The organism is Desulfotomaculum sp. (genome assembly GCA_003513005.1).
Taxonomy (GTDB): Bacteria; Bacillota; Desulfotomaculia; order Desulfotomaculales; family Nap2-2B; genus 46-80.
In genome coordinates this window covers 1-49,610 of sequence record DOTD01000025.1, presented here as the reverse complement: position 1 = coordinate 49,610, position 49,610 = coordinate 1, and the positions used below count along the sequence as shown (strand labels likewise).

Here is a 49,610-nt window from a genome sequence, read left to right as displayed (position 1 = left end):
TATAAGATAGACGTTGGCAGAGACATGATAGGATTGGCTGGAGTAGAGCAGGCTTTTCTTGAGGTAATGAAACTTGGCTTAAAGGGCGATCAAGCTGCTGAGAAACTATTGGAAATAGTCGGGAGAACAAACTTTATCCCTGAAAGTGCGGAAAGGGAATACAAGTGGGCTCTATATTTGGCATATAGAAACTATATAGCTGATCCATCTGCAGGGAAAAAGGCCATGGAATATGAACAGAAACCAGCATGTTGAGACACCTGATAATAACCTCTTCTGTTTTGGTAAAACAGAATTCATTTGTTAGTAGTATACTCGCACATAGAAATTATATTCCGGAATGCGTTGAACTGGAGTATAAAAGAGCCTTGCTTGCGAATATAAAAAATATATTGCGAAATCCAAATCATAATAAGGCATATAATGCCGTAGGGGGTTTTAAAAATGAGTAAAGAAAAAAAGAAAGGTTTGTTTGACTTTTTAAAGAAACCAAAATCGGGATGTTGTGACATGGAAATAATCGAGATAGGCAAAGAGAAAAAAGTTAAAAAGAGGTGCTGCGATTTCGAGATTATTCCTAATGATGTAAAGGAAGAAAGCAAAAAATAAATCTTTTATTTAATTAATAAAACTGTAACTATTCAGTAAACTAGCTCTTTATAAGGTCATGATAACCCCGGTTTTATTTTTAAGTTCCCGGTATTCCTCGTTAAATCCTCTTTTGGCGCCGCTGCCAAAGGTAATATTGTAGGTGAACAACAAGCTGTCATAGGTGATTTTACCTTCAAAGGGAAGCAGGGCCGTTTTTGCATATCGAGGCAAAGCAAACGAGGGAAATATATCCGCGATGGGGCTGGCGAGTCCGACTACGCCGTAGAGGCCGCCTTGGCCGATGAAAACAGTGTATTTTTTTAAGTGTTTGTAGATCAGAAAATCGCCAAAAATCCTTCTTCGCCAACTCGCTACCAGGGCCAGTTCCCGCTCGGTGAAACAAAACGGGTTTTCGGAGAGGACGCGATTGATGACCTCATTGCTTTCCCGAAAGTTTATCCCGTACCAGCATAATAGCGGCGGGATTGACCTCCGCGGCGCCCGACGCTTGAGGAAGTCCGGGAACCACCTGGTATTTGTCATTCGTGTAATCGATCAGTTTAAAGAATAGGTCATAAAACAGGGTCACCTGATCCTTAAGTCAGTTCCGTCACTTAAGCATCTCCTTATCTGGGTAAATTGGTGCCCAAGAATTACTATAACAAAAAATTGACCCAGGGCAGGATCAAAAAGCGGGAATTGTTAACCACCAGGTGCAGGTTTTGCATTCGGCGCTTTGCGCTCCAGCCGATAAAGTCATCTCTTTTGCGCCACACACCAGGCGGCAGCGGAAAAGCCAATGGCGGCCAGGTATCCGGCGGAAGAGATAACCATGTACCGGATTTGGGCGCCCGGCAAAGGAGCGTAGCCGAGGTAGTGATAGCGGTCGATGAGTTCGTTCCGGAAGCAGGAATCTTTTTTGGCGACAACGCGCTTTAGCTCCAGGGGCGCCCACGCCGCAAGCGGCCCGGCGATCTTCTCCTTGGGTTCCCCCTGCTCCGTCCGGCGGGAATATTTGCGCCCGTTGGCATTTCCGTTTCTGGGCTTGGGCAAGGTGATCAGGCCCAGGCGGTACAGCTGGAAGCGAGCAGCACCCGGCAGCTCATGTCTTTAAGGCCGCCGTCCGGCTTAAACCAGGACCAGGCCCGACAGACCTCGCTGGAGATTCGCTCCCGGGTGGCCGTGGGATCAGAGGCGATAATCTGTCGGATCAGCTCAATGTCGCCAAGGTTCAGTGACCGGCCGCAAATGGTGAGCGGGAAGTCAGCCAGGACGGTCCCTCCCTTTGGCCATGCCGTACTCTTTGATGATCCCGTCCGGGATGTTCCAGGGCAGGAAATTCTCCAAATCCGGCGGGGGACCGCCAGATTTGGCGCAGGCGTCGAGGTAATACCGGAGATAGGCCAGGGCGTTTAGGTTATGTTTTTCCGCCGTCTGCAGAATAGACATGGAGGAGGCCAGCAGTTTGCCGCTCCACATCATAAGTGGGCGCCGTAGTGGTTCTTGCGTCCTAATGCGCCCGGTCTTAAGGCTCGCTCCGCAATATTGTTGTCCATCGGCACTAAGGGATTGTCCACAAAGACGGTCAGGCCGTCCCAGTGTTTTAGAGCGCTTAAAAGCACTTTCTCCTTTTGCCAGTGCAGGCCGGGATTGGTAAGCTCTAGGCGGATCGATTGCAGCATCGCGAAAAGGGCGCTTTCCAGGGCGTCTTGGGCAGCCTTGAAAAGTTCGGGCTGATCCAGTACAGCCAGCCGTTCATTGTTAAGGCGATAGATCTCGGCGATCCTGGCCGCCCAGGGCTTTAAGGCGGTTAGGGATTTGCCGGCCTCGACGAAATCCCGGCGGAAGTGAGCCCAACAGAGCGTCCTGGTCAGTCCCTCGATCAAGGCCACCAGTTTGCCGTAGGCGGAAAAGCGGTCGCAGTTCATGATGCCCCTGGCGTTTTCTCCGAAGTGCTTCCGGGGGACATTGCTGGAGCGGGGCGGATCGAGCACGAACACCACGGTTAAAGGAGAGACGAAGACCCAAAGCCACCAGTGCCAGCACTGCTTGTCGGGCGCCTGGACAAAGTGCATCCAGCCGGTCTCGTCGACGTGCCAGGCGCCCTCGTTGCGGTTCACTTCCGCCAGCAGGAGATAGAGGGGAGCAAGAAGCGTCTCCAGCTTCTTTAGCATACCGGTCAGGGCGCCCTCGCCAACAAGGAGTCCTTGCATCAGCATGATCGTGGCCAGCCGGTGCAACGGGATCTGGAAAAAGAATTTCATGACCAGGATCCGTGCCAGAAAGGAGTTAGAGAACTTTCCCTTGGGGATGACCTGGGGCGGTTTAGGCGCGGTGACAGACCTATAGGCGGAGCAGGCGCAGGTGCTGATGGCCTTGCTTAACGCACATGTTTTTTAAGTACCGGTCTTACCTCGTAATCGATCTCGCAGGAGATTTCCTCGATGCCGGTAAGACGCCGGGGTTTCCCGCAGAGCGGGCAGTACATCTCCTCATCCGGGATCTCGTGAACCACTGTGACTTCGGGAAGGTGGGGGATTTTGCGTCCGTGACCCTGATGACCAAACCTGGCGCCCCGCTTCCGGGCCTGATCCGGCGCATGCCCACCGTCGCTATTGTACACACCTGCTTGTTCTTGAGCTTGAGGCGCCGATTGCTTTTCGGAGGAGCGGCCAAAGATGGCGCCATTGCGTTTATTGAGCAGGGCTCTCAGACGCTCATTTTCAGCAGTGAGACGATCTATCATGCTATTCTTCTGCCTGACAATCTGGCAGTCAGGATAAGAACAAAAGGCAGTGCAGGGCAGATTTTCTTGTGGGTTGGCTAACGTTAAAATGCTCATGCCCTAATTTTACAATAAAAAAAGACCCGTGTTCAGACCCCCAACTAAATTTTTTATCAAGATGAGCTATAGCCAAAGAGGAAGAAGCGGGCGGGTATGAGCGGGTTTAGTGAATATTTACGAGCCTTCATTCTAAGAACGAGTGAATTAGAGGTTAAGAGAGGAACTTTTTTAGGCATATAAAGTTTAAGTCTCTTGCCGGCTCTTTTGAGTGCAGAAAACACTTATTACCGTGGCCAGAGCCGAAACAAGCAGCGCCGCAAAGAAAGCGTCCTTTATGCCATACAGAAATGCCAGATCAAAGGCGCTCTCCTGATAGAAAGCCTGCCGTGCATTTAAAACAGCTCCGCCGAGGGCAATCCCGAAGACCATACCAATATTGCGGGTAGTTGAAAGAACGCCGCCTGCTATACCAAGCCGGTTCTTGGGCACGGAACCCATCACGGCGCTTGTGTTTGGCGACTGGAACAAGCCTGTTCCAAGCCCGAAGACAGCCAGCCGCAGGGATATGTCGAAAGGCGTGGAGTTCTGGCTGAGTGTAAACATGGATCCGGCGGATAAAGTACATAACAGGGAGCCGAAAAAGAAGAGCCAGCGTTGTCCGAGCCTATCTGAAAGGGCGCCTGAAATAGGCGCGATAAACAGGACTGTTAAAGGAAAGGCCGCCATGGTCAGCCCTGCACGGGAAGCGGAATAACCCAATACTCTTTGCAAAAAAAAAGGACAAAGGAAGACAATAATATACTGGGTCATAAAATTAAGCAGGGCTGCTCCGTTCCCTGCGGAAAAAACCCTGCTTTTAAATAAGCTCAAATCAAGCATCGGCTCGGGTATGCTTGACTCAAGCCGGATAAACAGCAAAAAAAGTACAACAGCCGCCGCGCCTATAATAAGAATTAATGCCGACCAATGATAAGACTCTCCCTCACTGGCAAAAAACAATATGGCTGAAAGAGCGCCAAAAGCCAGAACAGATCCCTTCCAGTCAAAGTACGCCTTTACTTTTTCTCCGTTTTTGGGAATTAATTTATAGCTCCAAAGAAAGGCTATTATCCCTATAGGAACATTAACAAAAAATATTGTCCGCCAGCCAACTGAATCAACTAATAAACCGCCCAATACCGGCCCGGCGGCCAGTCCGAGAGCGACTACCATTGCGCTAATTCCCAACGCGCGGCCGCGCTCTTTTTGGGGGAAAACGGCGGTGATTATTGACGGCGCCAAAGACATGCTCAAACCGGCGCCTACAGCCTGAAAAGCACGCAAAACAATTAAAGCAATCAGGTTGGGCGCCAGACCGCATAAGGCTGAGGCAGCTATAAAAATAAACAAACCGGCCAGATAGATTCGTTTAAATCCGAAAATATCCCCCAGTCTGCCAAAAGGAAGGAGAAAACTACCCATTATAAGCAAGTATGACATCGAAACCCATCCGACAGAGGAAGGAAGAGCATGAAAAACTTCCCCTATCACGGGAAGCGCAATATAAACTATACTGGCATCCAGCGGCCCCATCACAGTCCCCGCCAGGACAGCAGCCAGTATGAGCCACCTGTTTTCTTGCCCTGCCGGATCAGCCATTACTACTATTAAATACCTTCCTGTAAATACCTTCCTGATTTTTTCTGTGAAAAGCCCTTGAACGGTTCAGATTAATTCAAGACCGATGTCCAGGGCGCGTGCGGAATGCGTAAGGTAACCGACAGAAATCAGGTCGACACCTGTCTGTGCAACAGATACAACAGTTTGTTCAGTAATGCCTCCGGAAGCTTCCAGCAATACTTTTCCGGCTGCAAGTTCAACCGCCTGACTCATTTCGGAAACAGACATATTATCAAGCATAATTATATCCACTCCTGCTGAAAGGGCTTCAGCAACCCCGGCGAGATCTTCAACTTCAACTTCTATTTTCATAGCAAAGGGAGCTGACGCTTTGACAAGTTCTACAGCGCGACTGATACTGCCGGCGGCTTTCAAGTGGTTATCTTTAATTAAAACTGCATCATATAAACCAAAACGGTGGTTAAAACCACCCCCTGTGCGAACAGCATATTTTTCTAAAATCCTCAGCCCGGGAGTAGTTTTTCTTGTATCAATTATTCTAGCCTTGTATTGAGCAATAAGGCTTACCAGCCTTGATGTCTGTGTGGCAATTCCTGAAAGCCGCTGCATTAGATTCAGGGCAACCCGCTCGCCTTTCAAGATACACCGTCCGTTTCCTCGAACACTTGCCAGTAACTGCCCCTGCTCCACCCGCTGCCCGTCAGAAAAGTGGTGGGAAAAATCAATATCCGGATCAAGCATATTAAAAACTGCGCCGGCTACAGGCAATCCGGCAATAACTCCCGGCTCACCCGCATGAATTAGCGCGCAGACCTCTTCATCAATCCCAACTATACTGTCTGTAGTAATATCTCCGTTACCGATGTCCTCTTCCAACGCTCTTTCAATTATTTTCCTTAAGGCTATCGAATCAAAAGACATCCCGCAATACTCCTTCTCAAGTGACAATATTCCCTTTCCTAACCCCGTTTAAGAATGACGTGTTTGCACCATCTCTTCAAGGAATAAGGAAAGTCCTGCCTGAAATGCCCTCCTCTGCTTTCCGTGCGCATAAGGGCCGCCTCAGTTATTAACTGAGCAACCTGAAGCATATTGCAGACCTCCATTTCATCCCATTTTACCGACGGGTTTTTCCCCAGGTCTTCCATGTTTTCAAAAAAATCGAGAGCTTTGAGAAGCCCTTCGCCGGTACGGACAGGCCCGACGAACATCTCCATGGCTGATTGAATAGAGCGCCTTAAACTCTCAAAATTGTTTTTTTGATAGACTTCTACATCATTATAAAAAAATCTTTGGGCAATGGGTACATGTTTATGCGAATCGGGAATACTCAGCTTGCGTTCAATAATTCTTTGCCCATAAACAATTCCGTCCAGAAGCGAATTGCTCGCCAGGCGGTTGGCGCCATGTACTCCCTGGCAGGCTACCTCGCCGCAGGCATATAAACCGCTAATGCTCGTTTCTCCGTATAAATTGGTTTTTACACCGCCCATCATGTAATGCGCAGCGGGTGTAACCGGTATGGGATCCTTCTTAATATCCAGTCCGTAAGAACTGCAGGTGCCGCTTATGTTTGGAAAACGGCGGTCTATCTTTTCATCCCCCAACCGTGATAAATCAAGGTAAACCTCACTTGATTCGGTTTCCTTCATTTCCTGCAGGATAGCCCGTACGACAATATCCCGCGGGGCCAGTTCCGCCATTTGGTGGTAACGCGTCATAAAACGGTCTCCATGGCGGTTTAGAAGATATGCGCCTTCGCCCCTCGCTGCCTCAGAAATTAAAAAACGGGGCGCTTCAGGCAAGTTCAACACGGTGGGATGAAATTGGATGAATTCCATATCCATCACTTCCACCCCAGCCCTGTAAGCAATAGCGATACCGTCGCCTGTAGCAACCTCCGGGTTGGTATTGTGTTTATATAACTGTCCGACACCGCCACTGGCCAGAATAACCGTTTTGCTCCAGAATACTTTTAACTGCTCTGATTGGCGATCATAGGCCAGAACACCGTAACAAATATTTTCCTTAATCAGCAAATCGACTACAAAATGGCTTTCCCGGACATCAATTAAAGGATTGTCCAGGGCCTGCCTGGTAAGAACTCTTTGTATTTCTGCCCCGGTAGCGTCGCCGGCCGCATGCAAGATCCGTCTGCGGCTATGTGCGCCTTCCTTACCTAAAAGCAGCCTGCCGTTGTCCTGATCAAAACGCGCTCCTAAATTGATCAGTTCCACAACTCTCTGGGGTCCTTCATTGACTAAAATGTTCACCGCTTCATAATCACATAAACCTGCGCCGGCTACCAGAGTGTCCTCCAGATGAAGATCCGGAGAATCTGCAATGTCAAGGGCTGCCGCAATTCCTCCCTGCGCCTTGTCGGTGTTGCTGTCCAGAACTGTGTGTTTGGTAAGAACGACGGCCTTTCCCCCGTACCTGCTAGCTATATATGCGCTGTAAAGCCCGGCGATGCCGCTGCCGATGATTACGTACTCCCATTCCTCCTGTGGCAGTTGCCGGGTGTCAAAGTTAACCAGATAATTCCTGTCCACAAAAAAGAAGTACCTCCTAAACGATTGCCAGCATTCTCTCCAGGGATTTAAGGGCTAATTTTCTTACTTCAGGTTCAACTTCGATTTTTGGTTCAAGGCTAACCAGTGAATTTCGAACTTTTTCCAGCGTGGTAGCCTTCATATTCGGGCAAACCATCTTTTTTAAGGCCGGAAAGCACTCTTTATCCGGACACTGTTTGGCGCACTGATGCAAAAGGCCCGTTTCCGTACCTATAATAAACTGCCTGGCGCCGCTTTCGCGAATAAAACGAAGCATTCCGGAAGTGCTGGCAACCTTGTCCGCCAGGCTGATTACCTCAGGCCTGCACTCAGGGTGCACAACGATTAGAGCTTCAGGGTGTTCAGCTTTTGCGTCCAAAACGTCTTCGCGTGTCAGCCTGTCATGAGTATTGCAGAAACCATCCCAGATTTTCAATTCACGTCCCGTCTGGGAAGAAATATATTGCCCCAGGTTTTTATCAGGAACAAAGAGTATCTCCTGATCGGGAGGAATTGAATTAACAACCTGAACAGCATTGGCGCTGGTGCAGGCAATATCACTCTGAGCCTTAACTTCTGCTGATGTATTGACATAGCAAACTACTGCTGCCTTCGGAAATTTTTCTTTCCACCGCTCCAGATCTATTGAAGTAATCATATCCGCCATCGGACATCCCGCTTCCTCTTCGGGAAGAAGGACCACCTTATCCGGGGACAGGATAGAAGCGCTTTCAGCCATAAAATGCACGCCGCAAAAGACAATTACTTCCGCATCGGTTTTTGCCGCCTGGCGGGAAAGCTCAAGTGAATCTCCGACAAAATCGGCTATCTCCTGAATTTCAGGACGTTGATAAAAGTGGCTTAAGATTACAGCCCGCTGTTTTTTTCTAAGTTCTTCAATCTCTTTAAGAAGTTCTATTTTTTCCTGGGCCAAATATTGTCACCTTGGTTCTGCTGCAAAGCAAAATTACCGGGGATATATATTATACCCCTTTTAAACTTTTAAGATCGCCGGTCTATTAGTTTACTTCGCCCAGCACAATCTCTTCAATCTCATTGGATTCATCCGCGAGAACTATAACCGGCTGGTGATCCATAGCCTCTTCCCGGGTCATCATAGCATAAGAAATCACTATTATGTTATCTCCCGGCTGGGCCAAACGGGCGGCGGCGCCGTTTAAACAGATTATTCCCGATCCCCGTTCTCCTCGAATCACATAAGTCTCAAAACGTGCCCCGTTATTATTATTTACTACCTGAACTTTTTCATGGGGCAAAATTTTGGCAGCTTCCAGCAGGTTCTGATCGATAGTAATGCTGCCCTTGTAGTTCAAATTGGCCTGTGTAACTGTAGCCCGATGGATCTTAGATTTTAACATCGTTAAAAACATAGCTTACACCCCCTGGACACAAAACTGTATTATCAATCAACCTGGTTTTGCCAAAACGCACTGCCATCGCCAGTAAAACGGGGCCTGAAAGATTGGCAACCGGTTTTAAGTCCGGAAGAGAGAGGATTTCGACATAATCGATCTCGGCCAGCGGTTCATCAGTTATATTTTTTCGAACCGCATTTAAAATTTTCGATATGTCAAGCTCTCCGCCTGCAACTATCCGTCCTGCTGTTTCCAAACTTTCCTTTAAGCATAATGATGCTTTTCTTTCTGCGGAATTAAGAAAAACGTTTCTTGAACTCATGGCAAGTCCGTCATCTTCACGGACTGTTGGAACAACTACAACCTCCAAGGGCATTTGCAGATCCCTCACCATTCTCTTAATCACAAGAGACTGCTGGGCATCTTTTTGCCCAAAAAAAGCTTTATCCGGGGAGACAATATTAAAAAGTTTGGCGACTACCGTGGTAACACCCTTAAAATGACCCGGGCGGGAAAGGCCGCACAGGCTTTCTGTTATCCCCTCTACTTCAACTGCCGTAGAAAAACCGGCAGGATACATTTCTTCCGCTGTTGGAGAAAACACTGCATCAACATGAGCTTTTTCAGCAAGGTCCAAATCGCGCTCCAAATCCCGCGGGTACCGGGCAAAATCCTCCCGGGGACCAAATTGCATTGGATTAACAAAAATACTAACAATCACAAAATCACAAAACTTTTTAGCCTCTCGCATCAGCACAAGATGTCCTTCGTGAAAATAACCCATCGTAGGGACAAAACCTATCGTCAGTCCCCGGCTGCGGGCGCTTTTTACTGTTTGTCTGATCTCTTCAACTGTCTGATGAATTAACATACTCTTTTCCTTTTCTTATAATCTTGTAAGTACGTCTTCCGGCATATTGAAGCAGTGTTCGGACGCCGGGAAAGAACCGCCCCGGACTTCCTCGCAATAAGACTGCAAAGCTTTGATTATATCCTGGTTTAAATTTGCATATTGCTTGACAAATTTTAGTTTTTTACCGCCATATATACCCAACATATCATTTGTAACGAGAATTTGTCCGCTGCAGTGGGGACCTGCTCCAATACCTATTGTGGGGACCTCGAGCTGCCCGGTAATTATCCTGGCCAGTTGCAAAGGCACCATCTCCAAGACGATGGCAAAAACGCCCGCTTCTTCAAGCGCTCTTGCGTCATTAAGAAGTTTTCTGGCTGCAGCTTCTTCCTTCCCCTGTAACTTGTAACCCCCGATTTGGTTGACAGACTGGGGAGTCAAACCTATATGGCCCATTACCGGAATACCCGCGGCTACCATTCTATGTACAACATCGGTTACTTCCCGCCCGCCTTCAAGCTTAACCGCCTGAGCTCCGCCTTCCTGCAAAATTCGTCCGGCGTTTTTTAAACTTTCTTCAATTGACAGGTGGTAGGACATAAAAGGCATGTCCCCGACAACCATCGCTCTTGAAACGCCGCGTGTAACCGCTTTGATGTGGTGAATCATGTCGTCCATTGTAACCGGTATGGTTGTACTATAGCCCAGTACAACATTACCCAAAGTATCACCTACAAGAATCGCGTCAATACCAGCTTCTTCAATTAGCGATGCCATCTGGTAATCATAGGCCGTCAACATGGTAATCATGCGGCCGTCTTTTTTAGCTTCCCGGAAGAAACTTGTCGTTACATGTCCATCAGCCATTAGACTCTGCCTCCTTATAAAACCGTTTAAGAAAAAATTTTATTAAGCTGCACAGCCTGATCCCTATTTATGCTTCCCTTTTCAAGGGCAATTGAAACCGTGTATAAACCCAGCGCATTATATAGATCGCTTTCTTCTTTGCCAAATTGTTTGAGCACTGGAATGTGATCTAAAATAGTAGTCCCGTCCCCTCTGGCAATTGGACCGGTAAGGGCTTGAACCGGACCAATCCTTCTAACATTGTTTATTGTGCCCTGTACAAGCGGTAATAAAGCTTCAAAAGCCTCTTCGCGCGAAAGGCCGAAATTGCGATACAGGCCGGTCGCGTAGTACATCAAAGAAACAAGGTAGTTGGAAGCTATACATGCCGCAGCATGATATAAAGGTTTATCTTCAGCACGGATGGTGAAACATTTCCCATCCAGGTCGTCGACTATCTGCCTTGCCACGATCATTGCCGATTCGTCACCTTCCAGGGCAAAGTACGAACCTGGAAGGTTTTCGATTGCCCCCCGGAGATCGGCAAATGACTGCAGGGGGTGAATTGAAACGATTCTTGAACCTGTTTCCGGAACGCCGCGCAATTCAGAAGCGGTATGCGCCCCGCTGGCATGTGCGACAATTTGTCCGGGATAAAAACCCTTTCTTGACGCAATATTTTCTGCGACCCTGGCAATCTCCCGGTCCGGTGTGGTAATAAAAACAATTTCGCCAAGCAAAGTAACTTCCTCCGGCTTGTCCGTGGCAAGGCAGCCGACTTCATCAGCAACCCTGCGGGCAGAGGATATACTCTTACTTGCTACTCCGGCAACGGGATAGCCTTTTTTATGCAGCAGAATGGACAACGCGCTGCCTACCTTACCTGCGCCTACTATAACAAGCGAGGGTTTTTTTATATTCTGATCATTTAAGACTTCATTTTTTTTCACGCTAAGCGCTTCACTTTTTTGCGGCTTTAAATTAAAAAAACCCTCCGGACAGACAGTCGCAAGGGTTCTCACCGTCCCGTCTCGGTCCATCCAGGCTCCAAGCGGATTTGGTTGTCTTTTTTAGGCTGCTCTAAACAGGTACAGTTTCCAGCAGGAATACCATCCTTAGTTTACCCTAAATTTATTGTAATTGATCATCTATGCAAAAACAAGTATATCTTGTCGGCCTTATGATATTTTTTGCACATCCTGAAAAGCAAGCTCCGCTGCAAGAATTGAAACATTCTTCAGGCCAGGCAAACACAATTCCGGATCCAGTTCGGCCAGCGGTATGATCATAAAAGCTCTTTCGAACATGCGCGGGTGTGGAATAACAAGATCGGGCTCATTTATACTAGTATCACCATAAAGCAGTATATCGAGATCGATTAACCTTGGACCCCAACGTATATCGCGTTCTCTGCCCATTTTTTTTTCAATAATCAAAAGTACGTTCAATAATTCCCTTGGCGTCAATTCAACCATTAGTTCGAGAACGTTATTAATAAACCAGTCCTGTTGAACAGGGCCCACAGGCAAAGTCCTGTAAAAGGAGGAAACTGCTTTAATATCCAGTCCTTCCACTTTACTCAGCAACTCAACTGCTCTTTCGAGGTTTGCCCTTTTATCACCCAAATTTGAACCAAGGCTTATAAAGGCACGAACACGTCCTGCGAGGGAACCATCGTTCTTTGACAAAATTATGCTTTCCTTTAGTATTTATTTTCCCCCAGTTTTAAATCAGGAACCGCATTTAAACTGTAAGGAGCAAAATCCGAGCGCAGGTACTTATAATAGGCGCAGCAGCCGACCATCGCAGCGTTATCTGTACACAATACCGGATCCGGATAATATACTGCCAATCCCTTCTCGCCGGCCTTCTGTTTTATAAAAAGACGAAGCCTTCTGTTTGAAGCAACCCCGCCTGCCATAAGAATGGTTTTTGCCCCGTACATCTGTGCGCTTTGAATAGTCTTCTCAACAAGCGCATCAACTACAGCTTTTTGGAATGAAGCTGTTAAATCAGCAAGGTTAATCTCTTCTCCGCGTTGATTCGCTTTCAGATAAAAGTTTGCTACCGCCGTTTTAAGCCCACTAAAGCTAAAATCAAACGTTCCCTCTTCCAGGCGGGCTCTCGGAAATTTAACCGCATCCTCGTTTCCATCGAAAGAAAGGCGATCTATTATCGGCCCGCCGGGATAACCCAGACCAAGCTTACGGGCCACCTTGTCAAAAACTTCACCAGCTGCGTCATCCCGGGTTCTTCCGATTAACTTATAACAGCCATGACTTTTAATTAAGATAAGATCGGTGTGACCACCGCTTACAACTAAACCGATTACCGGAAAAGAAAAATCATCCCTGCCAAGACAATTTGCATACAGATGGCCTTCTATATGATTAACGGCTAACAAAGGCAGATTAAGGGCAAAAGCTAATGCTTTAGCCGCCGCAATCCCAACCAGTAAAGCGCCGGCAAGGCCGGGACCATAAGTAACGCCTACAGCGTCAATAGAATTAAAGTCAATGCCAGCTTCGTCAAGCGCTTTCTGTACAACTTCATTAATTAATTCCAGATGTTTGCGGGAAGCTACTTCCGGAACAACACCTCCAAATATTTTATGCACTTTTTCCTGTGAAAAAACAACATTCGACAATATCTTTGTTCCGTCTACAACTAAAGAGGCGCAAGTATCGTCACAGGATGTCTCAATACTGAGAATTTGGACACTCAATAATTATCAAACCTCGAATTGTTCACCAATTTCATTAATTGATGAAAAGTATAATAATCAAATTTACATAATATTAAAAAGTTCAATTTGGATCAATGGTAATAACTTACATTGAAGTAATATTTGTCTTTTCCCCTTAAAATATATCCCTGTCAGATCTTTACGAATAAACTTTTTTCTTTTTCATTATAAATTGACTCGTACTTCCCCTTTAAATTAATACCGAAGAATTTAAAAAAACCTTTGCCGAATACCTTGGTTTTTTTAATTTGTATACCGTCCTCTTCTACAGCACGAATACGGACTGTTTTTGAATCATGATCATAAGCTAACTCAACGTATTGGGCTCCTAGTTTCTCCCTCGCAATTTTATTTAAAACAATTGAACTTTTTGAGAAAGATACCATTGGTGCTTTTTCAGCTTTCTCGCCGCGTGGTTTGTAAATTTCAAAAGCCATGATTCATACTCTCCTTTTTTTTCAAGATTATATCCTATGTTTAAAGAGTATGTCAAATCCTAAATTTCTCTTTCGGATAGCATAGTGTTCTTTAACAAACTTACCAGTTACAAAACGGATTCATTTTAGATAAGAAACTCATCCAAACATAGATAGCTTTAGCAGTAGTGATTATAAATCAAGAAGAAGATAATAAATAATCTAATCAAATAAATTTCGTCGTTAAATATATGGAATGCTCTATTCTGATAGAAATATGTCATAGTTTAAGTTGTTTTAGTTTAACACGCTAATAAAAATACCTGGTCTTTTTCGACCAGGTATTTTTATTATTTAATGAAATTTGCGCCTTCTCGCAGCAAGTGATTTCTTCTTTCGCCGTACACTGGGCTTCTCGTAGTGTTCATGCCTCCTGGCCTCAGCCAATACCCCTGCCTTCTGGCATGTCCTTTTAAAACGACGGAGGGCGCTATCCAGCGTTTCGTTTTTGCCAACTCGTACCTCTGCCATACCTTTCCCCTCCCCCCGCCATAACTCGTAAATATCACATATACCTTACCTTTCTTTCCAAAATTTAATACTCATTACATTACTAAATTAACCAGGGCGCCGTTTTAAATATGGACCGGCAAGAAAATGATAATGGATGTGAAAAACCTTTTGTCCGGCATCTTCAAGACAATTAACAACCATCTTGAAGCCCTTGCCTTCTAAAACTGACCTGGCTATTTTCGCTGCCACAGTTTGTATATGACCAATGAGTTTTTCTTCTTCATCCTGTATATCCAGAACAGTCGGAATATGCTTTTTGGGCATAATCAAATAATGTATCCTTGCTACTGGATTTGTATCCTTAAAAGCAATCGCAAAATCATCTTCATAAACAATTTCGGCAGGAATTTCTTTATTGATAATTTTACAGAAAACGCAATCTTCTATTACGAATCCCCCCTTCCTCCACACAGCGCGCATATACTAAGAAGTAATATCCTTCCTTCTTTTCTATTCAACACATCTACGATAAATCCTGCTTGTAATTAAATAATTGTACCTCTTAGATTTTCCCCTTGCAAGCTTTCTATCTTTACGTTAACAATCTCTCCTCTTTTATTAAAAACAGAAGGAAACAATACTCGCAGGTAATTATCGGTAAGTCCCTCGTCATAACCGGATTGTTTACTATATACGCCCTCAACCAGCACTTCTTGTATAGTCCCCAGGTGAAGACAGGCATAGTCCCTTGACATCTTATTGCTGATTGCAAGCAGTATTTTGCTTCTTTCTTCCTTAACTGCGGGATGTATTTGATTATCAAATTCAGCAGCCGGTGTGCCTTTTCGCCGGGAGTATTTGAATACATGAAGTCTTGAGAAAGATATGTCCTTAATTACATCACATGTGCTGTAAAACTGCTGATCAGTCTCGCCGGGAAAACCTGCCATTACATCCGTTGTCAGGGCAATTTCAGGAATTCTGTCCCTGATCTGCTTAATTACCCGCCTGTAATCATTTATATTATAATTACGGCGCATTTTTTCCAGAACTTGATCATCGCCACTCTGAAGCGGGATATGCAGATGGCGGCAGATGCCCTTTTGAGCAGCAATCGTATTAATTAGATCAGGCGTAATATCCATTGGTTCAAGGGAACTTATTCTTAACCTGGCCAGGCCTGGAATTTTTATAATTGTATTGATTAAAGAATTAAGGTTTACTTCGTCTCCAAGATCCCTGCCATATGATCCAAGATGTATACCTGTCAGGACTATTTCTTTAAACCCCGCCTCGACAAGGTTTATTGCCTGATTGAGGGAGTCCTTGAAAGAACGGCTCCTTTGCGGCCCCCTGGCAAAAGGGACAATACAGTACGAACAGTAGTTGCTGCAGCCTTCCTCTATTTTTAGAAAAGCCCTTTTGCGGCTGGTAACAACCTGAGCCGGCAATTCTTCAAAATTAATATTCTGATCAAATTCCCTGACGCAATTTAATACAACTGTACTTCCTTCTTGCGCCTTTTCTGCTAAATCTATAATCTTATCCCTGTCAGCAGTGCCTACAACCAGATTCACACCTTCGATATCCATAATTTCATGGGGAGAAGTTTGGGCATAGCAGCCGGTAACTATTACAAGAGCGTTTGGATTGGTCTTTACCGCACGTCTGATTAACTGACGCGACTTACGGTCGCTTAAATGAGTAACAGTACATGTATTGATTAGATAAATATCTGCCTGTTGGCCGAATTCAACCGCCTGGTAACCCCTGTTTTTAAACATACCAGTCATAACTGACGATTCGTATTGGTTTACTTTGCAGCCCAAGGTCGCAACAGCAAACGTCCTATTAATCACAGGCGCCTCCCAGGTCCCCAAGTTCATATTGAATAACTGCCATTACAGCAGGTCCGGTTGTCTCCGTGCGCATAATCCTTGGTCCAAGAGACACAGATATAACGCCAAATTCCTTTGTCATTTCTACTTCGTCAGCGGTAAAACCGCCTTCAGGCCCAATAAAAAGATAAATGCTTTCCGGATTTGACGCTCTAAGACAATCTTTTAAAGAGCATTTGTCTTCTTTTTCCCAAAACAACAAACCCAAGGCATCTTCCGGCATGCTGTTTAATATCTCTCTCCATCCCATCGGTTCACTTACCTTGGGCACAACAGAGCGACGGCACTGCCTGGACGCTTCCAAAGCCACTCTCTGCCATCGGCTGACCTTGCCAGCCGCATTTTCTTGAACGATTTTTACAATTGAACGTTCACAACTTAACGGAATAACCTCGGAAACACCCAACTCAGTACATTTTTGAATAATGGTTTCCATTTTATCGCCTTTTGGCAATCCCTGAACCAGGGTGATCTTTATCAAAGGCTCCGGAGCAGCGGCAAACTCTTCTACAACAGTACACCCAATCTTATCTTTATTAATCTTATCTATCCTTGCCAGACAAGCCCTTCCCCGTCCGTCATAAACCGAAATAAAACTGCCCTTTTTTAAACGCAGCACATTTGTAATATAGTTTACATCGCTGCCGGTTATATTTACCCTGCCGCAAATCAATTGTTCAGCAGATATGAAAAAACGGGATACTTTCGCTACCCCATAAAAGCATCCTTAAACTTGTCAAAAAATCCTTTATTTTGGTTTTCAGAAACGCTTTCGCCGGAAACCTGTGCAAACTCGTTTAACAGCTCTTTTTGACGCTCATTAAGCCTGGTTGGAATAACTACCTTAACCTTGAGATACTGGTCACCTTTTCCGAAGCCGTTTAAATCAGGAATGCCTTTGCCGCGAAGGCGGAACTCTGTGCCCGGCTGAGTTCCTTCAGGAATTTTAAACTTCATTGTTCCGTACAGGGTCGGAACATCTAACTCATCTCCCAGAGCAGCCTGAATAAAAGAAATAGGCATTTCGCAGTTTATATTATTCCCTTCCCTCTTAAATAAATCATGCGGCAGAACATTAATGTAGACATAGAGATCGCCGGGGGGACCTGAGCGCAAGCCCGCCTCACCTTCCCCGTTTATGCGCAGACGCGTCCCAGTATCTACACCTGCGGGAATTTTAACATGGATATTCCGGGAACGCCTTACCCTCCCCGCTCCTTGACAGGTTGAACAAGGCTTTTCTATAAAACGGCCGGTGCCCCGGCAGCGACTGCAGGTATGTGATTGAACTATCCTGCCAAAGGGCGTATTTTGTGATGTCTGGGTTTGCCCGCTTCCCCCGCAGGTTGGACAACTTTTTGCGCTTGTACCTGGCGCCGCTCCGGAACCCTTGCAGCTGTCGCAGATTTCAATGCGGGGAACTTTTATATCTTTTTCAAGGCCAAAAGCGGAATCCTCAAAAGTAATATCTATATCGGTACGAAGATCTGCTCCTCTTTGCGGACCGGTACGCGTTTTTCCCGATCCGCCGAAAAACATTTCAAAAATATCTCCCAGGCCGCCCATGTCCGCGCCGTACCCGCCAAAACCGCCTCCAAAATCAAACCCGCGGGCATTTTCAGCGTCATGACCGAACCGGTCGTAATTCGATCTCTTTTGAGCGTCGCTGAGGACTTCATATGCTTCCGCTACTTCTTTAAATTTCGCTTCCGAACTCTTATCGCTGGGGTTCGCATCCGGATGGTACTGACGCGCAAGCTTGCGATAAGCTTTTTTTATCTCTTCCGTAGATGCGTTCCGGGATAATCCCAAAACCTCGTAATAATCACGTTTTGACATGGTTTGTGACCACTATTCCTTATTCTTTAAGATTGTTTTCCTCATCTTTAACCTCGTAATCGGCATCAACAACCTTTTCATCCCCGGGCTGATTTCCTTGAGCCCCTTCAGCCTGCTGCGCACTCTGCTGCTGATACATTGCGGCGGAAAGATCATATAAAGGTTTGGTCAATTCCTCAATCCGCTTCTTGATTATCTCCAAATCGCCGCTTGCCAGAGCATCCTTTAAATCCGCCGCCGATTTTTCAACCTGTCCGACCAGGGATTTGTCAGCTTTGTCACCTAGATCTTTAATCGTCTTTTCAGCCTGGTAGATCAGACTGTCGGCCTGGTTGTGCAGTTCTGCCTCCTCTTTCCGTTTTCTGTCTACTTCGGCATATTGTTCGCTGTCCTTGACCATTTTCTCAATCTCATCCTTATTAAGGGATGTTCCGCCTGTGACAGTTATACTCTGCGCCTTTCCGGTACCTATATCCTTTGCCGAAACGTGGACTATGCCGTTAACATCAATATCAAATTTGACTTCTATTTGGGGGATTCCCCGCGGAGCAGGCGGAATCCCTGTTAACTGGAAACGGCCAAGTGTCTTATTGTCCATGGCCATTTGTCTTTCTCCCTGTAAAATATGTATTTCTACAGTCGTTTGTCCGTCAGCCGCAGTTGAAAAATTCTGGCTTTTGGAAGTCGGGATGGTCGTATTCCGCTCAATGAGCCTTGTAAACACTCCTCCCAGGGTCTCAATTCCAAGAGATAACGGCGTTACGTCCAATAGCAGGACATCTTTTACTTCACCCGCCAGCACACCGGCTTGAATAGCTGCTCCTATGGCAACACATTCATCGGGGTTTATTCCTTTATGGGGCTCTTTGCCCAGAAATCTGCGTATATTTTCCTGGACCGCAGGCATCCGGGTCGCTCCGCCCACCAATAAGATTCTATGTATATCACTCGGTTTTAATCCTGCGTCACTGAGCGCCTGCCGAGTCGGTCCCATTGTCTTTTCAATTAAATCCGCCGTCATTTCTTCAAATCTGGCCCTGGTTAAATTTATTTCAAGATGTCTCGGTCCGCTTGCGTCCGCAGTGATAAACGGCAGACTGATACTCGTTGAAGTAAGAGTACTGAGTTCTACTTTTGCTTTTTCAGCGGCTTCTTTTAGCCTTTGCAAAGCCATTTTGTCTTTGCTGAGATCAATACCGTTTTCCTTTTTGAATTCGGCGACCAGCCAATCCATAATCCGCTGGTCAAAATCGTCCCCTCCCAGGCGATTATTCCCGTTGGTCGCTCTAACTTCAAAAACACCTTCACCTAAATCCAGTATGGAAACATCAAAGGTGCCTCCCCCCAGATCGAAGACCAGAACGGTGTGATCCTCCCCCCTGTCAAGACCGTAAGCAAGAGCTGCAGCCGTCGGCTCATTAATTATCCTTAAAACTTCCAGCCCGGCTATCCTTCCGGCATCTTTGGTAGCCTGGCGCTGAGCGTCAGTAAAATAAGCAGGTACGGTAATGACAGCCTTTTCAACCTTATCTCCCAGGTACGCGCCTGCGTCAGTCTTCATCTTCTGGAGAATCATCGCTGATATTTCCTGCGGAGTATAATCCTTTTCATCAATTGTTACCTTGTAATCATAACCCATTTGGCGTTTGATAGAACTTATAGTGCGCTCGTGATTGCTGACAGCCTGACGTTTGGCCACCTGTCCAACCAGACGCTCACCTGTTTTAGAAAATCCGACTACCGAAGGAGTGGTGCGGCCGCCCTCCGCATTGGGAATAACGACCGCCTCGCCGCCTTCCATAACCGCTACGCATGAGTTGGTAGTACCGAGGTCAATACCAATTACCTTTGCCATAATGAATGTTTCACCTTCCTGATCATTTGAAATACAAAACCTAATGTTAAACCTTAATCTTTTGAGTAATCTTGACTATAATATAATAAAACAGTCTATATCATTTTGAGCGGGCTACTTTGACCATCGAAGGCCTTAGCAGTTTATCTTTAAATGAATAACCCTTCCGAAGTTCCTCTAAAATAACATTATCAGGGTGATCGCTGGTTTGCTCCTGCAGCACGGCTTCATGCCTTGAGGGATTGAAAATCTCACCTACTGACGGTATGGGCGATAATCCTTGAGCAGCAAGAGTATCAACGATTTGCCGGTAGATTATTTCCACACCTTCGAAAAGTTTATCGGGTGTTTCCCGTCCGCACGCCAAAGCAAGTTCAAAATTGTCTAAAATAGGCAATAATAATTCTACAAGCTGTTCAGCAGCATATTTGTAAAAATCTTCTTTCTCTCTAGATGTCCGGCGGCGAAAATTTTCAAAGTCAGCCTGCAGTCTTACCAAACGCTGAAAATAATCTTCAGCGCGGGATGTCTGTTCAGCAAGTTTTTTTCTAAGCGCCTCAACTTCACTTTCCTCAAGAACAGTTGTTTCTTCTCCTTTTTGCTCCAGGGTAAGATTATCCTGCCCGGAAGTATTCCCCGAATCATTTATATCCGGCCTCTTTCCTGTTTCTTCCACAAGTTTCACCTCGCTAAATATTTTCGCAGTTGTATGTTATGCTCTTTTATTAAAACCTGCCTGTTTTATGTGAAATCAGGCCTGTCTTCCTTTTTCTTAATAATTGTATCTATCCTGAGAATTGCTTCGGCAACTTCTTCCGCAGCCTTAAAAGCATAAGTTTTAACCAAAACGGGATCGACAACACCGGACTGATACATATCACATACCTGGCCGGTATCACAATCTACAGCCAGGGCATCATTGCCGGTTTCTTCCTGAAGGGAAAGAACATCGCCGACCTTTTCCAGGGGGTTAAAACCCGCGTTGGATACAATCTGAGCCAGAGGACGCTTTAAGGCATCTACTATGCATTCTATTCCGTAAGCCGTCATGCCCCGAAAGCAGCTGCGCATTTTATCAATTTCCCTGGCCAGGAATATTTCCAGAGCGCCTCCCCCGGGAACCACTCCCCCCCTGACTGCTGACTGCACTGCCGCTGCAGCGTCTCTGGCAATACGTTCACGCTCCCCCACAACTTCCCTTGTCGCGGCGCTTACTACAACTGTGGCGCTGGAATTTCCTTCCCCATCACAAATCCGGACCTGTTCGTTCTTTTCATCATTGTAAATGCTGCCTGCGCTGCCAAGGCAGCGGCTCAGCAGATCAATATTTTTGTTTAAGCCCGAACGCTTGATCATCCATGCTCCCGTATGATCGGCTGCCTTTCTCAATTCACTGCCGGCAACCCTTTCAACGGCAATTATCCCGTTATCGGTGAATATTTCTTCAGCAATTTCACTTATTCCCCGGTCAGCCAAGACCAGTCCTACATGTATATCTACTATCTTATAAATATTTTCCCGGAACTGTGTTTTAAAAATCTCATTTTGTTTAACACCCGATTCAGTGGACCGTGCTATTTCATCCACTTCTTCCGGCTCTAACGCGTCATCTATGATTAAGACCTTTGCCTTTTCGATCTTCATCGGCATTTGGCGGTTCATTCTTCCCCTGTTAATAATCACTCCCATGAAGACGGCATTATCGGCTCTTTCATCCGCTCTGACTGCATCGGAAAACCTGAAGTTCTTCTCCAGCAGTTTTCCCTTGCCGATTAACTTGGCAGCGCTTACAACAAGACCGGCAATATCCTGTTGGCCCCTTCCTGCGACCAGCGCAATCTGGTAAATTAAGGGGTCTTCAAGGCTCTCCACGGGACGGGCTTTTTCCGCCATTAATTCGAGTCCTTTTCCCAAGCCCAAACGCATACCTTCAATAATTTTGTTAACGGGAACTCCCCGCGCAACCTGCTCGACCCCGGCGCCGACCATTGCCCCCGCCATAATTGTCGCTGTAGTCGTCCCGTCTCCAACTTCCTCCTGTTGTGCCCGGGCAATATTTATCAACATCCTGGCTGCAGGATGATTAGCCTCCATCTGAGTCAAGATGGTTACGCCGTCGTTGGTGATTATTATATCCCCATATTTATCCACCAGCATAGTGTCCAGGCCTTTTGGACCTAATGTCCCTTCCACTGCCGAAGAGATAGAACGGATAGCATTAGAATTGTTTACCAAAGCCGCCATCCGCTCTTCCACTTCCGCTGCGCCGCTTGCCTGTTGTTTTAGGTTCAAAACCTGACCTCCTTGTCGGCAATGTCTTTAAAAAGGTTTTCCAGGGCAAAGGAAAGTTTTTTAGTCATATACTCTACCACACTGATTACTTTGGAATAATCCATCCTGGTAGGCCCCAGCACACCAAGTGATCCAATCGGCTGGCCTTTTACACCATAGATCGCCATTACCATACTGCAGTCCTGCATTCCCTGGTAGCTTATCTCGCCGCCGATACGGACGGTAACGCCGGAGGAGGAAGGATTGGCGGACATCAGGTTGGAAAGCAGTTCCTCCTGCTCCAACAGGCCTAAAAGCGTTTTTAATTTTTCTACATTTTGAAACTCCGGCTGGTTTAGAATATTAAATAAGCCGCCCAAATATATTTTATCCTCATTTTCTGAAGTCAGGCTGTATCTTAACACATCCAGAACCAAATCAAGCGTCCGTCTGTAATGGGCAAGTTCAATGTATATTTCCTTAATCAGGGTATTTTTAATGCTTTCCATTGTAAAACCGGAAAGTTTTGCATTCAGCACAGCGGAAATTGCCGCCAGATCGTTGTCTGTAATACTGCCGGGAACATCGATCATCCTGTGCTGAACAATTCCATTATCCATGACGGCAACCAGCATTGCCCGTTCTTTATCCATTCCAACAAGCTGTATATTTTTAAAAGAGCTGAAACCTATTTTCGGTTTCTGAACAACAGCCGTATAGCTGGTCAATTGCGACAGTAATTGACCAGTCACATGAACTACCTGACCAACATCATCAATTTTAGAGCGGTATTCCCTTTGGATTAAGCACTCCTCGTCAAAAGAAAGCTCTTCCCTTTGCATAAGGCAGTCCACGTAATAACGGTAGCCCCGCTCGGACGGTATCCGTCCTGCAGAAGTATGCGGCTGTTCAAGAAAACCCATTTCCTCCAAATCAGCCATTTCATTGCGAATTGTTGCGGGACTCACACTCAGTCCGTACTTGCGCGCGATTGTCCTTGAGCCTACAGGCTCCGCTGTGTTTATGTAATCTCTAATTACGGCCTGTAGAATACGCTTCTTGCGGTTATCAAGTTCAAAGCCCATGGGGAATACACTCCTCTTGTTAGCACTCCCGCATATTGAGTGCTAATCATTTTAAAAATACCATTTCACATGGAGAATGTCAAGGGTAACCAACTCCTTGCCGACAATTGTCCTTGTTAAACAAATTCTACAAACACCTGATTGGAAACCGCCAATCCCCTTCTGGTCAGACGGATCTTTTCTCCTTCATGTTCAATAAGTTTAAATCTGATTAGCTTGTCAATTTGCTTTGGGTAAACTTCCTCCAGTCTTTTCCCGAACCTCAAAGCAAATTCGTTTAAATCAATCCCCTTTAAAAGGCGCAAACCTAAGATAACCGTTTCAGCCATTCTTATACTCTGCGGAAGCGCTTCACTCTCGGCTTCGGCCAGCTTTCCTTCATTTATCTTTTGAATATATTTTTCCAGACTTTTTTCATTGCCAAACCTGCGGTTATTAAGATAAGAATAAGCAGCCGGCCCCAGGCCAAGGTAAGGCAGATTATGCCAGTACAGCAGGTTATGGCGGCACTGCCTGCCAGGCAGGGCAAAATTTGATATTTCATAATGTTCGAAACCTGCGGCAGTGAGAACTTCTATTGCCTCTTCATACATTGCCAGCCAAATTTCCTCTTCCAAGACTTCCAGTTTCCCTTTATTAATCCTTTCATTAAGGGGGGTACCAGCAGCCAGATGCAGACCATAGGCGGAAATATGCTCCGGTGAAAGTTCAATCACGCGCTGCAGACTTTCATTCCAATCGTCAGTTGTCTGGCCCGGAATGCCAAATATTAAATCTATGCTGATATTTTTAAAACCAGCTTTCCTTGCCGAGCGGACCGCATCCTGCACATCTTCGAATGAATGTTTTCTGCCTAAAAGCATTAACAACTGTTCCTGGCATGCCTGGGCGCCAATACTTAAACGGTTGACACCGTTTCTGTAAAAGAATTCAAGTTTTTCCATGCTGATTGTTCCGGGATTCGCCTCCAGGGTGATCTCGGCGCCGGGAAGAAGATCAAAATGAAATGAGCACTTTTCAATAACAAACAGGATTTCTTCCCCTTTCAAACAGGTCGGAGTGCCTCCTCCAATATAAAGGCTTTCCACCTGCTTATTACCACCTGATAACTCTTTGCTGCGCATCCCGGCTTCTTTCGCTAAAGCTTTCAGATAAGCGCTGACTTTATCCTGTTCCCAACGGCAGGACACAAAGTCACAATATGAACACTTAGCAAGACAAAAAGGAACATGAATATACATACCTAAAGCCATTGAAGACACTTCCCATTTGATTAACGTCTATAATTCTGGCCTGGATAGTCCTCGTCCAGAAATATTATATCAATAAAAATCACTTGTATATATTCTTTAAAAACATGGGCACGTAGACAGTTGACCTCCCTAAAGCAAATTAATTTTCAGGGTAGTTAGCAAGTAAGAACCGTCCCTACTTGCTTACCTACTTGCTTACTACTTGCTTATGGACGTTTAACTGAATACATACTTCACGCTTCACCAAAGAACATGTTATTGAAGAAATTTTGTATAAGCATACCCTCGCTGGTTATATTCCCTGAAACTTTTATATATATATATTATTGTCAATGAATACCAAATTAGGCGCGGTCTGATGCTTAGAATTTTTTAAGCATATAAGCATATATAAGAAAAGTTTGCATAGGGGCAAATAGGGGGGATGCCTCAGGTACGCTTTTAAATACCGGATTTATAGAATTCTAAAAAGGAGGGAGGCAAGGCTATGGAAAAACTGGATATTTTTCGCGATATCGCGGAACGCACCGGCGGAGATATTTATTTAGGTGTATGCGGCGGTGTGCGCACCGGAAAATCAACTTTTGTCAAAAGGTTTATGGAATTGCTGGTAATTCCTAATATAAAGGACCAATATGACCGGGAAAGGGCAAAAGATGAATTGCCTCAAAGCAGCGCCGGCAGGACCATTATGACCACTGAACCAAAATTCGTACCTGATGAGGCGGTGGAAGTCGCTATAGCGCCGGGAATTCAGGTAAAGATACGCATGGTTGACTGCGTGGGCTATCGTGTTGAAGGAGCGCTCGGCTATGAAGAGAAAGAAGAGCCGCGCATGGTTTCGACTCCCTGGATTGAGGAGCCAATCCCCTTTCAGGAAGCCGCAGAAATTGGTACCCGAAAGGTTATTTCGGAGCATTCGACGATTGGTATTGTGATTACCACCGACGGAACGATTACAGACATCCCGCGGGCAAACTACGTTGATGCGGAAGAAAGAGTAATCACAGAGCTTAAAGATATCAACCGTCCCTTTTTAGTGCTTTTAAACAGCGTGAAGCCGGAAGCCCCGGAGACATTGGAACTCTCAGAAGAACTGAGCAACAAATATGACCTGCCGGTGATTCCTGTTGATTGCTTACAGATATCACAGCAGGATGTTTTATACATCCTTGAAAAAATTCTAATGGAATTTCCAGTCAATGAGGTTAATATTTCCCTGCCTCTGTGGGTTGAAGAGCTTGATTCCCAGCATTGGCTGCGCCGCAGCTTTGAGGACTCGGTGCATCAGGCAATTCAGGATGTAAGACGTCTGCGTGATGTAAATGGAGCTGTAGAGCGCCTGGCCGGTTATGATTTTATCGAGCAGGTTAAGTTAAACAGAATGGATATGGGTACAGGCGTTGCTGCCGTTACCATCACTTCACCCTCTGAACTTTTTTACCGCGTTTTAAGCGAAGAAACAGGAATTAAAGTAGAGGGTGAGCATGACTTGCTGCACCTGCTCAAGGAACTCGTGGTATCCAAACATGAGTTTGACAAAGTAGCCGATGCGCTGCATGAAGTTCATGAGATGGGCTACGGCATGGTGCTGCCAAGCTTATCGGATATGACTCTGGAGGAACCTCAGCTTATCCGTCAGGGAAGCCGGTTCGGAGTTAAATTGAAAGCCAGTGCGCCTTCGGTTCATATGATTAGGGCGGACATAACCGCTGAAATAACCCCGATTATTGGAACTGAAAGGCAATGTGAAGAACTGGTGCGCTATATGCTCTCCGAATTCGAAGAAAATCCCAAGAAAATCTGGGAATCGGAGATATTTGGCAAATCGGTGCATGAACTGGTCAGGGAAGGCATCCAAAATAAACTCCAGCGTATGCCGGAAAACGCCCAGGTTAAACTGCAGGACACCGTACAAAGAATCGTCAATGAGGGAAGTGGAGGATTAATCTGTATAATCATCTGAAAGCCGGTCACAGACCGGCTTTTTTTTTTAAAAATTATTGCTTATTTTAAAGGGCGGAGATAAAATAACACCAGATTCTTTCGTATACGGGCGATTTTGGAGGTTGGTAAATTTGAAAAACCCTATCAAGGTTGGCCTTCTTGGCTTGGGTACAGTAGGAAAAGGAGTTTGCCGCCTTCTTACCGGTAATGCTGAGAACATCAGTCAAAAAATATGTACAGATTTGGAAATAGCCGGCATCCTGGTTCACGATCTGAAAAAACCAAGGGATATAACGATTAATCAAAAGCTCTTGACAGACAGTTACAACGATCTTATAGATAATCCCGGCATAGATATAATTATTGAAGTTATGGGCGGCATCCACCCCGCTTTAGAGTATGTTACACAAGCCTTAAAAAAAAGGAAATGCGTGGTCACCGCCAACAAAAACCTAATTGCCCTTCATGGAAAGGAATTGTTTGAAGCTGCCCAAGAAAACCATGTCGATCTTCTTTTTGAAGGAAGTGTCGGGGGCGGAATACCGATTATCAAACCTTTAAAACAATGTCTTGCCGCAAACCGCCTTCAAAAGATAATGGGCATTATCAACGGCACAACAAATTACATCTTGACCAAAATGACACTGGAAGGGAAAAGTCTTTCCCTATCTTTAAGCGAAGCCCAGGCCAAAGGATATGCGGAAGCGGATCCCGCCTCGGACATCGAGGGATTAGACGCCGCTTATAAACTGTCCATTTTAGCCTCAATCGCTTTTAACAGCAGAGTTAGCCTGGAAGACGTTCATATTGAAGGAATCAGTAAAATAAACGAACGTGATATCTTATACGCAAAAGAACTTGGTTATATAATCAAGCTGCTGGCCATTGCCAAAGATACTGATGAAGGAATCGAAGCAAGGGTCCATCCCACTTTTGTTCCCGAAGGACATCCTCTTTCAGCCGTCAATGATGTTTATAACGCTATCTTTGTACAGGGAGACGCGATAGGCGAAACAATGTTCTATGGAAGAGGAGCTGGTGAAATGCCTACCGCCAGCGCTGTTGTTTCAGACGTCATGGATGCGGCCAGAAACATTCTTTATGGTGTTCCGGGATCCATCGGATGTACATGCTATGAACAGAAATCCGTTTTACCAATCGGTTTCGTAGAAAGTAAATATTATTTGCGTCTTTTGGTGGCGGACCGTCCCGGTGTCCTTGCCTCAATAGCTTACGCGTTTGGAGATAAAGGAGTAAGCCTTGCTTCAGTTATTCAGAAAAACACAGACAGAAAATTAGCCGAGCTTGTTATGATAACTCACCAGGTCAAGGAACAAAACCTGCAGGACGCTTTAAAAGTTATTGAAAAATTACCGGCAGTCGACGAAATAAGCAACGTGATTCGAGTAGAAGGAGAAAATGATTAAATGAACTGGCCAGGAGTTATCGAAAACTACCGTGATTTTTTACCCGTAACGGAAAAGACACCATTCATCACTTTGAATGAAGGAAACACACCTCTTATTAAAGCCCGTAAGCTTGATTCTCTGGCCGGCGCCCAAATTTACTTTAAATTTGAGGGTTTAAATCCAACCGGTTCTTTTAAAGACAGAGGTATGTGCATGGCGATGGCCAAGGCAATTGAAGAAGGATCGCGGACTGTAATCTGCGCTTCCACAGGGAATACATCCGCATCCGCCGCAGCTTACGCCGCCCGTGCCGGCCTGCGCTGCGTCGTGTTGATCCCGGAAGGGAAAATAGCGGCTGGAAAACTGGCTCAAGCCCTGATCTATGGTGCAAAAGTAGTCTCTGTTGACGGGAATTTCGATCAGGCTCTAAAAATAGTCCGGAATATCACCGACAGGCATCCTATCACATTAGTCAACTCAGTAAATCCATACCGCATTGAAGGCCAGAAAACAGCAGCTTTTGAAATCTGCGACAGGTTTGGACAGGCGCCGGATTACCTGGCTATTCCAGTAGGCAATGCCGGTAATATTACGGCTTATTGGAAAGGTTTCTGCGAATATTGCAGCCGTGGAAAGGTAAATTCCAGACCTAAAATGATTGGTTTTGAAGCTGAAGGGGCTGCTGCTATAGTTAAAGGAAGGGTAATAGAAAAACCGGAAACTATTGCAACAGCAATTAGAATCGGCAACCCCGCCAGCTGGCAGGGAGCTGTCGGCGCAGCAACCAATTCAGGCGGCTTAATTGATTTCGTTACTGATGAGGAGATCCTCCATGCATACAGACTGCTCGCCGGAATGGAAGGGTTGTTTGTGGAGCCGGCCTCCGCTGCTTCCGTAGCCGGGGTTCTTAAACTGGCTTCCGGGAATTTCTTTCGGCCGGACAATAAAATCGTCTGCGTTCTTACTGGTCACGGACTAAAAGATCCTAATACGGCAATTAACAGCATTTCCAATCAACCGTTACAAGTTCCTGCAGAAATAAACGCTGTTGAAAAAATCATTCTGGAGGAATAAAGTGATTCGAGTACAGGTTCCGGCAACTACGGCCAACATGGGTCCCGGCTTTGACTGCCTTGGAATGGCCTTGCAGTTGTATAACACTGTTGAGATGCAGCAGATTAGCTCCGGCCTGCAAATCGAAGTACAAGGGGAAGGCAGCCGGGATATCGCCCGCAATGAAAAGAATATAGTATATCAGGCCGCAGTAAGGCTTTTCGAACAGGTTGGAAAAATTCCGGAAGGGCTAAAAATAAAACTGACCAATAATATTCCGATCGCGCGGGGCTTAGGAAGCAGCGCGGCGGCAATTATAGGCGGTCTTATCGCGGCAAATACCCTGATTGGCGGAACTCTTTCCCAAAAAGAAATCCTTGCCCTGGCCACGTCTCTGGAAGGACATCCTGATAACGTTGCTCCCGCCTTATTGGGCGGTATCGTTGTTTCAGTACCCGTAGACGGCGACATCAAATACATGAAAATTAATCCACCGACTGGTTTGAAAGCTATTATGGCTATTCCGGATTTTTTTGTGATGACAAAAAGGGCCAGGGAAGTACTACCCCAGCAGGTAAGCTTACAGGATACTGTCTTCAACCTGGGCCGGCTGGCTTTGCTTTTAACCGCCTTATCTCAGGGTGACTTCAGTATGCTCTCAACTGCAATGGAAGACCGTATACACCAGCCATATCGTTCCAACCTGGTTCCCGGTCTGAAAAAAGTTCTTGCCGCAGCAAGGCTTGCCGGCGCCAGGGGAGTATGTATTAGTGGAGCAGGCCCAAGCCTGCTGGCCCTTGCCGACAATAATTTTGAATCCATAGCCCAGGCAATGAAAGACACATTCAAACAAAACGGGGTTCACGCCCGTTCATTAATACTTGAACCTGGACCAATCGGAGCAACAACTTTAGAACTAAAATAATATACTAAAACAATATATCAGAACGTTAAGAAGGAACCCTTCCCAATTGGGAAGGGTTCCTATATGTTAGGTTTCGTAATGATCTATATAGACCATTACTTACCCTGAAATTATGATTGGCTTTTATCAACAATATTATTCATAATTTTTTCTGGAATAAATTACTTCTTGGATTCAGAAAAGGCATAAGTGTATAATTATAGCGTTTTAGCAAAAACAAACATGGCCGAATTCCACAAAAAGGATACGGGGGAAATAAAAATAACAGGGGTGAATCCTGATTTGCTTAAAGGAGGTGTCCGGCATCTCAGGTAGGGAACCCTCTTTCCGAACCCGTCAGCTAACCCCGAAGGCCAAAAGGAGGGCATATGAATTTGCGCCAATTATTATTATCAGGCGTTGCGGCAGCAGCTTTACTTTTTTCTTTCCCCGGAATCTCCCCTGCAGCTGTTCACACAGTCAACCAGGGAGAAACACTCTATTCAATAAGCCGGCAATATGGATCTTCCGTAGAAAACATTATGTCATCCAATAACCTTAGTGACGATTTCATATACCCGGGAGAAAGTTTGTACATTCCGGATCAGAGCCAAAGCCATACAGCGTATTACGTTCTTCCCGGAGATACCCTTTATCAGATCGGCCAGAAATTCGGTTTAGGCTATTCACAAATTATGTCGTATAACGGGTTGTCTTCCGAATATATCTATGCTGGACAAACGCTGTATATACCGGGTTTACAGCAAACCGGCAGCCCACAGGTCAGCAGGTCGGGTTTTTATGAAGGGAATGTTCCCTATACGAGATCGGACTTTGAGCTATTATCCCGCCTGATCACTGCCGAAGCTGACTCCGAGTCTTATTTGACCAAGGTTGCCGTCGGGGCTGTGGTACTAAACCGGATACTGAGCGGCTGCTTCCCCGTAACAATACCTGATGTCATCTACCAGGTCGACGAAGGAGGGGCTTATCAGTTTGAACCTGTTTTAAACGGCTGGATAAATGTAAATCCCAGCCCCATGTCCATGTTGGCGGCCCAGGATGCGTTAGACGGAAATGATCCGACACAGGGCGCACTTTATTTTTTTGAATCCTGGATTCCTAACGGCTTCCTGCAGTCGCGGCCTGTCAGTGTACAGCTTGACAGCTTTACCTTCACCTATTAGCTTTAACACTCGTGTGAAATCTTAGGAAGTAAAGGAAGTATTTAAGGTAAAAATCGGATTCAGAAAGAAACAAGCACCCAACTTTATGCATGGGGTGCTTGTAGACTTTTTAAGGCGGGTATTATGCTCCCGGGGTCTTCGATTGCAGATTTGACGAGGCCGATTAATATTTTTTCTTTAATATAAATTGACTCGCCATCCCTGAAAGAAATGAAATACTTGTTGGTACCCGGTACAGGAAGGGTTTTAATTCCTTCACCCCTTAGATAGCTGAAAGTTTCGTAAAAATTCATTACCCCTCACCTCCTTTTCCCAAACGTTATTTTATTGTAATTTTATGTTACACTATTTAAGAAATTAAAAAAACTTATAATTCTTTAACAGCCAAAAATGACGGTTTAATGGTATTTTCTATATGTCGAAATTTTCACAAATGATATATTTGTCCGAACCATTGCTTAAAATCCCTTCTGAATCATATATATGATTGTATCAATTACCCTGTTTGAATAACCCCATTCGTTGTCATACCAGGACAATACTTTTACCATGGATCCGTCTACAACCATGGTGGACAGAGCATCTATAGTTGAAGAAAAAGGTTTGCCGTTAAAATCCCGTGATACCAGCGGAAGATCACAGTAACTAAGTATGTTTTTTAGTTCCCCTTCCGCCGCTTGTTTAAGCGCGGCATTAACTTCTTCCCTGTCGACAGGCCTGCTCAGGTCAGCAACCAGGTCAATCACGGAAACATTGGGAGTGGGGACGCGCATGGACATTCCGTCTACTTTTCCCGCAAGATCCGGAAAAATCTTCGCGACTGCCTTTGCGGCGCCTGTTGTAGTGGGTATAATCGACATCATGGCAGCCCTTGCCCTTCGTAAATCCTTATGAGGAAGATCAAGAAGCTGCTGATCATTTGTCAGGGAGTGCACGGTAGTCAACAAACCACGCATGATGCCAAATTCCTTATGCAGTACCTTCATTACGGGAGCCAGACAGTTGGTCGTGCAGGAAGCGCAGGAAATAATCTTATGTTTGGCCGGGTCATATTTTTCCTGATTTACCCCCATTACAATAGTTATATCCTCGTTTTTGGCAGGAGCGGTAACCAATACTTTTTTCGCCCCCTGGCTCACATGAATACTGGCCAATTTTCCGTCTGTAAAAAGACCGGTTGACTCAATTACAAAATCCACACCTTTTTCCCGCCACGGCAATTGATGCAGTTCTTTTTCCGAAATAACCGTAATGTTTTTACCCTGTATGCGAAACAACCCGTCTTCCGCCTCTACGTCGTAAGGAAGCTCACCGTGTACTGAATCATATTTCAATAAATGCCCCAGTGTGCATGCATCAGTTAAGTCATTGACAGCGACTATCTCCAGTTCCGGGCAGTTCATAGCGGCTCTAAAAATACTGCGGCCTATCCGGCCAAATCCGTTTATTCCTATTTTGACAGACATTAATACACTCCCAATCTGAAATAATTTGCCATATCAACTGTTTAACAGTTTTTTATTGTTCCCCGGTTGCCGCCGCGGTAATCTTATTATACCCTTTTGTCGTCCTTAAGAATGGGGATTCTTTACACCCGACTTAAAGAAGTTTGCGAAAAAATAAATTTTATTTAAACAATTTTTGCTAAATATATTTATATTTTGCATTCACGCAGACTAAAACCCCGATTAGAAGGCTTTTTCTTGCCTGGACAAATTATCCTGCCTACCATAAAATATCTACTGGGGGGGTACTAAATGACCGTTGGAAGTAGAAAGACTTTAAAAAAATACCGGGGCGGTAATATTACTGCGACATTTGGCACTGATTTAATGCTGCAGGGAGTAACCAACATACCAAACCTGCTTCTGAAGTACTACACAGGAATGGGCATAACAGATGAAGAGATGATGCTGATCCTGCAGATTCTGCGTTTGCGCATGGAAGAAAGAATCCTTTACCCCACTCCTGAGTTGCTGGCTGAATATTTGGGTGGTGGAATCACCCGTGTAGAACGCGATCTGACCAGTCTGCTGGAAAAAGAAATCCTTACTGTCACTCAGTACTACGATGAGTCCCAGAGTTGTATCTTAAGCGGATATGATTTTGAGCCGCTGTTTGAAAAGCTTTCCGAGGTCTGGGCCTGTTTGAAAGTAAAAGAAATAGAAAAAACCCGTCTCTTACTTGAAGAACAATCCAACAGCAAGCAGGTGTCAAACAAGAACTTCGCTAACCTGGCAAGAAACTTCGAACAGGAATTCGGAAGACCATTATCGCCTATGGAAACTGAACAGATCAAGCGCTGGCTGGAGGAAGTTGATTATTACATTGTCCTCAACGCCTTGCGCAGGGCAGTTTTACTGGGAAAACATAATTTTAAATATATTGATACGATTCTTTTACAATGGAGTAAAAATAATCTTCGCACTGTCGAAGCAATTGAGGAATACGAACGGCGATTTCAGAACAAACGTATCAGAAATTCCCTTCCCGCTGCTAGAGACAGTAACAAAAAAGATGATATAAAAAAAGATGATATAGATGAACGTAAAAAAGCAATCATTAGAACTCTTTATATGAATTAGTTCATGCTCTTTACTTTACACAGGCGTGAAAAGGAGCAGGATATTTGGAATTCTGTAAGCTTTGTCATGATCGGGGCGTAATAATCAGCAACGATGTTGCTGTACCGTGCACTTGCGGCCTCCAAAGGGCTTTAGTAAGGCGTCTTAAAGAATCGGGCCTGCCTAAATTTTTATATACCTGCACTTTCGAAAATTTCGATTTTAGTTATTATCAAACAAAAGAACCAGTTAAAAGCTCTAATTATTTTGATACTGCCAAACAAACATATCAGGCCGCTTTAGATTTTGTCGATGAATTTGAAAAAAACAGCCATTGTGACGGTTTATTTATTTCCGGGCCGGTCGGAAGCGGAAAGACTTTTTTGGCCTGCTGTATCGCCAATGCTTTGCTGGCAAAAGGTTTTCTGGTTCTTTTTGTAATTGTGCCCGATCTCCTTGATCACATCCGGTTTTCTTACAATCCAAACTCCGGATCTGACCTCACAGAACAAGACATTTTGGACACCGCCAGACAGGTCCCTCTCCTGATTCTGGACGACCTTGGCTCTCATAATTACACAGAATGGGTCCGCAATAAGCTTTATTCAATCCTCAACCACCGTCTGAATTACTGTCTGCCAACAATAATAACTACCAATATCAACCTTGAAGACCTCGATGGTTTCCTCGGAGAAAGGACAACTTCCCGTATTTATCAGATGTGCCGCCCGTACAGGCTGATGGTCAGCGTTGATATCAGGGTTGCCCAGCGCACAAAGAATCAAAAATAACATCACCGTACGGACCTGCGGGTAAATTATTTTAAGCCCTTATTTTTGCCAGAAGGCGAGGCCGAGGGCTTTTTAAATACAAGGGAACTGTTCTTGTGTATTTGCAGTTTTTCATTCGCTTTCTTATAAAAAATATTTTTAAAATAAAAAGAAGGAATTTTAGGAAACAGTGTCGAAAAACTTGATCACTTGCATAAAGTTGGTAGTAAGAAATATCCATTTCGGAGGCAACCAGATGGGATGTTTTAAAAACACAACATCTTGCGGCATGAAGTTATTTTTCAAATTTATTACTACTGTCTTTATGGTGTTTTATCTGGTTATTTTATTTGCCCTGACCGCAAGCGCTGCGACATATGTGGTAGAAGAAGGGGACTCTCTGGATTGGATCAGCCGCCACTTTAGCGTCTCAGTTAAGAGCATACAAAACGCCAACGGTTTAAAAAACGACCTCATTCATCCCGGACAAAAATTACTTATCACAACAGGAACAAAAACCACCAGCAAACCAAACTACAGGTCTGTTACAGCCCAAGCACCACAGTCAAGCCTCTCTTCCCGCGGCTCAACAGATGAAGCAGGAGACAATATTCTTTCGATAGCGACATCCCTCATGGGAAGTCCATACTCATACGGCAGTTCCGGACCAAATTCATTCGACTGCTCAGGATTTACATCCTATGTTTTTAATAAAGTTGGTATAAATATGCCGCACAACGCCGCGGCCCAGGCTTCTTTGGGAACACACGTAAAAGAAACAGATCTGCAGCCGAATGATCTTGTATTTTTCGGTTATTACGGCAGTCAGGGGATTAATCATGTTGGTATTTATGTTGGGGGAGGCAAGTTCATTCATGCCTCAACCAATGAAGGAGTAAGGTACAGTTCGCTTAATGACGCTTACTATTCATCTAATTATCGCGGCGCAAGAAGAATCCAATAAAAATAAATCATTTTTTAACCCAAATTGCTCTCCAGTTCATTCCTGCGATCCCTGCTCATTAAATTAAATACTGCCTCACGCGGTGAAAGGTTATCATATAAAACAAGATAAATTTGTTCGGTGATCGGCATTTCTACTCCATGCAAATCTGCCAGACGGCGAGCGGCGCTTGTTGTGCGCACGCCTTCCACTACCATGTTTACTATAGCAAGGGCCTCCTGAAGCGGCTTGCCTTTCCCAATCTCTATGCCTGCCCTGCGGTTACGGCTGTGTCTGCTTGTACAGGTAACAATCAGGTCACCCACACCGGCAAGTCCTGCAAAAGTAGAAGGATTTGCTCCCATGGTTACTCCGAGCCTGGTAATTTCAGCCAGACCCCTGGTCATCAGCGCTGCGGTTGTATTGTCCCCGAAACCCAAACCTTCCGAGATGCCTGTGCCCAGGGCTATAATATTCTTCAGGGCGCCTCCCAGTTCAACTCCTTTCACATCAGAACTTGTATATACCCTGAAATGCTTTGTCATAAAAAGATCCTGGGCTGCCGCGGCAGATTCTTCAGAAGATCCCGCACAGACAACTGCCGTAGGAATTTCTCTGCTTACTTCCTCGGCGTGGCTGGGCCCGGATAGAACTACATATTCATATTTTCTTGGTCCGGCTTCCTGAAAGAAGACTTCTGATAAACGCTGCAAAGTATCCAACTCGATGCCTTTAGCGCCGTTTATAATAACTGCTCCGTCAGTCAGATAAGGCAAAACTTCCTGTAAAACACCCCGGAAAGCGAAAGAAGGCACACAAAAGATAATGTAACCCGCCCCTAAAAGGACTTTCTCCATACTAGCAGTAAACTTCAGCTTATCGGAAAGAATAACCCCTGGCAGGTAGCGCAGGTTTTCGCGTTTTTCATTAATCTCTTCAGCCAGTTGAGCTCTCCTTGACCAGACTTCAACCTGCAGCCCCTTGTTTGCCAAAAGGACCGCCAGGGCTGTAGCCCAGCTTCCTGCGCCAAGAATTGCTATTTTTCTACTCATAAAGAATCACCTTCGTTTATTTGCCTGTCCACCGAACAGGCCGCAACACTAACGTCCTATTTTTGTCTCTGTGCCTGAAAGCAACCTTTTTACATTGGGAAGATGCTTAAAAATTGCAATCCCGGCAACAACAACCGAAAATACTACCTTCTCCCATGGACGCGAAAAAACCAGCATAAAAACGGGCAGCGAAATCATCGCCAAGATCGATCCAAGTGAGACAAACCTGAACAATGCAACTACAAACAGCCAGATCAATACCACTAGTGCCGTGATCAAAGGGTCAAGAGCCAGGAATACACCAAGGGCGGTGGCAATTATTTTTCCACCCTTAAACCTCAAAAAAACTGGCCAGGAGTGCCCCACCAGAGCTGCCAATGCCGTAAGAAGCTGAACGTCTCCCCCTGCAAAATAACGACCCAGCCATACACAAAGGGCTCCTTTAAGAGCATCCAGAACGAGGACCAGCAGTCCCGACAGCAGGCCCATATTGCGCCAAACATTTGTCGCCCCTATATTCCCGCTGCCCTGCTTCCTGATGTCAACCCCCTTTAAACGGGCAAGCAAAAATCCAAAAGGAATTGAACCAATCAGATAACTGATCACTGCCAACAAAGCTATCTTCAATTAGGCTCCCCTTTTCTGGAACGTTTCCTTAAAATAAAACGTATTGGCGTCCCCTTAAAACCATAAGCCTTACGCAGTTGGTTGTCCAGGTAACGCAGGTAGGAAAAATGCATTAATTCAGGCGCGTTAGTAAAAAGCACAAAGGTTGGCGGTTTAACTGCCCCCTGAGTTGCGTAATAGATGGTTACTTTTTTTGACTTTCTTGTCGGCGGAGGATTTCTAAGCTGTATATCTTCCAGTAAAGAATTCAGGTCACCGGTACCGATTCTATGGTTGTATTCAAGCCAGACGGTGTCTATAGTCCCTAAAAGCTGGTGGATTCTCTTCTTGCCGAGCGCTGAAACAAGGGCTATTGGCGCATAATCCAGAAAATTAAGTTCCTGCAGCACCTTTTTTCTGTACAACTCACCTGTACGGTCATCTTTTTCGATTAAATCCCACTTATTAACGACGAGTATACTGGCTTTGCCTCTTTCGTGGACATAGCCCGCGATTCGTTTATCCTGTTCGGTGACACCGGTTTGGGCGTCGATCATGATCAGTGAAACATCGCAGCGTTCAATTGATTTTAAGGCTCTGATTACACTGTACTTCTCGACACTTTCCTTAATCTGGCTCTTGCGCCTTATCCCGGCAGTGTCTACAAGCAAATAATTCTTTCCGTCCCGCCGGTACCAGGTATCTATTGCATCCCTGGTTGTTCCCGGAACATCACTGACGATTACGCGCTCATTGCCAAGAATGCTGTTTACTAGTGATGATTTCCCGACATTGGGTTTGCCCACAACGGCTACTTTGACAGTATCTTCCGGAAGCGTTTCATTTTCATAAACAGGCAAAACTTCTAGAAGCCTATCCAGCAAGTCACCCGTATTTAGGCCTTGGGCAGCGGAACAGGGAATAGGTTCACCCAACCCAAGCGTGAAGAAATCATAATAGTTAACAGCGCCATCAAATTTCTCCACTTTATTCGCCACCAGCAAAACCGGTGTTCCTGCCCGGCGTAGGTTGACAGCTATTTCCTCATCTAACGCCGTCAGCCCTGAACGCGCATCAACGACAAAAAGAAGCGCATCGGCCTCACTTATGGCAACCTCCACCTGCTGGCGCACCTGACTGTACATTTCGTCAGTTTTCTGGTAATCCAGACCGCCTGTATCCACCAAAATAAAGGTGCGTCCGTTCCATTCAACAGTTTTATACTGCCGATCTCTGGTTATCCCCGGGTTTTCTTCAACTATTGCCGCCCGCCCCCCTGTAAGGCGGTTGAACAAAGTGGATTTGCCAACATTAGGACGGCCTACTATCGCTACAACCGGTTCAGACATAATAACCTCTTCTCATAATTACGTTATTACGTTTTTCTACTCTGGTAATACTTTACATTAGGGAGGGGTCAACTGTCTACATGCTCATGTTCGCCTCAGCGGCATGGATGTTTTATCAGAAAAAATAGCCTCAACAATCCCGCGCGGGCCATCCGCCACAGCAACGTTAGCTTTCAGTTTTCCGGCCAGATCCCCGACCCGGCTTCCGTCCAGGAAGACGGATTCATCCTTTTTCAACATCAAAGAAGGGATTATTACCACATCCCCGAGTTCAGTGTCTTTCAATATACTATAAACATCATCCGGGGTTAATAAACCGGCTACTGTTACCTTTCCCCCAAAAAATCTATTTTCAATCACCCTTAAATTTACTATTAATCTTTTAACCCTGTTCAGCCTGTCTATAACAGGGATTAACAATTTTTGACCAGCTGCTCCCGTGACAATTGTCGCCCTTACCGGGACAGGCAGTTCTTCGGGCAGCTTCCTGGAGGTTTTTGCCCATTCATCCAGGAATAGTCTGGCTAAGCCGACACCGTTTTCAGTCTGCGGAAAACCTCCGTATCTTAAAGCGCCGGGGAATTCATGCTCCGCAGCAAGATAAAATTCATCGCCGGCAAAAACAAACGGGTAACCGCCCTGTTTTAGACACCATCTTTGCGATTCTTCAACCAGTGCCAATACGTCCCGGGCTCTTTCACGGTTAAATTCCTGCAGCGGGAAAAGGCCCTCCCTGTAGCGGGTTAAGCCTACGGGAACAACGGCCAGTGAATTGACTGCAGGCCATAGACTATATAGATCCCTGATTGTTTTTTGCAGTTCCGGACCGTCATTTATTCCTGGACAAACCACTGCCTGGGTTTGCATCATGATTCCGCCTTGAGCCAGGAAACCCAGCTGTTCCATGATTTTTCCCGAGCGGGGATTATTCAGCATTTTATTGCGTAAAGCGGCATTGGTCGTATGTACAGATATGTAAAGCGGGGTAAGCCTCAGTTTAACAATACGCTCAAGGTCTCTTTTGCTTAAATTGGTCAGCGTGATAAAATTTCCGTGAAGAAATGAAAGCCGGTAATCATCATCTTTGAAATAAAGTGTCTTTCGCATTCCCTTAGGCATCTGGGCCAGGAAGCAGAAAATACAGCTATTCTGGCAGCGCTTAATCCTGCCCAGTCCTTCTTGCTTGAAGCAGATGCCCAAATCTTCTTCGTAATCTTTTTCAATGTCTAAAAGCCACTCTTCACCGCTTCCCTTTTTTAGAAGAACGGAGATGTCTTCAGCACAGGTAAGAAATTTGTAGTCTAAGATATCCCTGACGTGTTCGTTGCATATCATTTTTAACCTGTCCCCCGGTTCGACTCCCAGCTGATCGGCGATCCCTCCGGGGACAACCTTTTCTATGATCATCCGTATATCCTTCATATATAAATAAATGCACAGAAATAAAAAACGGGCTTTAACAAGCCCATTATCCAAAAAGCATAATAATAGTCAAGTTTATCAGCTTTATAAAGGATTAAAAAGAATCCTGCGCGTACAGATAGAGCTGCAATTAGAAATGAATTAAAATATAAACCGCCTGGCACATTATTCCTTAAAGAATTATAATGCCCTGAAATATTCCGGTTTAAGCAAAGAAGGATCTTTTTTAGCCAGTATTCTCTCCAAATCCTTAATTATTTTGTTCTTCTCTTCCGGAAGGCGGACCCGGACCGGCAGATAGTTTGAGGCATGCATGGAAGTAAAGAAGCAGTTCGTAAAATTGGCGTTTTCAATAATCAGCTTCAATTCTTCAAGGGATTCAAACGGTGTAATTAGATGAAAATTTCCCCTTTTGATTTCCTCCTCCATAGGCGTACCGGGTACTATAATTAAAGTCAGCGCAGCGGCAAACTCAGGATCGATTTCGCTCAATATCCTGGCGCAGGAAAGGGCATGTTTCCTGCTGTTCTCTACACCTCCGAGACCAAGTATGATCGTCGCCGACAAGCCTATTCCGGCTTCTTTTACTTTGTGTCCTGCTTCCACCATTTCAGAGTAGGTTTCCCTCTTGCGCACTCTTTTTAATATCTCATCATCGCCGCTCTCAACACCCATATAGAAAAAAGTCAGCTTTAAGTCCTTCAGTTGTTTAAGTTCTTGTACATCCCTGCGTATAATATCCTTTGCCGTAGCATAGGCGCTTATCCTGTCCAGATTGGGCAGTTTTTCGTTGAGATGTTCAAGAACTCTTTTTAATTTTGGAAACGGATAAACCAACGCGTCGCCATCCTGCAAAAAGACACGTTTCCCATCCCAATTCCGGGCTATAGCATAAACAATATAAGGCATCGTCCGCAGGGTTACAACGCTCTTTCTATACAGGGCAAGCGCATCAATTTCCTGCATTGCCTCTTCCGGTTCCCTTAGTCTCAAGGTAGATCCGTAGTAATTGCAGAAAGTGCAGGTATTGTTAGAGCAGCCGCTGGTCAAGGGCAGGAAATAACTTTTCCATTCACTGGGAGGGCGAATAATGTCTGGTCTTTGAAAAGCCATCAGAATAAACACCTCTTATTTATATTGAAAAGACAAAGCCCTTTAGTAAAAACAGTTACAATAAAACTTATTTTAAAATATACTTTTTAAGAATGTTTGGTGATCATCCTATATTTATTTATTTTATCAGTATTCTTTGCTTTAAGGAATACTTTCAAACAAGGAATCTTAATGACTAATTATTTGGCCTTTCCGGCTCCTGAACCTTTATCATATTCTTCTTCAAACATACACAAAGATGAATATGATTTTTCCCCGCGGCTGTAAAAATTCATGGAGAAAAAGTTTTTTGCAATCTCTTCATGATCTTTCGGGATACTTCCAAATTCCATTTGCATTTCTGCAAGAGCGGAAGTACGGTATAAAATAGAAGTGCGTCCATCAAAAAATTGCACGATACGCGCGTAACCTTCCATTTCCAAGATCATCTCTTTAAGAATCATCCCCGTTAAAATAGAAAAACGCGAACCTCCGCTGACACACCAGAGGTATTTCCCCTTGACAAGCGGTTTCACCTGATTCAGATCAAGTTCCTGCGTATCGTCGTTTAAAGGGACAATATTAAACTCTAATTTTTGATCCTGTATGCCGGAAAGGTCTTCTTTCTCAAGGGAAGGAACAATCACCTGGCTTAAATTTACTGTGTCGGCCGAATCTTTGGCATATTCCTCCTTGAGTTCTAACAGCCCGTGTAAAGTCCTGAAATAATTCGGGTAATGAAATTTAACCCAGCGATCTATTTCCTGCTCTACCTGCGGTTCAATATCTTTGATATTACAACCTTTTATCCTGGCAACGATATAACCGGCCAGGTTAAAATCATTCTTCAGATTATCAACAAAATTGTTCCAGTCGTCTGGAAAAATCCGTGCTACTGAATGAAGGCGGGTTTCACCGTCGCGAAGGCTGGGAATTTGAATATTCGCAGGCATCCCCATAATAACTGCACTCAATGTCGCTGTACTCATTCTTTCACCCCTTTTAAATATGGAATAATGATTTTTCTATAGGTCACTTGTAATCCTTCCCGGCTTCCCATGCATCGCCGATTATTTCTCCAATACCGATGTATTTCTTTTCTCTGACAGAGAAAAGAAAGGGTTTGGTCTTAATTAGGTCCGGTACGCCGCCGGTCAGGTATTGATCATCCATGTAGGTTTCCGCAACTTCTCCGACAAAGACTATATTATCAGTTACCACGTCCACTACCTCTATAAGCCTGCACTCCATGCAGACCGGGCAGTTTTTAATCATCGGCGCTGTCTCAAGCTTACCGTAGAATGTTTCAAAAACACCTGATTTGTCCACACTCTTCCCCGACTTTATTCCGCAGTAATCCGTCGCCTCCATAAGTTCAACAGAGGGAATGTTGACGCTGAATGTTTTGTTTTCTTTGATTCCGTCATTTGTGTAACGGACTTTGTTTAAGGAAACCGCCAAAATAGGAGGTTTCATCTGGATCGCGCTGAAAAAAGCGACTGCCAGGAAATTTGGTTTGCCGCCGACATTTGCCCCGACAAGGGCCATCGGCATCGGGTAAAGGAAATTATCTGCGCCTACAGCAACTTGGGCCATTTTTTAACCCCCTTGTTTTTATAAGATTAAGACTATTATAACATTATCTTCTTTTTTGGAATGATTTTTTTTAGCAAGATTACATAAATGAAATGAGCGCTCTTAAAGCAGTTTTTGATCCAAAGGGCCTGCTGTGCACGGGGAATATGTTCGTTTGATTCCAGCATCACCCGACGAAAAAAACGCTTTATTTGCAGTCTCAAGAATGATTATTGTATTACTGTGTTATTGAATTTATTAGCCTTAATAATCACACAAGAAATAAATAAATTAAATATATCCGGGACTATCAGTATGTAGAGATATATTAAGATAACATTGAACACAAGGGCAATGGCAAAGTAATACCATAACCCGGGTAGAGTACTAATTAAATCTTTGTGATGTAAACTACATTGATTAGTTGATTATAATAAACTTCACAACCAAGACCCTCAGTGATAAATCTCAAAGGAACAACTATCCTCTCCCCATCCTTGATTGAAGGCGGTACATCCAACTGCTTTTCAACACCATTGATAACATATGACTTTTTATTAATATACATCTTTATTGAAGTTTTTCCTTCAGTTATATCAATCTGGTCGGGATCAACCCAATTGACATTGCAACCTAATACTTCAGCGACATTCCTTATTGGTATCATGGTTCTGCCATTCTCAACAAAGGGCTCAATATCAAATTCTACCGGATTGTTGTTAACAAATACTCTTAGTGAACTACCGGCATCGGGTGTTAAATCTTCTATATTTATACTGTTGGAATCAGTTAATACAGGTACATTGATTACTACATTGGGATCATACTTTAAATCCGAATTTAACTCTATTATAGTGTCGAAAAGCGTAATATCACCAGAATAATCACGTACTGTAGCGCTGATTATGTTATTGGACGAAGTACTGGTAGCGGTCTGCTTAGAAAGACCAGTTATTTTTATATTGGCATCAAGATCTTCCGATTTGTCTTTTATCGATAGATTAAGTTCACAATTTTGAGTAATATCTTCTTTACTGCCTTCAGTATTAATATCTATAACCACTTTACCTATTTCGTTTGAACTGCCTCCGAAATATGTAACCATGTGAAATAAACTATCTCCATAAGGAACCAATGGTACCTCGAGTTTCAACTCCTCAACACGGAATATTTCTGACATCATACTCTTCACTTCTTCTGAAGTTAGGAGACCACCCTGCTTGGCTGTTTGAAGATCTTTTAGGATCTTAGTCTTTAATGCTTCCGTATCCTGAGCTGGGTCTATTCCTGATACCAGGCCGGATATCAGATTAGCCAGCTTATCCGGTTCGTTAACTGCTTTTTGAAAAAAACACTAATTACATAGTGGAGATATTTCAATCGTCAATCCCTTGATTAACGCCAAATTGGTCTCTATAACGAAGAAGTTTTGGATTTTGAAATGCCAAATTCACCAATTTATCAACTTTTTCAAACAGAATATCTCTATTCAGAATATCTCTATTATAACAGATTTATATCCACCATGCAATTAACGTTTTTTTTGAAAAATTGAAGCGGCAAAGTCAGCAAAGTCATCCTCATTCATATCTAGAGTTATTTTTTGATTAATTAGTGAGGCAGAAAAACATTTTTCTGGTATGGCTTCTACTATAAATACCATTAAGTCCTTTAATTCAGGAGGCAGATTCTGTCCGCTGAATATGTTACCCTCCCACATATGATCTAATGACTCATCATTAAAGTAGATATATTTGGGAAGATCTTCTGCTCCTGTTAAGGCGAAGTCCGGGTAAACTTTACTGATTTGTGATATTATATCTGACGTTAATATAAGATTATTATTGTTAAGATAAATATATCCTTTATAGTTATCCTGGTTGAACAGTAAGTTATAAGCCGCTTCCATCTTTCTTTGTTGTGTATTTAGTTTATAGTCTATATTTAACTCTGAGCCCTGTATGCCTTCAAGTGATTCAATTTCATAAGCCAATATACTGTCAAAAGATTTTATTTTGCAGTTCAAATTCCCAGAAGACATACTATATTTTTGTTCTTCCGGAATGCTCAGGTCTGTACTCTTAATCGCATCAAGAAAAAGCTGTTTAGCTGTCAGACTTGTAGCGGCATTGGCTGAACAAACAATACTAAAACAAAGCGATAGACAAATTATAATAGTTAAAAATGTATTTTTTTTCACCTTGTCCCTCCTTTAAATAAGATACTTAATAATTACTTTAATTAACTGCTTAATCTATTATTATACCCCCTCATATATTTTTTAAAGAAGACCTGTCGCCAATGATTTGACAGGTCTTCTTTAACCTTACATGGCAACTGACTTGCTTAGCGGGAAAAGCACTTTAAATCAAGAAATGTCTCTATCCTATATATACGGTCATCAGGTTCTGATACTAAAGCCTTAACAGCTTTTTACTAATTCTTATAAGAATTTTAGCTAAAAGTACAACTTAAATCTACATAATATATCCGACTACAAATGACAATTATCGACAACTACTAACGTTGGTTCATAAAAAGGCATTCGACTAAAAAAAGCGAAATCCTCCTGTTTAAAAGCCATTCCCGTCATACCACATCAGAAATGAAAAAAGCCCTGTACAGGGCTTGTGGGCAATTTGGTGCGCCTGGTAGGAATCGAACCTACGCACCCGGCTCCGGAGGCCGGCGCTCTATCCCCTGAGCTACAGGCGCAATATTTTTTAGAAACAGAAATAATTATATAGAAAAATACGCCTGTTGGCAAGGTAAAAAGATACTGTTAGGGGATCATGTCCGGCAGACGTCAAATATCAAAAATTAAAACAGTTTAAAAGAATCAATGATACCCGGTAAACTGGGGGAATTCAACATTCTGAGGCAACTTCCGGGAAAGAGTTTCTTCCGGCGCCTCCAGCGGACTTAGATCAACCTGCTGCTGAATTGATTTAATGGTTTCAGCGGAGTGATGCAGGGCTTCTTCTTCATTCTTCGCTATGGGCAGATCCAGGACCCGCTCTCTTCCGCTTCTGTTTATAACCGAAGGCAGACTTAAACAAACATCTTTTATACCATACTGATCTTCCAGCAGGCCGGAAACAGTTAAAATTGTGTTTTCATCCCTTAAGATACTCTGGCAGATACGCCTGATAGCCAGTCCAACCGCATAGAAGGTCGCCCCTTTGCGTGCAATTACCTCATACGCCGCACGGCGCACTTTGCTGGAGATAAGCTCGATATCCATATGAGGATGACCGCAGCGGATGCAAAAATCTTCGACAGAAAAACCTGCTATATTGGCCCGGCTCCAGACAGGCACTTCCGTATCACCATGCTCGCCTATAACATAGGCGTGTATGTTTTGTGCCCCAACTTTGCAGTGATCGCTGATTAGATATCGGAAACGGGAACTGTCCAGCACAGTCCCTGAACCGATAACCCTTTTCGGAGGTAACTCCATCAGCTTAATAGCCGCATAGGTCAAAATATCAACAGGATTGGTGACCATTAACAATATAGAGTCCTGTTCCCGGTCAATGATTTTCGGCAGTACTTCTTTTAATATTCCAAGATTGCTGGAAACCAGGTCGAGCCTTGTTTCACCCGGTTTCTGCGAAAGGCCGGCGCTGTATACAATGATATCCGCATCCCGGCAATCCTCATATTCTCCGACATAAATCTTAATCGGCTTAATAAACGAAGCGCTGTGAGCCAGGTCCATTGCCTCCCCTTCCGCCCGGTCCCTGTTGATGTCCACAAGCACAAGCTCACTTACCAAACCGCTGATCATCATGACATAGGCGCTGCAGGCGCCTACCGCACCAGCCCCAACTATCGCAACCTTTCTCTGATCACCGAATTGCATACTGTTTTCCTCCTTGGTTCCGTAATAATGTTTTATTATATCCAACGCGCATTCGATTATCAGAACAAAAAGTCATCTATATTTAAAGAAGTGATTCACTTTTCCTGTTTTTTAACGTTTTCAGCAGCCCGATCTCTAATTCAGCATTTCCAAAAAACTCTCCACCCTTGTCATGCTTTGACCTTCCATAAAATTACGTGAATCAATACAATCACCTTCCAGATTTAAAAAGGGAATCCCCTCACGGTTCAAAGCCTCGCGCAAAATGCTTACCATTCCCGTGCTCTGACGGCAGCCCCAGTGAGAAAAGTGAATAACGCCGTCGCAACGGTATTCACGGACTAGCTTTAAGACCAGTTCAACGCGTTTTTCTCCAGGACCCCAGAAAGGATTGGCCAGGATCTTAGCGGCAATACTTCCCCACCAGTCCTCAGGCGATAGTTTTTCCCAGGTAACCGCGCTGACTTCTTCAAAGGCAATCACATTTCCCTGATCCTGTTCTATCTTTTTCAGCAGCGGATTCGGATAGTAGGGCTTAAAGTGGAGCCATAGAAGACGCTTCTTCTGTAAGGGCACTGCCGGGCACTCCTTGTTTATTCTTTCAGATAAATCCTTTCTCAACGAAGAGTAATATTTCACTGCTTCGGGCGTACCAAGCATATTGAAAGAAATAACTATTCTGTCGAGCGATTCCTCCCCCTGCCAGGGAGCCGGGACATTTTTCCTAAGTTCGTTTATCGCAACCATCTGTTCGCGAGCAGCGTTTACTTGTCCTGCGACAAGTGAAATATTCCTGCCGCTGGAAGGCAAAAGATGATTCAGCTCTTTGGCCAGCAAAGACAGTTCTCCCGCTAGCCAGTCTCTTGACTGATGATCATCATTGTAAGGAATATGAACCAGATAGTAAGGACAGTTGAACATCCTGCCTGACATTTCCAGAAATTTTACCGCCCCGTCACATAAATGGCTGGTTGCTATTATTGCATCAGGGCGGGGAAGAACCTGGTTTACGGCCATGCCAAGGGCACAGCGATGAAAGCCGCAAAGATCCGCCGAGTACCAGGCCCCTTCCGCCGCTTTTAGAAAATCTGTCCCCCAGCCCAGGCTGGCGGCAGTAGCTGCAGCAACCTCCGGCATAAAGGGAACTCCCCCCATGGACCAGATCAACTCTGATGGTGTGTAAACATTTGTCCAAACTACCGGCATGGAAGTATGGTAAGCCTGTCTTAGCAGTCTCAAACCGTTCCGGTAAGAAGACTTGCTGCTCTTTTCAAATCTCCCGGGCCGCCATAACATGGTCAGCAGTTCAAGGACAAAATATGAACAAGGGGATGAAAGGATCTTAAACATTTTTGCAGGTGAACTATTTTCTATATATTCTCTTGGGTCCACTGTTCAGATCGTCTCCAAAAAAGCCTGGATGCGTGTATAAAACTGAGCGGGCATCCCGCTTTTGTATTCTCCCTCAAGGTGCAGAAAGGGTATGTTTAAACCGGAACAAAGGCTTCGCCATAAAGGTATTTCATACAGGCCGTGATCGCAAAATTTTATCGTATACAGGATCACTCCCCTGGCTCCCGACTGTTCAACAAGTTCCCTGACGTATAAAAAGCGGCGGTCTGTCATTCTGGGGCAGGGAGGTTTGCTGAGATAAGCTCTGGCAAGGAACAGGAACTCATCTTCTTTTTGTGAATATGTCAGTTCAACATCACTGCGCTGTTCCGTGCAAAAGTCAACCTTAATAACTGCCGCCTCATTTTCATTGATTAACTGCAGGATACCGTCGTCCGGCAAAACGGCGCCGGAAAGAATAATCGGCCTATCACCTTCGGGCTTAGTGCCTTTCTGAGTTTTCTCAAATGGCTGCCTGGAAAATAATTTGTCTGGAACAGTGCTGCCGGATAATTCACCCAACCACCCGGCCAATCTGCGCAATTCCCCGCTGTAATACTCCACGTGAGTATCGCTGACCTGACGGGGGAGGTCCAGAAGGAAAACCGCCTCACCCCTTGACTTGCGTATATCATAGCAGCGGCGCATACCATCGCAGCAGGTTGTAAAAACAACTGGGATTGGATTAGACAAATAAACGCAGGCTCGGGCATATGAACAGTAATTGCGCGGCAACAACCCAGTTTCCCTGGGCGCCGGAGCAAGAATTCGCATCGGAGTGAATCCCATCGCACGGATTATTTCCAAAGGGATATAAGAACAAGTCGTTTCTATGTACAAACTCCTCATCTTCATCGTTCCAGAATTCTTCTTAAAAGCTATACCTGCTGATTATCCAATATTTTATCACACTGGTAAAAATATTGAAAAGTTGTTCATCTAAAAGAATAGGTTCCTTATATTGCTTGACTCACTTGGTGATTTTTTGTAGAATAAGATTAAAGAAAATATGTGCCTGTGGCTCAATGGATAGAGCATCTGACTACGGATCAGAAGGTTGGGGGTTCAAGTCCCTCCAGGCACGCCAGAGATAACGAAGCGCCTCAAGGGTTTGAGGCGCTTTTAATTTTTCTGTAATTACTCTTTGATAGGGTTTTGGGTACTAATTGGGTACTAAAGATATTAAAAGCTACATTAAGATAAGGCAGTATAGCGCAGTAAAATCTCCAACAAAAAAGCCGGAGGAATAACCCCCCGACTATTTAATAATCACCTTATGTTTTTATATTACCATTTACTGCAGATTGTTTGCCCCGTCATATACCGGATAAATCTTTCGGTGTTGATGTAATAAGACCACTCTTTCATTTCTACGCCACACCCAAAAGGAAACTTACCCTGCTGCAGGCCCATCTGCAAAAAGCGGGGATTGACCTCCATAATTGCGGCTGCATCTGTAACTTTTACCCGCATGGGCCGGGGCTTCATATTGATAAGTTCTTGCAAGGTCATGATTATTTTCCGCCTCCATAATTGCGATTTAAGCGGGTTTAGTTAACTGATAAGTATCTTTTACCTGCCGCTTTAATTTAGCGCCATATTTAGGCCATTATTAAAGACTGGTGATCCTTGCAGTTCTTTTTTATATACAGAAAAGAAATACTTGTTTACTTCTGATTCAATACCAAGAATCCTGCATATGGCAACGGTTTCATTCATAAAGAAAGAGCTTCTATTGTTTAACTTCCGGCTTAATGTTCCGGGTGTCATTCCTAGTTCTGCAGCCAGTTCTTTAATGGTCATGCCCTCTTCAACAAGCTTCCCTTTCAGAGCCCTAAAGGGTTGTTTTTTATTATTTGCCATTGTTTTGTTTATCCTCCTTTAAATTTAAGGCTTGTTCTTCTAAAAACAAGGGTTCCAAGCTGAAATCTACTTCAGTGCGCGTTTCCCTGTCAGTATAATATAGCTCAGACACATCTTT

At 44.6% G+C, this 49,610-nt stretch carries 53 protein-coding genes and 2 tRNA genes; 11 read left to right on the top strand and 44 right to left on the bottom strand.

Translation table 11 applies throughout. The features are described 5' to 3' along the window. The first annotated feature begins 24 nt into the window (after positions 1-24). Both DEH07_02425 and DEH07_02420 read left to right on the top strand, forming a co-directional pair. Positions 25-255 carry a hypothetical protein gene (locus DEH07_02425; GenBank protein HBY03400.1) on the top strand — a complete coding sequence of 77 codons (231 nt, stop codon included), beginning with the start codon at positions 25-27 and terminating at the stop codon, positions 253-255. After that, on the top strand, positions 249-452 hold the full coding sequence (locus tag DEH07_02420; GenBank protein ID HBY03399.1) for a hypothetical protein: 204 nt from the start codon (positions 249-251) through the stop codon (positions 450-452). The genes DEH07_02425 and DEH07_02420 overlap by 7 nt, the downstream gene beginning before the upstream one ends. A 205-nt stretch (positions 453-657) precedes the next feature. Here DEH07_02420 and DEH07_02415 read toward each other — a convergent pair whose 3' ends face one another. From DEH07_02415 to DEH07_02285, 27 genes are all read right to left on the bottom strand, one after another. Then, a complete protein-coding gene (locus DEH07_02415; GenBank protein HBY03398.1) occupies positions 658-1,134 on the bottom strand; it encodes a hypothetical protein in 477 nt (158 codons plus the stop codon). 113 nt (positions 1,135-1,247) lie between these two features. After that, positions 1,248-1,391: a hypothetical protein gene (locus DEH07_02410; protein ID HBY03397.1), complete on the bottom strand. Its 144-nt coding sequence runs from the start codon at positions 1,389-1,391 to the stop codon at positions 1,248-1,250. Beyond that, positions 1,348-1,692 (bottom strand): hypothetical protein, encoded by a 345-nt coding sequence (locus DEH07_02405; protein HBY03396.1) that lies wholly within the window; start codon positions 1,690-1,692, stop codon positions 1,348-1,350. The genes DEH07_02410 and DEH07_02405 overlap by 44 nt, the downstream gene beginning before the upstream one ends. Positions 1,693-1,854: 162 nt before the next feature. Then, positions 1,855-2,070: a hypothetical protein gene (locus DEH07_02400; GenBank protein ID HBY03395.1), complete on the bottom strand. Its 216-nt coding sequence runs from the start codon at positions 2,068-2,070 to the stop codon at positions 1,855-1,857. Next, on the bottom strand, positions 2,070-2,963 hold the full coding sequence (locus tag DEH07_02395; protein ID HBY03394.1) for an IS66 family transposase: 894 nt from the start codon (positions 2,961-2,963) through the stop codon (positions 2,070-2,072). The genes DEH07_02400 and DEH07_02395 overlap by 1 nt, the downstream gene beginning before the upstream one ends. 8 nt (positions 2,964-2,971) lie before the next feature. Continuing rightward, the gene (locus DEH07_02390; protein ID HBY03393.1) at positions 2,972-3,214 is read right to left on the bottom strand and encodes a hypothetical protein; all 243 of its coding nucleotides are present in this window, start codon (positions 3,212-3,214) and stop codon (positions 2,972-2,974) included. A 405-nt stretch (positions 3,215-3,619) separates the two neighbouring features. Beyond that, positions 3,620-5,014, bottom strand: coding sequence for an MFS transporter (locus DEH07_02385; GenBank protein HBY03392.1), 1,395 nt, complete (start codon positions 5,012-5,014; stop codon positions 3,620-3,622). A gap of 66 nt (positions 5,015-5,080) precedes the next feature. After that, a complete protein-coding gene (gene nadC, locus DEH07_02380; protein HBY03391.1) occupies positions 5,081-5,917 on the bottom strand; it encodes a carboxylating nicotinate-nucleotide diphosphorylase in 837 nt (278 codons plus the stop codon). Between the two features lie 38 nt (positions 5,918-5,955). Next, entirely contained in the window at positions 5,956-7,548 is a 1,593-nt protein-coding gene (nadB, locus tag DEH07_02375) for an L-aspartate oxidase (protein ID HBY03390.1), read from the bottom strand. Between the two features lie 16 nt (positions 7,549-7,564). Next, complete coding sequence (locus DEH07_02370; protein ID HBY03389.1) at positions 7,565-8,482, bottom strand: quinolinate synthase; 918 nt, start codon at positions 8,480-8,482, stop codon at positions 7,565-7,567. Between the two features lie 85 nt (positions 8,483-8,567). After that, positions 8,568-8,939, bottom strand: coding sequence for an aspartate 1-decarboxylase (locus tag DEH07_02365; protein HBY03388.1), 372 nt, complete (start codon positions 8,937-8,939; stop codon positions 8,568-8,570). Then, positions 8,914-9,795 (bottom strand): pantoate--beta-alanine ligase, encoded by an 882-nt coding sequence (locus DEH07_02360; protein ID HBY03387.1) that lies wholly within the window; start codon positions 9,793-9,795, stop codon positions 8,914-8,916. The genes DEH07_02365 and DEH07_02360 overlap by 26 nt, the downstream gene beginning before the upstream one ends. A gap of 15 nt (positions 9,796-9,810) precedes the next feature. Further along, complete coding sequence (gene panB / locus DEH07_02355) at positions 9,811-10,644, bottom strand: 3-methyl-2-oxobutanoate hydroxymethyltransferase (protein HBY03386.1); 834 nt, start codon at positions 10,642-10,644, stop codon at positions 9,811-9,813. A gap of 26 nt (positions 10,645-10,670) precedes the next feature. Next, positions 10,671-11,540 (bottom strand): DUF2520 domain-containing protein, encoded by an 870-nt coding sequence (locus DEH07_02350; GenBank protein ID HBY03385.1) that lies wholly within the window; start codon positions 11,538-11,540, stop codon positions 10,671-10,673. 261 nt (positions 11,541-11,801) lie between these two features. Continuing rightward, positions 11,802-12,311 carry a 2-amino-4-hydroxy-6-hydroxymethyldihydropteridine diphosphokinase gene (gene folK, locus DEH07_02345; protein HBY03384.1) on the bottom strand — a complete coding sequence of 170 codons (510 nt, stop codon included), beginning with the start codon at positions 12,309-12,311 and terminating at the stop codon, positions 11,802-11,804. A gap of 14 nt (positions 12,312-12,325) precedes the next feature. Next, positions 12,326-13,348 (bottom strand): tRNA (adenosine(37)-N6)-threonylcarbamoyltransferase complex transferase subunit TsaD, encoded by a 1,023-nt coding sequence (tsaD, locus tag DEH07_02340; GenBank protein ID HBY03383.1) that lies wholly within the window; start codon positions 13,346-13,348, stop codon positions 12,326-12,328. Positions 13,349-13,500: 152 nt separating this feature from the next. Next, entirely contained in the window at positions 13,501-13,806 is a 306-nt protein-coding gene (locus tag DEH07_02335) for a hypothetical protein (protein ID HBY03382.1), read from the bottom strand. A gap of 333 nt (positions 13,807-14,139) precedes the next feature. Then, positions 14,140-14,316 (bottom strand): 30S ribosomal protein S21, encoded by a 177-nt coding sequence (locus DEH07_02330; protein HBY03381.1) that lies wholly within the window; start codon positions 14,314-14,316, stop codon positions 14,140-14,142. An 87-nt stretch (positions 14,317-14,403) separates the two neighbouring features. Further along, the gene (locus tag DEH07_02325; GenBank protein ID HBY03380.1) at positions 14,404-14,745 is read right to left on the bottom strand and encodes a histidine triad nucleotide-binding protein; all 342 of its coding nucleotides are present in this window, start codon (positions 14,743-14,745) and stop codon (positions 14,404-14,406) included. A gap of 98 nt (positions 14,746-14,843) precedes the next feature. Next, the gene (locus DEH07_02320) at positions 14,844-16,154 is read right to left on the bottom strand and encodes a tRNA (N(6)-L-threonylcarbamoyladenosine(37)-C(2))-methylthiotransferase MtaB (protein HBY03379.1); all 1,311 of its coding nucleotides are present in this window, start codon (positions 16,152-16,154) and stop codon (positions 14,844-14,846) included. Further along, positions 16,150-16,884: a 16S rRNA (uracil(1498)-N(3))-methyltransferase gene (locus DEH07_02315; protein ID HBY03378.1), complete on the bottom strand. Its 735-nt coding sequence runs from the start codon at positions 16,882-16,884 to the stop codon at positions 16,150-16,152. Before DEH07_02315 ends, DEH07_02320 begins: the two co-directional genes overlap by 5 nt. A gap of 20 nt (positions 16,885-16,904) precedes the next feature. Next, a complete protein-coding gene (gene dnaJ, locus DEH07_02310) occupies positions 16,905-18,035 on the bottom strand; it encodes a molecular chaperone DnaJ (protein HBY03377.1) in 1,131 nt (376 codons plus the stop codon). Between the two features lie 19 nt (positions 18,036-18,054). After that, the gene (locus tag DEH07_02305; GenBank protein ID HBY03376.1) at positions 18,055-19,890 is read right to left on the bottom strand and encodes a molecular chaperone DnaK; all 1,836 of its coding nucleotides are present in this window, start codon (positions 19,888-19,890) and stop codon (positions 18,055-18,057) included. A 100-nt stretch (positions 19,891-19,990) separates the two neighbouring features. Next, entirely contained in the window at positions 19,991-20,587 is a 597-nt protein-coding gene (locus DEH07_02300) for a nucleotide exchange factor GrpE (GenBank protein HBY03375.1), read from the bottom strand. 44 nt (positions 20,588-20,631) lie between these two features. After that, positions 20,632-22,182 carry a chaperonin gene (locus DEH07_02295; GenBank protein ID HBY03374.1) on the bottom strand — a complete coding sequence of 517 codons (1,551 nt, stop codon included), beginning with the start codon at positions 22,180-22,182 and terminating at the stop codon, positions 20,632-20,634. Further along, positions 22,179-23,246, bottom strand: coding sequence for a heat-inducible transcription repressor HrcA (hrcA, locus tag DEH07_02290; GenBank protein ID HBY03373.1), 1,068 nt, complete (start codon positions 23,244-23,246; stop codon positions 22,179-22,181). The genes DEH07_02295 and hrcA overlap by 4 nt, the downstream gene beginning before the upstream one ends. Positions 23,247-23,362: 116 nt before the next feature. Next, on the bottom strand, positions 23,363-24,499 hold the full coding sequence (locus DEH07_02285) for a coproporphyrinogen III oxidase (protein ID HBY03372.1): 1,137 nt from the start codon (positions 24,497-24,499) through the stop codon (positions 23,363-23,365). A 487-nt stretch (positions 24,500-24,986) separates the two neighbouring features. Here DEH07_02285 and spoIVA point away from each other — a divergent pair, with 487 nt between their 5' ends. The 5 genes from spoIVA (at position 24,987) to DEH07_02260 (ending at position 30,999) form a co-directional block, all read left to right on the top strand. Then, positions 24,987-26,465: a stage IV sporulation protein A gene (spoIVA, locus tag DEH07_02280; protein HBY03371.1), complete on the top strand. Its 1,479-nt coding sequence runs from the start codon at positions 24,987-24,989 to the stop codon at positions 26,463-26,465. A 112-nt stretch (positions 26,466-26,577) separates the two neighbouring features. Beyond that, positions 26,578-27,873, top strand: coding sequence for a homoserine dehydrogenase (locus DEH07_02275; protein ID HBY03370.1), 1,296 nt, complete (start codon positions 26,578-26,580; stop codon positions 27,871-27,873). After that, entirely contained in the window at positions 27,874-28,929 is a 1,056-nt protein-coding gene (locus DEH07_02270) for a threonine synthase (protein ID HBY03369.1), read from the top strand. Positions 28,930-28,966: 37 nt separating this feature from the next. Then, complete coding sequence (locus DEH07_02265; GenBank protein HBY03368.1) at positions 28,967-29,833, top strand: homoserine kinase; 867 nt, start codon at positions 28,967-28,969, stop codon at positions 29,831-29,833. Between the two features lie 368 nt (positions 29,834-30,201). After that, positions 30,202-30,999 (top strand): cell wall hydrolase, encoded by a 798-nt coding sequence (locus DEH07_02260; protein ID HBY03367.1) that lies wholly within the window; start codon positions 30,202-30,204, stop codon positions 30,997-30,999. 83 nt (positions 31,000-31,082) lie between these two features. Here DEH07_02260 and DEH07_02255 read toward each other — a convergent pair whose 3' ends face one another. Both DEH07_02255 and gap read right to left on the bottom strand, forming a co-directional pair. Further along, entirely contained in the window at positions 31,083-31,292 is a 210-nt protein-coding gene (locus DEH07_02255; protein HBY03366.1) for a hypothetical protein, read from the bottom strand. 165 nt (positions 31,293-31,457) lie between these two features. After that, a complete protein-coding gene (gene gap / locus DEH07_02250; protein HBY03365.1) occupies positions 31,458-32,465 on the bottom strand; it encodes a type I glyceraldehyde-3-phosphate dehydrogenase in 1,008 nt (335 codons plus the stop codon). A gap of 291 nt (positions 32,466-32,756) precedes the next feature. Between gap and DEH07_02245 the strand changes: the two genes are divergently transcribed. The 3 genes from DEH07_02245 to DEH07_02235 all read left to right on the top strand — a co-directional run bounded on the left by DEH07_02245 (position 32,757) and on the right by DEH07_02235 (position 35,297). After that, positions 32,757-33,584 carry a primosomal protein DnaI gene (locus tag DEH07_02245; protein HBY03364.1) on the top strand — a complete coding sequence of 276 codons (828 nt, stop codon included), beginning with the start codon at positions 32,757-32,759 and terminating at the stop codon, positions 33,582-33,584. 44 nt (positions 33,585-33,628) lie between these two features. Next, positions 33,629-34,354 (top strand): AAA family ATPase, encoded by a 726-nt coding sequence (locus DEH07_02240; GenBank protein ID HBY03363.1) that lies wholly within the window; start codon positions 33,629-33,631, stop codon positions 34,352-34,354. A 235-nt stretch (positions 34,355-34,589) separates the two neighbouring features. After that, on the top strand, positions 34,590-35,297 hold the full coding sequence (locus tag DEH07_02235; protein ID HBY03362.1) for a peptidoglycan endopeptidase: 708 nt from the start codon (positions 34,590-34,592) through the stop codon (positions 35,295-35,297). 14 nt (positions 35,298-35,311) lie between these two features. Here DEH07_02235 and DEH07_02230 read toward each other — a convergent pair whose 3' ends face one another. The 13 genes from DEH07_02230 to DEH07_02170 form a co-directional block, all read right to left on the bottom strand. Continuing rightward, positions 35,312-36,328 carry an NAD(P)H-dependent glycerol-3-phosphate dehydrogenase gene (locus DEH07_02230; GenBank protein ID HBY03361.1) on the bottom strand — a complete coding sequence of 339 codons (1,017 nt, stop codon included), beginning with the start codon at positions 36,326-36,328 and terminating at the stop codon, positions 35,312-35,314. A 48-nt stretch (positions 36,329-36,376) separates the two neighbouring features. Then, entirely contained in the window at positions 36,377-36,949 is a 573-nt protein-coding gene (plsY, locus tag DEH07_02225; GenBank protein ID HBY03360.1) for an acyl-phosphate glycerol 3-phosphate acyltransferase, read from the bottom strand. 2 nt (positions 36,950-36,951) lie between these two features. Beyond that, the gene (locus DEH07_02220; protein ID HBY03359.1) at positions 36,952-38,283 is read right to left on the bottom strand and encodes a ribosome biogenesis GTPase Der; all 1,332 of its coding nucleotides are present in this window, start codon (positions 38,281-38,283) and stop codon (positions 36,952-36,954) included. A gap of 84 nt (positions 38,284-38,367) precedes the next feature. Further along, entirely contained in the window at positions 38,368-39,705 is a 1,338-nt protein-coding gene (locus DEH07_02215) for a DUF512 domain-containing protein (protein ID HBY03358.1), read from the bottom strand. Between the two features lie 180 nt (positions 39,706-39,885). After that, entirely contained in the window at positions 39,886-40,818 is a 933-nt protein-coding gene (locus tag DEH07_02210) for a radical SAM protein (protein HBY03357.1), read from the bottom strand. Between the two features lie 179 nt (positions 40,819-40,997). After that, positions 40,998-41,786, bottom strand: a complete 789-nt coding sequence (locus DEH07_02205; protein HBY03356.1) for a hypothetical protein — start codon at positions 41,784-41,786, stop codon at positions 40,998-41,000. A 43-nt stretch (positions 41,787-41,829) separates the two neighbouring features. Further along, positions 41,830-42,393 (bottom strand): hypothetical protein, encoded by a 564-nt coding sequence (locus DEH07_02200; GenBank protein HBY03355.1) that lies wholly within the window; start codon positions 42,391-42,393, stop codon positions 41,830-41,832. A 370-nt stretch (positions 42,394-42,763) separates the two neighbouring features. After that, positions 42,764-43,555 (bottom strand): hypothetical protein, encoded by a 792-nt coding sequence (locus DEH07_02195; protein HBY03354.1) that lies wholly within the window; start codon positions 43,553-43,555, stop codon positions 42,764-42,766. Between the two features lie 348 nt (positions 43,556-43,903). Next, positions 43,904-44,572 (bottom strand): hypothetical protein, encoded by a 669-nt coding sequence (locus DEH07_02190; protein HBY03353.1) that lies wholly within the window; start codon positions 44,570-44,572, stop codon positions 43,904-43,906. Between the two features lie 440 nt (positions 44,573-45,012). Further along, positions 45,013-45,087, bottom strand: a tRNA-Arg gene (locus DEH07_02185). A gap of 124 nt (positions 45,088-45,211) precedes the next feature. Beyond that, entirely contained in the window at positions 45,212-46,237 is a 1,026-nt protein-coding gene (locus tag DEH07_02180; protein ID HBY03352.1) for an L-lactate dehydrogenase, read from the bottom strand. 135 nt (positions 46,238-46,372) lie between these two features. Next, the gene (locus DEH07_02175) at positions 46,373-47,629 is read right to left on the bottom strand and encodes a hypothetical protein (GenBank protein HBY03351.1); all 1,257 of its coding nucleotides are present in this window, start codon (positions 47,627-47,629) and stop codon (positions 46,373-46,375) included. A gap of 3 nt (positions 47,630-47,632) precedes the next feature. Beyond that, on the bottom strand, positions 47,633-48,484 hold the full coding sequence (locus DEH07_02170; protein HBY03350.1) for a hypothetical protein: 852 nt from the start codon (positions 48,482-48,484) through the stop codon (positions 47,633-47,635). Positions 48,485-48,640: 156 nt separating this feature from the next. Between DEH07_02170 and DEH07_02165 the strand changes: the two genes are divergently transcribed. Then, positions 48,641-48,716: transfer RNA gene (locus DEH07_02165), tRNA-Arg, on the top strand. A 200-nt stretch (positions 48,717-48,916) separates the two neighbouring features. Here DEH07_02165 and DEH07_02160 read toward each other — a convergent pair. Together DEH07_02160 and DEH07_02155 are read right to left on the bottom strand one after the other, a co-directional pair. Next, complete coding sequence (locus tag DEH07_02160) at positions 48,917-49,141, bottom strand: hypothetical protein (GenBank protein HBY03349.1); 225 nt, start codon at positions 49,139-49,141, stop codon at positions 48,917-48,919. 72 nt (positions 49,142-49,213) lie between these two features. Further along, positions 49,214-49,492 carry a DUF739 domain-containing protein gene (locus DEH07_02155; GenBank protein HBY03348.1) on the bottom strand — a complete coding sequence of 93 codons (279 nt, stop codon included), beginning with the start codon at positions 49,490-49,492 and terminating at the stop codon, positions 49,214-49,216. Positions 49,493-49,610: the final 118 nt, after the last annotated feature.

Coding starts and splice junctions, on each gene's coding strand:
- DEH07_02425 (HBY03400.1), top strand. CDS start 25: ATGATAGGATTGGCTGGAGTAGAGCAGGCTTTTCTTGAGGTAATGAAA.
- DEH07_02420 (HBY03399.1), top strand. CDS start 249: ATGTTGAGACACCTGATAATAACCTCTTCTGTTTTGGTAAAACAGAAT.
- DEH07_02415 (HBY03398.1), bottom strand. CDS start 1,134: ATGACAAATACCAGGTGGTTCCCGGACTTCCTCAAGCGTCGGGCGCCG.
- DEH07_02400 (HBY03395.1), bottom strand. CDS start 2,070: ATGTGGAGCGGCAAACTGCTGGCCTCCTCCATGTCTATTCTGCAGACG.
- DEH07_02385 (HBY03392.1), bottom strand. CDS start 5,014: ATGGCTGATCCGGCAGGGCAAGAAAACAGGTGGCTCATACTGGCTGCT.
- nadC (HBY03391.1), bottom strand. CDS start 5,917: ATGTCTTTTGATTCGATAGCCTTAAGGAAAATAATTGAAAGAGCGTTG.
- DEH07_02365 (HBY03388.1), bottom strand. CDS start 8,939: ATGTTTTTAACGATGTTAAAATCTAAGATCCATCGGGCTACAGTTACA.
- DEH07_02360 (HBY03387.1), bottom strand. CDS start 9,795: ATGTTAATTCATCAGACAGTTGAAGAGATCAGACAAACAGTAAAAAGC.
- panB (HBY03386.1), bottom strand. CDS start 10,644: ATGGCTGATGGACATGTAACGACAAGTTTCTTCCGGGAAGCTAAAAAA.
- DEH07_02335 (HBY03382.1), bottom strand. CDS start 13,806: ATGGCTTTTGAAATTTACAAACCACGCGGCGAGAAAGCTGAAAAAGCA.
- DEH07_02330 (HBY03381.1), bottom strand. CDS start 14,316: ATGGCAGAGGTACGAGTTGGCAAAAACGAAACGCTGGATAGCGCCCTC.
- dnaJ (HBY03377.1), bottom strand. CDS start 18,035: ATGTCAAAACGTGATTATTACGAGGTTTTGGGATTATCCCGGAACGCA.
- DEH07_02305 (HBY03376.1), bottom strand. CDS start 19,890: ATGGCAAAGGTAATTGGTATTGACCTCGGTACTACCAACTCATGCGTA.
- hrcA (HBY03373.1), bottom strand. CDS start 23,246: ATGGGCTTTGAACTTGATAACCGCAAGAAGCGTATTCTACAGGCCGTA.
- DEH07_02285 (HBY03372.1), bottom strand. CDS start 24,499: ATGGCTTTAGGTATGTATATTCATGTTCCTTTTTGTCTTGCTAAGTGT.
- spoIVA (HBY03371.1), top strand. CDS start 24,987: ATGGAAAAACTGGATATTTTTCGCGATATCGCGGAACGCACCGGCGGA.
- DEH07_02270 (HBY03369.1), top strand. CDS start 27,874: ATGAACTGGCCAGGAGTTATCGAAAACTACCGTGATTTTTTACCCGTA.
- DEH07_02265 (HBY03368.1), top strand. CDS start 28,967: ATGGGTCCCGGCTTTGACTGCCTTGGAATGGCCTTGCAGTTGTATAAC.
- DEH07_02260 (HBY03367.1), top strand. CDS start 30,202: ATGAATTTGCGCCAATTATTATTATCAGGCGTTGCGGCAGCAGCTTTA.
- DEH07_02255 (HBY03366.1), bottom strand. CDS start 31,292: ATGAATTTTTACGAAACTTTCAGCTATCTAAGGGGTGAAGGAATTAAA.
- gap (HBY03365.1), bottom strand. CDS start 32,465: ATGTCTGTCAAAATAGGAATAAACGGATTTGGCCGGATAGGCCGCAGT.
- DEH07_02245 (HBY03364.1), top strand. CDS start 32,757: ATGACCGTTGGAAGTAGAAAGACTTTAAAAAAATACCGGGGCGGTAAT.
- DEH07_02235 (HBY03362.1), top strand. CDS start 34,590: ATGGGATGTTTTAAAAACACAACATCTTGCGGCATGAAGTTATTTTTC.
- DEH07_02230 (HBY03361.1), bottom strand. CDS start 36,328: ATGAGTAGAAAAATAGCAATTCTTGGCGCAGGAAGCTGGGCTACAGCC.
- DEH07_02220 (HBY03359.1), bottom strand. CDS start 38,283: ATGTCTGAACCGGTTGTAGCGATAGTAGGCCGTCCTAATGTTGGCAAA.
- DEH07_02215 (HBY03358.1), bottom strand. CDS start 39,705: ATGAAGGATATACGGATGATCATAGAAAAGGTTGTCCCCGGAGGGATC.
- DEH07_02210 (HBY03357.1), bottom strand. CDS start 40,818: ATGGCTTTTCAAAGACCAGACATTATTCGCCCTCCCAGTGAATGGAAA.
- DEH07_02205 (HBY03356.1), bottom strand. CDS start 41,786: ATGAGTACAGCGACATTGAGTGCAGTTATTATGGGGATGCCTGCGAAT.
- DEH07_02200 (HBY03355.1), bottom strand. CDS start 42,393: ATGGCCCAAGTTGCTGTAGGCGCAGATAATTTCCTTTACCCGATGCCG.
- DEH07_02195 (HBY03354.1), bottom strand. CDS start 43,555: ATGATGTCAGAAATATTCCGTGTTGAGGAGTTGAAACTCGAGGTACCA.
- DEH07_02180 (HBY03352.1), bottom strand. CDS start 46,237: ATGCAATTCGGTGATCAGAGAAAGGTTGCGATAGTTGGGGCTGGTGCG.
- DEH07_02170 (HBY03350.1), bottom strand. CDS start 48,484: ATGAAGATGAGGAGTTTGTACATAGAAACGACTTGTTCTTATATCCCT.
- DEH07_02160 (HBY03349.1), bottom strand. CDS start 49,141: ATGACCTTGCAAGAACTTATCAATATGAAGCCCCGGCCCATGCGGGTA.
- DEH07_02155 (HBY03348.1), bottom strand. CDS start 49,492: ATGGCAAATAATAAAAAACAACCCTTTAGGGCTCTGAAAGGGAAGCTT.